We start from the raw sequence: 55152 nt of genomic DNA, 5'->3' as shown, positions 1-55152 counted from the left end.
GGCGGCCTACCTCAAGGCCCGGGCCCTGGGCGGAGCCGAGGACGACCCGATGGTGCGGGCGGTGGGCGCGATCGGGCTGCTGGCGGACCGGGTGAGCGAGGTCGGCACCGCCATCAGGGAGTCGGACCGCTGAACCGGCCACCCGCCTACGGGCGACCCGCGCCGCCACGACGCAGGCCGCCCGCCCGCGCGGTCACACGGCCGTACCGGCACGTAGCTCCAGGTGGGAGCCGGTGAAGGAGGCGCGCATGCGGCGGTCGTGCGTCACGATCACCAGCGCGCCCCGGTACGTGGCCAGCGCCTCCTCCAACTGCTCGACGAGCTGCGGCGACAGGTGGTTCGTCGGCTCGTCGAGCAGCAACAGGTCCACGGGCTCACTGACCAGGCGGGCCAGCTCGACCCGGCGGCGCTGCCCGTACGACAGCTCCCCCAGCCGCAACCGCAGCTCCGAGGGCCGGAACAGCCCCAGAGCCAGCAGCGCGTCCGCATGCTCCTCCAGCGAACCGGCCCGGCCCGTGGCGTAGGCCCCCAGCACGGTGCGCTCCGGCGGCCCGGCCTGCTCGTCCTGCCTGAGGTGACCGACCCGGCCCGAGCGCCGTACGGTGCCCGCGTCCGGCTGAAGCTCTCCGGCCAGCACCCGCATGAGCGTGGTCTTACCCGCCCCGTTCGGACCGGTGACGAGCAGCCGCTCACCGCAGCGCAGGGTCAGCCCGTCCACCCGCAGCCGACCCGCCACCCGCACCCCGTCGAGCCCGGCCACCACACCGTCCGCCACCCGCACCCCGTCGAGCCCGGCCACCACATCGTCCACCACCCGATCAGCCGCGTGCTCCACCACACCGTCCACCACTCGATCAGCCGCGTGCTCCACCGCACCGCTCAGCGCGAGGCCCGCCGTGCGACTTGCGGCGTGATCCATCGTGCCGCTCATCACCTGGTCCGGCTCGAAGGTGGGCGTGAAGCGGAGCGGGTCAGGCGGCCGGGAGGCCGGGTTGTCGGTGAGCCATCGCATGCGCTGCTGCGACTGCCGCACCCGCCCCGCCGCCCCGTGCGTGCGCGACCGGGCGCGCCAGGCCCCGGTGCCCATGCCCGCCTTGTCCATCTTGCGCGGGATGGCCGCCATCCGCCCGGCGTTGGCGGCGACCAGCCCCGAGTGCCGGGCCAGCTCCTGCTTCCACTCCTCGTACGCCCGCAGCCGCGCCGCCCGCTCGGCGGCCTTGGCCACGAGGTACCCGGAGTACCCGTCCCCGTAGCGGCGCACCCGCCCTTCCTCGACCTCCAGAACGGTGGACGTCACCTGCTCCAGGAACACCCGGTCGTGCGTGATCGCCACCACGGTGCCCCGGTGGGCGCGCAGCCGCTGTTCGAGCCAGGCCACGGCCCGGTCGTCCAGGTCGTTCGTCGGCTCGTCGAGCAGCAGCAGCTCGGGGTCGGCGGCGAGCGTGGCGGCCAGGGCGAGGCGGGATCGTTCGCCGCCGGAGAGCGTGCCGACCGGGCGCGCCCGGTCGAGCCCTGGCAGCCCGAGCCCGTGCAGCGCGGCGTCCACCCGCACGTCGGCCTGGTACCCGCCGCGCGCCTCGAACTCCGCCACCAGCCGGTCATACGCCTCCGCCGACCCGGCCCCACCGCCCTCGGCATGCCCGGCATCACCTTCGGCATGCCCGGCATCACCTTCGGCATGCCCGGCATCACCCTCGGCATGCCCGGCATCACCCTCGGCATGCCCGGCGAGCGCGAGCTCGGCCACCCGTATCCGGGCCTCCAGCTCGCGCAACTCGGCCAGCGCCAGATCGATGACGTCCGCCACCGTGGCGTGCGGCGGCAGTTCCAGGGACTGCGGCAGGTACCCCACACCGCCGGGCGCGACGACGGTGATCTCGCCGTTGTCCGCCCGCTCGACCCCCGCCATGAGCCGGAGCAGCGTGGACTTGCCCGCCCCGTTGTCCCCGATCACGCCGACCCGCTCGCCGGGTCTGACGGTGAAGGACACGCGGTCCAGGACGACGCGGGTGTCGTAACGCTTGGTGATCTCGTTGAGTGCCAGTTGGGCAGCAGCAGTACGCATAAAGGGCCCACCCCCTCTTCTCGGCTCGGAAAACGACCGGTGTGAGGCGGCACAGGCGGAGCTAGCAGCTCAACGCGTGTGCGCCTCTGGCGCGAGAATCACAGGGAACCCATATGGCGGTAGAAGTTAGCCCCTAACCCCACTTCCTGTCCAGCCCTATTTCTCGGCGAGGGCCCGCGACACCGCTTCGGCGCTCGCGGGCACGAGCGGCAGCCGCACGTCGGGCGTGGGAATCAGGCCGCGCGCGTGCAGCACGCCCTTGAGCACCGTCGGGTTGGGCTCGGTGAACAGCGCCGCCGACAGCCGGGCCAGCCGATGCCCGAGCGCCCTGGCCCGTACGACGTCGCCCGCGTGCCAGGCGTCGGCCAGCTCCACGAACCCGGCGGTCTCCAGGTGCGCGGAGGCCAGGATGCCGCCCGCCGCCCCCAGCGCGAGCAGCGGCGAGACGAAGACGTCGTCGCCGCACAGCACCTCGAAGCCCTCGGGCGGATCGGCGAGCAGCTCGACCGCCTCCGCGTCGATGCCGCCGGCCGCGTACTTGGTGCCCGCGATCATCGGGTGCGCACCGAGCCGGCGCAGCGTGGCGGCACTGACGGCCTGCCCGGTCCGGTAGGGAATGTGGTAGATCACCAGCGGCACCGGCGTCTCCTCTGCCAGCGCCTCGAAGTGCGCGACGACCCCGCGCTCGCCCGGCCGCAGGAAGGACGGGATCGTCACCAGCGCGGCCCCCACCGCTGGCGGCAGCTCCCGCAGCGCCCGGGCGGTGGCGCGGGTGTCGGCGCCCGTCACCCCGACGGTCAGCAGCGCCTGCCGCTCGGCGCAGACCCGCGCGCACACCTCGATCACTCGCACCCGCTCCTCGGGGCCGAGCGCGGCCACCTCGCCGGTGGTGCCCAGCGCGACCAGGCCGGCGGCGCCCTCGTCGAGCACCTGCCTGGCGAGCTTCTCGATCGTGTCCACGGCCACCTCGCCCGACGCGTCGAACGGCGTGACCAGCGGTACGTGAATTCCTCTCAGCATGCTTCGAGCTTGACCGACCAGAACCCGTTAGCACCAGCGCCAATTTCTACGTTTGAGCTTAAGCTGAACTTATGCTCGACCCACGCAAGCTGCACCTCCTGCGCGAACTCGCCAGGCGCGGCACGATCGCGGCGGTCGCCGAGGCGGTCACGTTCACGCCGTCGGCCGTCTCCCAGCAGCTCAGCGCGCTGGAGCGGGAGGCGGGCGTGCCACTGCTCGAACGCACAGGCCGTACCGTGACGCTGACGCCCGCAGGCCACCTGCTCGTGGAGCACGCGCAGGCCGTCCTGGAGCAGCTCGAACGCGCCTCGGCCGCGCTCGCCGCCGCGCGGGGCGGCCCGTCGGGGCCGCTGCGGATCGGCGCGTTCCCCACGGCGGCCCGCGTGCTGCTGCCGCCCGCCCTCGCCGCCCTGACCGGCGCCCATCCAGGGCTGGAGCCGATGGTGGCCGAGATCGACCCGGCGGACGTCTCGGCGGCGCTGCGGGCCGGGGACCTGGACGTGGCGCTGGTGCACGAGTACGACTTCGTCCCACCCGTCACCGACGCGTCGATCGAGACGGAGGCGCTGTTCAGCGAGCCGATGTACCTCACGGACCGGCCCTCGATCGCGGCCGCCATAGCCGACGCGTGGATCACCAACAAGCCCGGCACGCTCTGCCACACGATGGCGATCAGGGCGTGCCAGGCGGCCGGGTTCGAGCCGGTCGTACGGCACCACATCGACGACTTCGACACCGTGCTCGCCTTCGCCGCCGCCGGTCACGGCGTCGCACTCGTCCCGCACCTGGCGGCGGCCGGCTCGGCGCACGGGGTGCGGCTCACCCGCCTGCCGCTGAGCCGCCGCACGCTGGCCGCCTTCAGGAAGGGGAACGGCGCTCACCCGGCGATCGTCGCCGCCGTGACGGCCTTCCGCGCCGCCGTCACCCACCTCCCCCTCTGATCAGCCCGCCTTTCACCCACCCCAGCTCTCACCCAGCCCGCCTCTGATCAGCCCCCCCTGATCAGCCCCCGCACCAGCACCTCGAAGCTCGCCGCCAACCGCTCATGCCCTCCCGCACGGAGCTGGCCCGCGATCGGCTCCATGTGCAGGGTGCCGAGCAACATGTGCGCGATCTCCTCGGCGTCCACATCAGGCCGCCCCTCGGCGATCAGCCCGGACACGTGCCGATGCCAGAACGTGTAGATCGGATGACTCTCCCTGGGCTGCTCTGCGGCGCCCTTCCTGGTCGCCATGGCGTGCTCGTGCGCCGCCATCAGGTTCCCGTTCCGCGCCCCCAGCTCGGCCACGCACGCGAGGAACGCGACCAGCCGCTCCTCCGGCTCCGCGCCGGGCCCGAGCGGCGGCGGCCCGTCGGTGACCGCCTGCTCCAGCTCGCGGGCCCGCTCGGACATGAGCTCCACCATGAGCCCCGCCCGGCTGCCGAACCGGTGGAAGACCGTCCCCTTGCCCACGCCGGCGGCCGCCGCGACCCGCTCGACGGAGACCTGCTCGGGCGGGTGGCGCCGCAGCAGATCCTCGGCCGCCCGCAGGATGGCCTGCCTGTTACGGGCGGCGTCGGCCCGCTCTCGACGTTCCATCCGGCAATTCTTTCCCATGGACAAGTTGACCACTGGTCCATATATTAACTGGACCACCGGTCAACCTATTGAAGGAGCCATCATGCGTGCCATAGTTCTGAACAGCACAGGCGAGCCGGACGAGCTGCGGCTCACCGACCTGCCACGCCCCCGCCCCGAAGCGGGTCAGCTCCTCCTGCGCGCCCAGGCCATCGGCGTCAGCTACGCCGAGACCCAGATCCGCGCGGGCACGCTCCCGTTCCCGCTGCCCCTGCCCGCCGTGATCGGCGCGGAGGTGGCGGGCGAGGTCGTCGAGGTCGGAGAGGGCGTGGACGAGACGCTGATCGGCGGCACGATGGTGGGCGTGACCGGCGGGCTCGGCGCCTACGCCGAGTACGTGGCGCTCCCGGCCGCCATGGCCTTCCCGGTGCCGGACGGCCTTGCCCCCGAGCACGCCCTGGCCGGAGCCGCCCCCGGCGCGCTGGCGCTCGCCCTGCTGCAGAAGGCGGCCCTGAACGGAGCGGAGACCGTCCTGGTGGAGGCGGGCACCAGCTCGGTCGGCAGCTACCTGGTCCGGCACGCCAAGGAGTTCGGCGCCGGCCACGTGATCGCCACGGCCGGATCGGCGGCCAAGCGCGAGCGGGCCGCCGCCCTCGGCGCCGACACCGTGCTCGACCACGGCACTCCCGGCTGGCCCGACGCGCTGCCTGACGTGGACGTGGTCTTCGAGTCCATCGGCGGCGCGCCGGCCGGGCAGGTGCTCGGCCACCTCACCCCCGGCACCGGCCGCATGCTCTACTACGGCCTGCTCAGCGGCGAGCCCGCCGCCGTCACCGCCGCCGACCTGATGACGCGCGGCGTGACGGTGACCGCGTGCAGCGGGCCCGCCTGGGCCGGGCAGGTGTTCGGCACCCACTACCCGCAGATGCTGGCCAGGCTGGCGGAGGGGCGCAGCGAGGCCTACCTCGGGCGCACGCTCCCGCTGGACCGGGCCGCCGACGCCCACCGCCTCCTGGAGAGCCGCGAACTCACAGGCCGCGTCCTCCTGACGCCCTGACGAGCCGCATCACAGCCAAAGCCCGCGCCCCGCCTGAGACGGCCCGCGCCCAGGCTAGCGGGCCGCGTCGCCCTCCCGGTCTTGTGGCAGGACGGCGTCCAGCACGGCCTGCGAGCTGCCGAGCCCACCGTCGTACTCCCCCGCCGTCACCGCCACCACCAGCCCCTCATCGGGCACCACGACGAGCCGCTGCCCCCCGTTCCCGATCCCCTCGGCCCGCCCGCCCCCGCTGACGTACCACTGGTACCCGTACCGGCCGCCGCCATCGAGCAGAACCCTGGGCCGCAACATCTCCTCGATCCAAGCACCCGGCACGATGCCCCGGCCGCCGTCCAGCACGAGCTGCCCGACGGCGGCCAGGTCCACCGGCCGCAGCCGCAGCCCGGACGCGGCCCTGGTCACCCCGTCGTCGCCCGTCGACCATTCGTGGGCGGTGACGCCCAACGGCTCGAAGAGCCGGGCCGCCGCGTACTCGGCGAGCGGCCGCCCCGCTCCCCGGGTGATGATCTCGCCGATCAGGGCCGTGGCGCCGCCGCAGTAGTGCCACCGCTTGCCCGCCTCCTCCACGACGGGCCGCTCCAGCACGTACCGGTGCCGGTCGGGGGCGAGCTCCATCGCGATCTCACTGTTGGCCGGGTCGGTGTAGGGCAGTTGCTCGTCCCACTCGATGCCGAGGGTCATGGTGAGGGCGTGCTCGACGGTGAGGTGGTCGCGCCCCGCGATGCCGTACTCGGGGAACTGGCGCACCAGCGACTCCCCCGGCTCCGGCACCAGCCCCTCGGCCAGCGCGATCCCGTACACGAGGCCCACCACGCTCTTCGACACGGACCTGAGGTCGTGCAGGGTGTCCCGGTCGAACGTCACGTGCCCGAGCGGCACGTTCAGCGCGTGGTCCTCGCCCGCGCCGTACCGTTCGAGCACGACCTGCCCGCCGCGCAGCACGACGAGCCCGTGCAGGTGCGGCGCCTCACCCCTGTCCAGGACCGCGTCGACCCGCTCCGCCATTCCCACGATGTACCTCCTCTTCCTGATGACGTCTCAAGGGATAGGCCCTCACACGGTGTCAGGGGCAAGTCCACCATAAAGTAAGAAGGAATCTGAGTAAGATTATGTCTTACTCAGACTCGTGCTGACTTTGTGAGGGATCAGATGCCCGCGTTCTCCGGAAGAGCACGTGATCTGCGGCTGCTGGACGCCCAGCTCGAATCGGTGCTGCAGCACAAGCTGGCGACCAGGGGCCGAGCATTGATCATGACCGGCCGGCGCCGGGTAGGGAAGTCCCGCCTGGTCCAGGAGTTCTGCGACCGCTCAGAACATCCTTATGTCGTATTCCAGGCATCCCGCGGCCGTGCCCCCGCTGCGGAGCGCCGGGATTTCGTCCATGCCGTCGCCTGCGCCGCTCTTCCCCATGCCGAGTTGGTCCGCGGCACCCATCCCCAGGATTGGAACGAGGCATTGAGAGCCCTCGCCACGGCCGCAGGCGACAGGCCGTGCATCGTGGTGCTGGACGAGGTGCCCTGGCTGGTAGAGCAGGATCGCGAGTTCGAGGGCAGCCTCCAGACCGTCTGGGACCGGTTCCTGTCGGACAAGCCGATCCTCTTGATCCTGGTGGGCAGCGACCTGACGATGATGGAGGCGCTGCAGGAGTACGGCAGGCCCTTCTTCGGACGGGCCGCCCGCATGACGATCAGACCGCTGCACCTGGCGGACGTGGCCGAGATGACGCGACTCCCGGCCGAGGAGGCGATCGACGCGCTGCTCATCACCGGCGGCTTCCCGGAGATCGTCCGTTCCTGGGAGCCAGGGCTGTCACGCGAGGAGTTCCTCAGCGAAAGTCTGGACTCACCGCTGTCGCCCCTCCTCGCCGCCGGCGAACTCACGCTGCTCGGTGAGTTCCCCGCCGGAGGCCACGCCAGGACGGTGCTGGAGGCCATCGGCACAGGAGAGCGCACCTTCGCCAACATCGCCGCCCGGACGGGAGGCGACGCTCCGCTCCCATCCGGGACGCTCGCCCCGATCCTCACGACCCTGACGGCGAAGCAGGTCATCACCGCCGACCTCCCGCTGTCCACGAAGCCGGACACCAAGAACAAGCGCTACCGCGTTGCCGACCCCTATCTGCGCTTCTGGCTGGCGTTCCTCCAGCGCGCGATCGCGGACAGCGAGCGTGGCCGCCCCGATCTAGCTCTACGGCGCATCGGGAAGTCCTGGACGGCTTGGCGTGGCCGTGCGGTCGAGCCCATCATCCGCCAGAGCCTGGCCCGTGCGCTGCCTGACGACACCTGGCCGGACACCGAAGAGATCGGTGGCTGGTGGAATCGCCGGAACAACCCGGAGATCGACCTGGTGGGTGCGGACAAGGGGCCGGTGGCTGGGCACGTCCACTTCGTGGGCTCGATCAAGTGGCTCGACAACCGCCCGTTCGATCGCCACGACTACGACCAACTCGTCCGCGACTCCGCCTTCGTCCCTGGCACCACCGCCGCCACGGCCAGAATCGCCGTGTCGAGAGCCGGCGTCGAGGCCGGTCTGCCGCTGAGCGGCCTGTGGCGCCCCGAGGACCTCATGGCCGCGTGGACGGGCTGACGCTCAACTCCTGCAGCGCCCGCCGCCAGGGGTCGTCGCCGGGGTCGAGCACGACGCGTACGCCGTCGGCCCGCAGGTCCTCGACGCTGCGCCGGTACGGCGTGCGGGCGGCCAGCGCGTCGTTGACGAACGGCAGCACGACCACGGGGATGCCCAGCCCGGGCGCCTCCGCCAGCACGCCGAGGGCGTAGGTGTCGGTGATGCCCTGGGCGAACTTGTTGATCGTGTTGAACGTGGCGGGCGCCACGATCATGGCGTCGGCCCTGGGCGGTTTCGGCTCGTGCGGCTTGCGGTAGCGGCTGCGCACCGGCCGTCCGGTCCGGCGTTCCAGCTCGGCCGCGTCGATGAAGTCCAGCGCGGAGGGGGTGGCCACGATCTGCACGATCCAGCCCGCGTCCTGGGCCAGGGTGACGAGCCTGCCGACCTCTCCGGCCGTTTCGGCGGCGCTGACGACGACGTAGAGGACCTTGCCGGATGATTCGGTCACGCGATGCCCTCCTCAGGGTAATTCACTCACGTCAAGGATTCCCCCCCACCGAATCCTTCGCGGCGGCTGACGCCTCTCATAGGTGTCGAAAATAGGCAGACCGGGAGGTTGTCGTGTCAGTTCCCATCATCGTCGCCGCCGTCGCCGTCGCGGCCGTGCTCGTCTGCACGTGCGTCGTGGTGCTGCGCAGGAAGGGTCGCTCGCGTGGCTGAGGACGTGGGAGGGGCCGTGCGGGTGAGTGAGAACGTGGGGAGGGCCGTTCGCGTGGCTGAGAGTGGTGGGTGGCCGGGCGAGCGGCTGATCGCCGGGGCGCAACGTGGTGACGTCGAGTCGATCTCCGCGCTGGTGTCCGGCTCGCATCCGCACGTACGGCGCTTCGCCCGTACGTTGTGCGCCTCCCCGGAGGACGCGGAGGACGCCGCCCAGGAGGCGCTCATCATCCTGTACCGGAAGATCGGCACGCTGCGCGCCACCGGCGCGCTGGCGTCGTGGATGTTCCGCATCGTGCGCAACGAGTGCCTGCGCCGCGCCCGTCTGGCACTGCGACAGCCGCAGCCGGCCGCTGAGACGCGGACGTCGCCGGCCGGTGAGGCGCGGGTGTCGGCCGAGGGGGCGCGGGCGGTGTCGGCCGAGGAGGAGGTCATCCGGCGACTGGAGGCCGACAGGGTGGCGGCGGCCGTCGCCGCGCTCCCCGCCGACCAGCGCAACGTCCTGATCATGCGGGACATCCAGGGGTTGAGCGGCCGGACGACGGCCGGGCTGCTGGGGTTGAGCGTCCCGGCGATGAAGTCGCGGCTGCATCGCGCCCGCGCGGCGGTGCAGCGTTCGCTGGAGAGCGCCGCCTGGGGAGGTGATGGCGATGACTGACGACCGGAGCTTCGCGAGCGCGTCGCTGCCCCGGCACCTGCTGCGGGGCGCGGCGGGGTTCGGCGCGCTGGTCGGCTCGGTGGCGCTGATCCCGGTGTTCGGCCTGGTCAGCCTGGTGCTCGCGCCGCTCGGTCTGCTCGCGCTGCGCGGCTGCCCGGCGTGCTGGATGATCGGCCTGGCGCAGACGATCTCGCTGGGCCGGTTGCGGCGGCGGTGCGTGGACGGCCGCTGCGAGCTGACCCGGGAAACGGTCAGAACGGAGCGTCCGCTTACCTGACTTCGATCAGTCGAGATTTGTTGGAACAATTGGTAGGAATCTCGGCCCCATTCCCGAAAAATGCGCTCATACTGGAGTTACAGCAACCAGGAGCGCGCTCATGCTCATGCGGAAGATCCCCCATCGCATGGTCCAGGAGGACGACCTGACGCCGAGTCAGTTCCTCCAGCTCGCCGCGGTGGACTTCAACGGCGTCTACGCGGTCCACCTCGCCGCCAAGGAGGAGCGGCTGAAGATGACCAGGCTCTCGCTGAGCCTGCTGTCGGGGCCGTTCTTCGCCGCCATCGCGCTGGCCAGCGCCAAGGTGGTCGATCCGCAGAGCCTGACGAACTGGCAGAGCGTGCCCTGGTACCTGTTCGCCCTGGTCATCGTGTTCGGCGTGCTGAGCGTGCTGCCGTTCCTGCGCCTCATCGAGGCCGTGAACGCGCACGCCCGCACGGCCCGCGCGATCAACAACTTCCGGCTGCTGTACTCCACGAAGCTCAGGCCAGGCCTGGACTGGAGCCCCAACCTGCCGGTCGACCCCCGTTTTCCCGAGACCTACGCGCCACTCGCCTGGCCGGGCATCAACGTCATGGTGCTGGCCACGGTGAACTCGACGTACCTGACCGTCGGCGTGACCGGCCTCAGCGGGCAGGAGCCCAACCTGCTCCTGCTCATGATCGGCATCCTGCTGGTCGCGCTGATCCACTACGCCGTCTACTACATCCGCTGCAACGTCACCAGGCGGCGGCGGCTTCCTCGCGACCCGTACCAGATTCCGAATATGGAGGGATAAATGCCCGGCCCAGCACTTTGGGCGTCATGTGGGGAGGCGTGGATCAGGTTGATGCGCCATGTCTGGTCGGCGGGGACACTCGCCGACGACGATCGAGGCCCCGTCATCGAGGCACCGTCCGTGCTGTTCGAGATCGCGAGGGTCAGCGGGGACGATCCGATCATCGCGCGGTACGGCGACGCGGACCGGCTCGCGCTCTACCGCAGGAAGTTCAGCGAGCAGACGGTGGTGCCGCCGTTCAAGTACAGCTACGCGGCGCGGATCGGCGGTCAGCTCGGCTGGGCTGCCGACCTGCTGCGGGTCAAGCCGTACAGCAAGAGCGCGTGGATCTCGCTGACCGCGCCGGGCGAGGCGTACGACGCGGTGCCGTGCCTGATCGGGCTGGCGTTCCGGATCAGGGAGGACGCGCTGCTGATGACCGCGACCTTCCGCTCCCAGAACGCCTACACCAGCTACCTCAACTACCTGCCGCTCGCCGACGTGCACGCGGCGATGGCCGCGAAGCTGGAGGTGGGGCGGGGGCCGATGCGGGTGTTCGTGGACGTCCCGCACCTGTACCTGTCCGACAGCCCCCGGGTGTTCCCCGTCATGTGGCGGCCCCTGTCATGACGATGCTGTCATGACGAGGCTGTCATGACGGGCCGCTCGCGGTGGAGAGCGGCGCGGCGATGGCCTCCAGCCCCTTGCGTTCCGCCTTGACCCCGAGGAACACCTCGACCAGCCCGGCGGCGATCATGATGATCGCGCCGACGCAGAACGCGAGCGCCGTGTCCCCCGGCACCCCGCTCTCCACCAGCGAGGAGAACACCAGCGGCCCCGCGATGCCGCCGGCCGCCGTGCCGACCGCGAAGAAGAACGCGATGGCCATCGCCCTGGTCTCCATCGGGAAGATCTCGCTGACGGTGAGATAGGCAGAGCTGGCCCCCGCCGAGGCCACGAACAACACCACCGACCAGCACGCCGTCAGCGTGACCGCGTTGAGCATGCCTTCGTTGAACAGCCAGGCCGTGCCCAGCAGCAGCACCCCCGACCCGATGTAGGTGGAGGAGATCATCGGAACCCTGCCCACGGTGTCGAACAGCGGGCCGAGCAGCAGGGGGCCGAGGAAGTTGCCGATCGCGATGACCGCGAAGTAGTAGCCCGTATGCGTGTCGATCTTGAAGAAGGTCGACAGGATCTGCGCGTATCCGAAGGTGATCGCGTTGTAGAGGAACGCCTGCCCGATGAACAGCGAGAGTCCCAGCACCGTGCGCTTGGGATAGAGCGCCACCATCGTGTGCGCGATCCGGACGAACCCGATCGACTTGCGCTGGTGAATGGTGATCGACTGCTCGGGCTCCGGCAGGTCGTCCCTGCCGATCTGGTGCTCGATGTCGTCCACGAGCTGTTCCGCCTCGCGGTCCCTGCCGTGGATGAACAGCCAGCGCGGGCTCTCCGGCACGTTCCGCCGTACCAGCAGGATGGCCAGCCCCAGCACCACGCCCAGCCCGAACGCGACCCGCCAGCCGATGTTGACCGGCAGGTCGTTCAGCAGCGGCACGGTCAGCAGCGCGCCGCCCGCCGCGCCGAGCCAGTAGCTGCCGTTGATGATGATGTCGATGCGTCCGCGGTGCCGGCTCGGGATCAGCTCGTCGATGGCGGAGTTGATCGCCGCGTACTCGCCGCCGATGCCGAACCCGGTCAAGAACCTGAACAGGAAGAACCACCACACGCTGAACGAGAACGCGGTCAGCAGCGTCGCCACCAGGTAGACGACCAGCGTGATGATGAACAGCTTCTTCCTGCCGAACCGGTCGGTCAGCCAGCCGAAGAACAGCGCCCCGATGCAGGCTCCGGCGACGTAGAGCGCCGCGGCCGTGCCCGCGACCTGCGTCTGTGTGATGTCCAGGCCGCTGCCCGGCTTGGCGAGCTGCGCGGAGAGGTTCCCGACGATGGTGACTTCGAGACCGTCGAGGATCCAGACGGTGCCGAGACCGATGACGATCATCCAGTGCCAGCGGGACCACGGCAGCCGGTCCAGCCGCGCGGGCACCTTGGTGGTGACGGTGCCGGTTTCCACGTCGCTCATAGACTCCTCCGGATACCCGGCGAGCGACCGGTAAACGCTTTCTACGCGGCAGGCTTCCTGGCCTCCAGGAAGCAGGTGCCGAACCACGGACCGCCGTACCAGAACCGCCAGCCCGCCTCCCGCCGCCGCACGTCCACCACGCCGAGCCCGCGCAGGGTCTCCTCGTAGTCGGCGGTGTGCCGGAAGTCGGCGATCAGCATCAGCCCTCCTGGCCGCAGCACCCGGTACGCCTCCCGCACGGCCTGCTCGCGCCCCTCGGCGGCCTGGATGTTGTGAACGGCCAGGCTCGACACCACCGCGTCGAAGGCGTCGTCCCCGAACGGCAGGTCCCGCATGTCGCCCGTGACCAGTTCCACCCGCTCCGCGACGCCTTCCGCCTCGGCGTTCGCCCGGGTGACCGCCTCGGCGTTGCCCGACTGGTCCTTGACCCGCCACAGGTCGACGCCGGTCGCCCGGCCCTTCTCCAGCCGTTCGGCGGCCAGCAGCAGCACCGCGCCTCTCCCGCAGCCGAGGTCGAGCAGCCGCTCGTCGCCGCGCAGCCGCTGGAGCTCCTCCGCCCAGACCGCGAACTTGCCGCGCCGCGTCGTGTACAGGTAACTCGCCGCGCTGGCCAGCGTGTAGAGCGCGCCGAACAGGAACGCGAGGCCGGCGGCGAAGATGTCCAGTGTGAACGAGGCCGCCGCCAGGCCCGCAAGCGCCATCGCGCCGAGCACCAGCCCGGTCAGCGCCCAGGGCGCGTCGAACCCGTAGCTACCGTGTCTCTTGCTCACATTCACGTTTGATCTCAATGTGGTCTTGACGGGCATTTGACCGAACCATTCCCTTACGCACCGCCTATCACGCACATCGCCTGACTAAGGTCACTTGGATGGGCACACAATGGGGGTTTGACCAGGGATGATGGGAGAAGATCGACGTTTCGGCCTGGGCGCGAGCATCGCACTCACGCTCGCCTCGACCTTGCTGTGGGGGGTCGCGCACCTGGCCGCCGAGCGCCGCAGGACCGGCCTCGCACTCATGGCCGTCTACGTCCTGATGCTGGCCGCCATACTGACCGTGTTCACCGCCTTCAGCACCAACCTCCTGTCGCTGGCCGTGCAACCCCGCTGGCTCATCTGGCTCACCGTCGCGCTGGTGGTGATCGCCCTCCTCTGGACGGGCGTGATCATCTGGTCGTTCCTCCTGGTACGGCCCGCCCGCTCCGACACCGTCGGCCGTTTCCTGACCACCACCCTGGCCATCGCGCTGTGCGCCCTCGTCCTGGCGCCCACCGCGTACGCCACGCGGCTGGCGTACCTGTCGCGCGACGTCGTCAACACCCTGTTCCTGCCCAGCAACAGCGCCACCCCGGTGATGGCCCAGGACCCGTGGAACGGCGCCGAGCGGGTCAACTTCCTGCTCCTCGGCGGCGACTCCGCGCCCAGCCGACCGGGCGTGCGCACCGACAGCATGACCGTGGCCAGCGTGGACACGGAGACGGGCGCCACCGTCCTGTTCGGCCTGCCGCGCAACCTCCAGCAGGTCCAGCTCCCGGACGGCCCGGCCAGGGACCGCTTCCCGTTCGGCTTCACAGGCAGCGGCCCCGACACCCCCGGCCTGCTCAACGAGGTCTTCCAGTACGCCGAGGACAACCCGGACATGGTGCCCGGCGCGGACAAGGGCCGGCGCGGCCCCGCCCTGCTCAAGCAGACCATCGCCGACATGCTCGGCATCCCCGTGGACTACTACGCCATGGTCGACATGAAGGGCTTCGCCGAGATCATCGACGCCATGGGCGGCGTGCAGGTCACCATCAAGGAGCCCATCGTGTACGGCCGCCGCCGCGAAGGCCTCCTCCCGGCGGGCACCCGCAAGCTGTCCGGCGAGGAAGCGCTCTGGTACGGCCGCTCACGCACCGACAGCGACGACTACGTCCGCATGGGGCGGCAGAAGTGCCTGCTCAACGCCGTGGCCAAGCAGGCCGACCCGATGACCGTGCTCAACAGCTTCGAGCGGCTGGCCGCCGCCACCAAGCGGGCCATCTCCACCGACCTGCCCCAGGACCTGCTGCCCGCCGTCGTGGACCTGTCGCAGAAGGTGAAGAACGCCAAGATCCGCAGCCTCAACTTCGTGCCGCCGCTGATCAGCACGGCCGACCCCGACTGGTACCTGATGCGCCGCAAGGTCGCCGACGCGCTGGAGGAGCACTCCTCCACCAAGACCGCCCCGGCCCACAGCCCCTCGGCCACCCCCGGCGCCGACTCCCCGGTGAACCTGGACGCCACCTGCGCCTGATCCACCCCCCGGCCGCACGCACACCCCCGACACTCAAGCCCTGCCCGCGCCCCGCGAACTGCGCCAGAGTCAACATCAAGACCACCGATGCGCCACCGCGCCTCCCCGCGCATCCACCCTCGGGCGCGTAAAGGCGCGAGGCGCACGCGTGGGCCCACGCGGAGGCGCACGCGGAGGCCCACGCGGAGGCCCACGCAAAGGCGCATGTCTTCCGTACGTCATGCGAATACGCCCGCCCCCGAACGCGCGCTGTGGCATGATGGTGACCGTCCCGAACGGAAACGATTTTCATCCTCAACTGGAGCAGACAGTGAGAGTGGCGTTCGTCGGAAAGGGCGGCAGCGGCAAGACCACGATGTCGGCCCTGTTCGCCAGGCACGTGGCAGCCCAAGGCGCCCCCGTGGTGGCCATGGACGCCGACATCAACCAGCACCTGGCCCTGGTGCTGGGCCTCGACAGGCAGCCGGAGCCCCTGGGCGCCCACCTCGCCGAGATCAAGGACCGCCTGCGCGGCACCAACCCGCGCATCCCCTCGGCCGCCACGATGGTCAAGACCACCCCGCCCGGCCGCGGCTCGACGCTCCTGCGGTTCGCGGACCTGGCCGCCGACCCCTGGGGCCTGACCACTCCCGACGGCATCCGGCTCCTGGCGACCGGCCCGTTCAGCGAGGACGACCTGGGCGTCGCCTGCTACCACTCCAAGGTCGGCGCGGTGGAGCTGCTGCTCAACCACCTGATCGACGGCCCGGGCGAGTACGTCGTGGTGGACATGACCGCCGGCGCCGACTCCTTCGCCTCCGGCCTGTTCACCCGCTTCGACCTGACGTTCCTGGTGGCCGAGCCCACCCGGCAGGGCGTCAGCGTCTACAAGCAGTACCGCGAGTACGCCGCCAAGTACGACGTGGCCATCGCCGTGATCGGCAACAAGGTGCACGACCAGGCAGACGTCGACTTCCTGCGCGAGCACGCGGGCGACGACCTGCTCACCTGGATGGAGCACTCCACGGCCGTCCGCGCCATGGAGCAGGGCCGCCACTTCACGCTCGACGACCTGGAGCCGGCCAACTCCGACGCGCTGGCGCTGCTCCGCAAGACCCTGGACGAGCAGGAGAAGGACTGGGCCCGCTTCGGCCGCCAGACCGTGGAGTTCCACCTGCGCAACGCCCGCGCGTGGGCCAACGAGCGCACCGGCGCCGACCTGGCAGAACAGGTCGATCCCGGTTTCGTCTACGGCCCCTGACGAGGCTGTCAAGACCACACGACTGTCCCCGCAAGGAATCTGGAGGGCTTCCCTCCGGTGACCTAGCGTCAATGTGACCCCCCTTCGAGAGGAGACAGCATGTCGCTGACCGTTCCGAACGATCTGCTCGACCAGGCCAGGGCCGGTGAGGTGGACGACGCGGCGTTCCTCGCCTGCGTCCGCGACTCGTTGCCGTACGCGTGGTCGCTGATCAGCGAGCTGGTCAAGCAGCGTGAGCACAGCGGGGCCGAGTTCGCCGACAACCAGGTGGCGCCGCCGTCCGAGGAGGCCCGCGGCCAGCTCCTGCGCTGCCTGGCGAGCGACTCGATGCGTGGCGCGCTGGAGCGCCACTACGGAGTGCGCCTGGCCTTCCAGAACTGCCACCGGGTCGCCGTCTTCGATCCTGCGGCGACCGAGGCCCTGGCCGACTTCGTCACCGCGCGCGCGCAGATCCTCAACCAGAAGCCGGAGCTCGTCGACTGCTGAGCCCCGTCCCGGTGAGCCGGGCGCGAGCCCGGCTCATCCGCGCGGCAACCGGACGCGAGCCCGGCTCAACCGCGCAGCAGCGGCAGCACCTCGGCGCCGAACCTCCTGATGTTCGCCAGCGTCCGCTCGTGCTCGCCGAGCCCCTCCACGAGCAGGATGAAGTGCTCGATGCCGGTGCGCTCGGCGGTGCGCAGCAGCGTCTCGGCGCAGTGCGCGGGCGAGCCCACCGGGTGGATGCGCGTCAGCAGGTCCACGTACGCGCCGGCGTCGCGCGACGGACGCGGCCGGTCGTCCACCGGCACGTACCCGGCCAGCCCCGGCCCCAGCCAGGCCGGCATCGCCGCCCTGAGGTCGCGCACCGCCTCCGCGGTCGAGTCGGCCACGTACGCCACCCCCGCCGCCACGTGCCCGTTGTGCGCACCTCCATACGCGGGCCAGAAGCCCGCACCCCCGTACCGTTTGACCAGGGCGGCCTTGTCCTCGTCCCCGATGTGCAGCCCCAGCAGCATGGGCAGCCCCCGTGCGGCGGCCAGCTCCACGGTCGCCTCGGACGTGCACGCGACCACGGGCCGCAGCCGCGCCGGCGGCACCACCGCCACCTCCCTGAACCGGAAGAACTCCCCATCGGCCGCCACCGGCCCGCCTGACAGCGCCTCGACCAGCACGTCGAGCGATTCGGCGAAGCCGCGCTCGTAGCGTTCGAGCCCGGTGCCGAACACCTCCAGGTCCACCCACGGCCCGCCCCTGCCCACGCCGAGCGTGAACCGCCCGCCGGACAGGTGGTGCAGCATGGCGGCCTGCTCGGCGAGCGCCACGGGATGCTGCGTGGACAGCACGCTCACGGCGGTGCCGAGCCCGATGCGCGCCGTCCTGCCGATCGCGACGGCGGCCAGCGTCGCGGGAGAGGGGCACGACCCGTACGGCATGAAGTGGTGCTCGGCGATCCACGCGTCGTCGAACCCGGCCTCCTCGGCCGCGACGATCCACTCGACGGCGTTCGCGAGCACCTGTCCCGGCTCCTGCCGCGGGAACAGCCCGGCGACGACAAAGATCCCGATCCGCATTCCCCGAATGATGGCCGATCGCCGGAAGGCATGCGGCCGTCATGGGCGAACCTAGGCGAAGAGGCTCTCCTGCCCGTCGCAAGCCAGCGGATCACGGTGACGCTTGAGATGCCGCCATTGGGGCAGTTCGTCCAGATATGACCACGAAAGTCGATGATGAGCAGTCGGTCCCAGCCGGGCGAGGGCCTCCTGATGCACGGGCGACGGGTAGCCGGCGTTCTCGGCGAAGCCGTACTCCTCGCAGCCGATCGTCGCCATGTACGCATCGCGCCGCACCTTGGCCAGCACGGAGGCGGCGGCCACCGAGATGCTCGCGCCGTCACCCTTGACCTCAAGCCGCACCGGCCACGGCGCGCCGATGTAGTCGTGCTTGCCGTCGAGGATCACCGCGTCCGGGCGCACGGGGAGCGATTCCAGCGCCCTGCGCGCGGCCCTGCGCAGCGCCTCGGTCATGCCGAGTCTGTCGATCTCCTCGTGGGTGGCCTCGCCATAGGCGAATCCGGTCGCCCAGCCGGCCAGTTCGACGGCCAGCGGCCCGCGTTTGGCCTCGGAGACCTGCTTGGAGTCGGTGAGGCCGGCGGGCGGCTCGGTCAGGTCGGTGACGACCGCGCACACGGTGACGGGCCCTGCCCACGCGCCGCGGCCCACCTCGTCCACACCCGCGACCGTGCGGATGCTGGGCTGGGAGAGCAGCAGCTGCTCGATCTCGTACGTCGGCGCCATAGCCGCAGACGTTATCGCGTCCAGCGGAGATCGTTCACTCGCCGAAGGAGCGGCCCACCACGTCGCTCGCCGAGCGCACCGGATCGCGCAGCAGTTCCTCGCCGGCCGGCCCGCTGTCGCGCTGCCGTTCGGCGGGACGCACGGGGTCCAGGTCGGCGGCCAGGTAACGCGCGGCCACGTGGATGGCCCGCAGCGTCACCGACACCGACGGCCGGTGCACGCTGGACCCGCGCGCCACGGCGTGCACGTCCCGACCGACCGGGTTGCCGGGGAACTGCCGCACGGCAAGGCCCCGCACGCCGGCGGCGAGGGCGAGGGCGGGCACGGCGGCGATGCCGATGCCCTTGGCGACCAGCGACAGGATGGTCCCGAGCCCCTCGAACTCCCACGGCGTCGGCCGGGTGCCGCCCACGTCCACGAGCAGGCGGTCCACCGCGAGCCGCGAGGGCTCGCCGTCGGGCGTGGCCATCCACGGCTCGTCGCGCAGCTCGCGCAGGTCGAGGGGCACGTCGGGGTCGGCCAGGCGGTGCTTGCGCGGCACCACCAGCACCATGGGGTCGCGCAGCAGCGGGAAGACGCGCAGGGTCTCGCTGTCGCGCACGCCGCCGTACCAGTCGTCCACCAGCGCGATGTCCACCTCGCCCGACTGCACCTCGCGCATGCCGCGCCCTGACCTGCTCTGGCCGAGCCGGAGCGTCAGCTCGGTGTGGCGGCGCAGCGACCGGGCGAGCGCGGGCGCGAACGCCACGGCCGCCGTCGGGAAGGCGGTGACCACGACGCGCCCCGCGGGCTTGCCCGCGTGCGCGGACAAGTCGGACTCGGCCTCCTCCACCATCGAAAGGATGCGCTCCGCATGCAGGACCAGCCGCCGCCCGGCGTCGGTCAGCTCGGCGCTGCGCGCCGTGCGGTCGATCAGGGCCGTGCCGGTCTCACGTTCGAGCGCGGCCAGTTGCTGGGAGACAGCCGACGGGCTGTAGCCGAGCGACTCGGCCGTGGCGGAGATACTTCCCTTCCTGGCGAACTCGCAGATCAGGACCAAACGCCGCAATTCGAGCATCAGATTTCCTTATGCCTACCCACAAGAAGCCTCGCTTGTGCCGATGCCTTCATCCAACCACCCTGGGAACGTGACAAACATGACCGTAACCTTGTCCGCCACTCTGGCGGCCAACGAGGACATCGAACGAAGACGACGCGCCGGGGAACGCGTGTTGCACCTGGCCTTCGGTGAGGCCGGTCTGCCCGTCCACCCGGCGCTGCGCGACAAGCTGGCCGCCGCATCGGAACGCAACGGCTACGGGCCGGTCGCGGGGGCGTCCGGGCTTCGGGCCGCGGCGGCGGGCTACTGGACACGACGGGGGCTCGCCACCGACCCCGAGCTGGTCGTCAGCGGACCGGGCAGCAAGTCGCTGCTGTACGGCCTGCTGCTGGCGATCGGCGGAGACATCGTCTTGCCCATGCCCAGCTGGGTCAGCTACGCCGCGCAGGCCGATCTGGTCGGCTCCCGCCCCATCCTGGTGCCCGCACCATCAGGAGAGGGCGGAGTGCCCGACCCGGAGCTGGTGACCGCGCAGGTCGTCAGGGCCAGAGCGCAGGGCCGCACCGTCAGCTCGGTCCTGGTGACCCTGCCCGACAACCCGACGGGGCGGCTGGCCTCGCCGGAGACCGTCGCCCGCCTGGTCGAGGTGGCGCGCGAGCTCGACCTGACGATCATCTCCGACGAGATCTACCGCGATCTCGTGCACGACCCGTCCCTGCCGTACGTCTCTCCGGCCGATCTGGCGCCCGAGCGCACGATCATCACCACCGGGCTGAGCAAGAGCCTGGCTCTGGGCGGCTGGCGGATCGGCGTGGCGCGGCTGCCGGAGAACGACCAGCTGTTGCGCAGGCAGTTGCTCGCCGTGGCCAGCGAGATCTGGTCCGCGCCCGCGGCGCCCGTCCAGGAGGCGGCCACCTACGCCTTCAATGACCCGCCCGAGCTGACCGAGCGCATCGCCCGCAGCCGCCGGCTGCACGGCACGGTCGCGCGGGCGGTGCACGAGAGGTTCGTGGAGGCGGGAGCCGACGTGCCGATGCCGCAGGGCGGCTTCTATCTCTATCCCGACCTCGGCCATCTGCGGCTCGGCGGCTCGGCAGAGATCACCAAGCTGCTGCTGGAGGAGCACGGCATCGGTGTCCTGCCGGGGCACGCGTTCGGCGACGACCCCTCGGCCGCCCGGGTGCGCGTGGCGGTGAGCCTGCTCTACGGTGACACCACGGAAGAGCGCCTGACCGCCTTGACCAGCCCGGATCCGCTCCGGCTGCCGTGGATAGCGGACAATCTCGACTTCCTCTCGACGGGTCTGCGAGAGCTGTCGATGCGCCGCCACGCCACCGCGCCGAAGCCGCGTTCCGCGCTCGTCCCCGCGCCGTGCGGCGGCTAGGGTCACGGTTAGGCGAATCTTTCCCCAAGAGCGGGTTTACCATCCCCCAAAAGGGGCCTCTGACCTGGGAAAACGCCGCAGGGAGAAAACCGGCGGAAAGTTGGGTCGCACGGCCTGGTTACGTGCACGTCAGGCAACCCCCATCATGTGCTCATGCCCGCTCTTGTCACCCTGTCCGGACGCTCCGTGCGTCTGGAGCCTCTCAGCCTGGCGGCGGTCGATGACCTGGTCGCCGCCGCGAGTGAAGACCGCTCCACCTACACCTTCACTCGCGTCCCGAACGGCCGGGACGAGGTGGTCTCCTACGTGGAGGCGGCCATGGCTGAGCAGGCGGAGGGCCGCACGATGCCCTTCGCCATCCGGTGGCTGAACACCGACCGCGTGGTCGGTGCCACCCGTCTCATGCACCTGGAGTATTGGCAGGGCCCCATGCCCTGGCCTCCGGGTACACGCGGTGCGGTGGGCGACATTCCGTCCGTGGCGGACATCGGTTACACCTGGCTGGGCGCCGGCGCCCAAGGCACGGGGGTCAACCGGGAGAGCAAGTTCCTCCTGCTCTCGCACGCCTTCGAGACCTGGAACGTCCATCGCATCACTTTGAAGGCAGACGTACGCAACACCAGATCCCGGGCCGCCATCGAGGCACTCGGCGCACACTTCGACGGGGTGCGGCGAGCGGATAGCCGAGGCGCCGACAACACGGTCCGAGATACCGCGTTCTACTCGATCCTGAACTCCGAATGGCCGCTCGTCCGCGAGCGGCTGCTCATGAGGCTCGGTCTGGTCGAGGCGGCCTGAAACCTGTTCACCGACGGCCCCGCCCGAATTCTGGAGGGCGGGGCCGGTATTTTTTCCGCCCCATAAGCGCTCTTACATGACACACGCCCCCGCGATGCGCGTCACGTACGGCTCCGAGCATCAGCATCCAGGGACGGGCTCAACACCGGATTGAAGGCGGATCAACGCAGAGATGAACGATCTGTCCGCATCTAGGTGACGAGCAGTAATGGATCTATTATTTGGTAACAAATCGTTCCATTGGCTTGGAGACAGACGGCATGGCTGGTCGACGCGTTGAGAGCGGGCTGCGGTTCGCCGTGCTCGGTCCTGTCCGCGCGTGGCGTGACGGCCGGGAACTCGACCTGGGCACCCCGCTACAGCGTTCCATCCTCGGCATGCTGCTCCTGCGGGAGGGACACGCGGTCACCCCGAACGAGATGATCGACGCCGTCTGGGGCGAGGAGGCTCCACCGCGGGCCCTGGGCGCGCTGCGCACGTACGTCTCCAGGCTGCGCACCGTGCTGGAGCCCGACCGGCCCGCCCGCTCCCGCCCCGAGCTGCTCACCTCGATCGGCCGCGGCTACGCGCTGCGCCTGCCGGAAGACAGCCTCGACCTGACCCGCTTCGAGCGCGGCATCCAGCAGGCCGAGGCCGCCCGCAAGGCGGGCAAGCCGGCCGAGGGCGCCCGCGGCCTGCGCGCCGCGCTGGACCTGTTCGAGGGCGAGCCGCTGGCCGGCACCGTCGGCCCCTACTCCGAGCACCAGCGCGACCGCCTGGTCGAGCGGCGCATCAGCGTCATCGAGACGCTCATGGACGTGGACCTGGAGCTCGGCAACCACGCCAAGATCGTCTCTGAGCTGATCGCCCTCACCGCCGACCACCCGCTGCGCGAGCGGCTGCGCGCCCAGCTCATGCTGGCGCTGTACCGCTGCGGCCGGCAGGGCGACGCGCTCAACGTCTTCACCGAGACACGCGAGGCGCTCATCGACGAGCTGGGCATCGAGCCTGGCCCCGAGCTGTCCGCCCTGCACCAGCGCATCCTCGCCGCCGACCCCACGCTCGCCGCGGCCGAGGCGCCCGAGGAGGAGGAGCCGCCGGCTGAGGAGGAGCAGCAGCCCGCGCTGGAGCTGCCCCGCCCCGCCCAGCTCCCGGCCGCCGTCAGCGACTTCACCGGCCGCAAGGAGGTCGCGGTCCGCCTGCGCTCCCTCCTGTCGGCCCAGTCGTCGGCCGAGGGCGTGCCCATCGCGGCCATCTCCGGCATCGGCGGCGTCGGCAAGACCACGCTGGCCGTGCACGTGGCGCACCTGGTGGACGACGTCTTCCCCGACGGCCAGCTCTACGCCGACCTGCGCGGCTACACCGACCAGGCCCTCGCGCCCGAGTCGGCGCTCGGCGGCTTCCTGCGCGCGCTCGGCGTGCCGCCGGACGTCATCCCGGAAGCCCCCGCCGAGCGCTCCGCGCTCTACCGCTCCATCCTGGCCGAGCGCCGCATCCTGGTGCTGCTGGACAACGCCCGCGACGCCGCGCAGGTCAGCCCGCTGTTGCCGGGCACGCCCGGCTGCGCGGCCATCGTCACCAGCCGGGGCAAGCTGGCCGACCTGCCGTCGGCCAAGCTCGTGGACCTCGACGTGATGGAGCCCGACGAGGCGCTGTCGCTGTTCTCCTCGGTCGCCGGCGCCGAACGGGTCGCCGCCGAGCACGGCGCGGCCATGGACGTGGTGGCCGCGTGCGGCTTCCTGCCGCTGGCGGTGCGGATCGTGGCCTCCCGGCTCGCCGCCCGCCCCTCCTGGACGGTCGCCTCGCTGGTGCCCAGGCTGGCCGACGAGCAGCGCCGCCTCGACGAGCTGCGGGTGGGCAACCTGGCCGTGGAGGCCACGTTCGCGCTCGGGTACGGACAGCTCACCGCCACCCAGGCCCGCGCCTTCCGCCTGCTGTCGCTGCCCAACGGGCCCGACATCTCCGTCGGCGCCGCCTCCGCCCTGCTGTCGGCGAGCGCGTTCGAGGCGGAGGAGGTGCTGGAGTCGCTGGTGGACGCCAGCCTCCTGGAGGCGCCCGCGCCCGGCCGCTACCGCTTCCACGACCTGCTGAAACTGTTCGCCCGCCGCGAGCTGGAGCGGGGCGAGCGGCCCCAGGCCAGAACCATGGCGCTGCGCCGGCTGCTCGGCTTCTACCTGGCCTCTGCCCAGTCCGCGCACACGCTCGCCTACGAGGGCAGCATGATCCCCGCCAACCTGGTGGTCGTCGGCAGCGGGCTCACCTTCACCAGCGTGGACGCGGCCGTGGCCTGGCTGATCGCCGAGGGCGACTCGCTGTTCGCGGCCATCGACCAGGCCGCCGCGACCGCGCGTACCAGCGAGCACCTGCTGCCCGCCGCCGACCTGCTGGTGGCGATGGAGCCGCTGCTGGAGGCGGGCACCCACACGCGCGAGTTCGACCACAGCACCAGAGCCGTGCTGGCCACCGCGCAGGACAACGGCGACCAGGCGGGCGAGCTGCGCGCCCGTTACGTGCTGGGCCGGGTGCTGTTCGCGGACAACCGGCTCAAGGACGCCGAGCAGCACTTCAGGGTCGTGCACGAGCTGTCGCGGGCGCGCCAGGAGAAGATCGTGACCGGCGAGGTGCTGAACGCCCTGGCCGTCGTCGTCGGCCGTCAGCGCCGCCACACCGAGGCGCTGTCGCTGTTCGACGCCGCCATGCGCTGGTACCGCGAGAACGGCGTGCCGGCCGGCGAGGCGCTGGTCCTCAGCTACTCGGCCCGCGACCACCTGGGCCTGGGCCGTCCGGAGGACGCGATCGCGGCGGCGGAGAAGGGCCTGGCCATCTTCACCGAGATCGGCAGCGGCGCGGGCACCGCCCGGGCCCGCTACCACCTCGGCATCGTCCTGAGCAGGGTGGGCCGCCTCACCGAGGCCGTGCACCACCACGCCGAGTGCCTGGCCTTCTTCCGAGCCAGCAGGCAGCGCGTGTGGGAGCAACGGGTGTGCTCCCGGCTGGCCGAGACGTTCATCGCCGCCGAGCGGTATCCCGACGCGGTGCGCCACGCCGAACAGGCGCTGGTGGTCGCCCGCGAGATCGGCCACCCGTACGGGGAGGCGCTCTCGCTCACCGTGCTCGGCAAGGCGCTGCGCGGTCTCGGCAGCACGACGAGAAGCCTCGACTGTCTACGGCAGGCCTTCGACATCTTCTCCCGGCTCGGCGCTCCCGAGGCCGGGGACCTCAAGGTCCTGCTCGACAGTCTCACCACTCCCGAACCCGCCGGCGATGGGCCCGTCGTCGAGTCCTGAGTACAGCTCGTCGTCCAGACGTGTCATCCACACATGGTTGATCAAGGCTGTCCCTAGGAAAATCCGATGTGTTCAGCCCGGCCGGTCACCCTGACCGTCGCGCGTCGCTAGGGGGCCCGGTTATCCGGATGCTCCACGCAACGGCTAGCCGCCTCACACTCGGACGACCGGCCGGACCTGACACGGCCCTCGAACCCCCCAGGTCCGTGTCCTGGCTCACAGCTTCCACCACCGGAGTTGACGTCCAATCAACACCCGATTAAAGGAGGAAGTAACCCTCCGCGATCAAGGGCCTGACCGCGTCGGAGTCAGGGATCTCACCGTCGCCGACCAGCTCGGCGATCACGTTGAGCAGCGGTCCGAGCGCCAGTTCGCCGTCGCAGACCCCGGCCAGCGCGGCCTCAACCGTGCCGACCTCCCTGCTGCGCCGCAACCCCTGTGTCTGGCGCAGCACGATGCGGATCGGGTCCTCCGCGCCCGGCAGGCCGACGCGCTCGTCGAGCAGCCCCTCGGCGGTACGCAGCAGCGCCGCGTCCAGCCCCTGCGCCCGGTGCGCGGCGGCGATGGCGTCGACCACCGAGTCCACGTAGTCGCCGACCGGCAGCGAGACCTGGTGGGCCAGGTGCTCGACGCGGACGACGGGGTCGAGCGTGCCGGAGTTGCGCATCGTGATCCAGCCGAACCCGATGCCCTCGACCCGCCGCTCGTCGAACCAGCTCAGCCAGCGGTCGTAGTGCTCGGTGTAGGCGCTGGTGCCCTGCTCGGCGGCGTCCTTGAGCCACAGCTCGACGTACTCGGCCGGGTCCTGCACGTCGCGCTGCACCACCCAGGCGTCGCAGCCGGTCTCGCCCAGCCAGCCGCCCACCCTGTCGTGCCAGTCCTCGCCCTCGACGTGCAGCCAGTTGGCCAGGAAGTGGGCCTGGCCGCCGGGGTTGAGGTGGCGGGGCGTGGCGCGGACGAGGTCGCGGCAGAAGTCGTCGCCCTCGCGACCCGATTCGCGGTAGGTCAGCTTGCCCTCGCGGGCCGGCGCGATGACGAACGGCGGGTTGCTCACGACCAGGTCGAACAGCTCGCCCTCGACCGGCTCGAACATCGAGCCCGCCCGCGCGTCCACGTCGCCGACCCCGGACAGCTCCCAGCTCAGCCTGGCCAGCTCCAGGGCTCTCGGGTTGAGATCGGTGGCCACGATGTGCCCGGCACGCCCCGCCAGGTGCAGCACCTGCACCCCGCAGCCGGTGCCGAGATCGAGCGCGCGCCCGACCGGGCGGCGGGTGACGAGCTGGGCCAGGTTGGCCGAGGCGCCGCCGGCCCCCACCACGTGGTCGGGCCGCAGCGCCGGGTCGCCGGGCCGCACCTTCCTGTCGGAGACGAGGTAGCCGCCGGTCTCCCACGGCTGGAGGTGCACGGTGGCCAAAACCTGGTCGCCGTCGGCCTCGGCCAGCCCCGACGCGAGCACTTCCGGCGCCACGGCCTTGGCGGGGACGGGGACGCCGAGCCACCACAGCCTGATCAGCGTGCCCAGGGGATCGCCGTCGGCGGTCGCGCGCAGAGCCGGTGTCAGCTCCTCGCGGGCCAGGGCCGAGGCCGCCATGCTGCCCAGGCGTTCACGTACGCCGTCGATCGTGTATCCGGATTCGAGGAGGTGATGGCGCAGTCGTTCCACAAGAGCATCCTTTCACCGCCGGCTCACGAGCATGATCTGATACCGACAGTGCTCATACTGTTACTTAAGCACCCAAGCATTCTGCAAGCGGCGGACAAGTAACGCGCGGTATCTCTATGCGTACCGATACGTCGTCCCGAGGAGCGGACCTCATGCTGATCCCTTGCTTGGCCTGCGAGTCCCGTTTCAGGCCCGACGAATACTTCAGCGCCTGCTCCGACTACAACCGGGGGATGGATCTGGTCTCGTGGACGTGCCCGCGTTGCGGCAATCGTGATGATCTGCGGGTGTTGCCGGGTGAGCTGGGGTTCGGTTATCCGCATCGGGGCAGGTTCGACGTGCACGACCGGGTGCGGGTGCCGGGTTTGCGCAGGCAGCGTGGTGACCTCCGGCTGGACATCTCGCTCGACCGGGCGAGCTGGCGCGTTCCGACGCGCGTCCGCCAGATCGCCTGAACGATCGTCAGGCCGGCACGTAGGCGTGCGCGGGCCGCTCACCGCGCAGCAGCCGGGCGATGTCCTCCACCAGCGTCTCCGCCAGCTCCTCCCGGCTCTCCCCCGTGGCCTCGCCCAGCCGGGGCGTGAGCACCACGTTCCGCAGCCGGGTCAGCGGATGCGCCCGGTCGAGCCACTCGCCCTCGAAGTGATCGAGCCCGGCACCGCCCACCTGGCCCTCGCGCAGCGCGTCGACCAGCGCCCGCAGGTCGTGCAGCGCTCCGCGCGAGGTGTTGAGGTAGATCGACCCCTGCCGCATCGCACCGAACTCGGTGTAGCCGAAGAAGCCGCGCGTCTCCTCGGTGAGCGGCACGTGCAGGGAGACCACGTCGGCCTCGGCGAGCAGCTCGGGCAGCGTGTGGGTGGCCTCGGGCACGAACGGGTCGCAGACGATCACCTTCATGCCCAGGCCCTCGCAGCGCCAGCGCAGCGCCCTGCCGATCTGGCCCAGGCCGACGATGCCCACCGTGCGCCCGGTCAGCCTGCGGCCCCGGTGCCGCTGCGCGGGCGTGACCCTGTTCTGCTGGACGGGGCCGTGGTAGACGCGTCCCCTGCGGACCTCGCGGTCGGCGCTGACGATGTTCCTGCTCACCGCGAACAGCAGCGCGAGCGTCAGCTCCGCCACCGCCTCGGGGTCGCGCCCGGTGGCGTGCAGGACGGTCACGCCCCGCTCGGCGGCCAGCGCCAGGTCCACGCTGGCAGGCGGGCCCATGCTGGCCACGACGTCCAGGTGCAGGCTCAGCACCGAGGTGCGCACCTGGTCGCCGTCGGTGATGAGCACGGTGGCGCCGGTCTCGATGACCAGGTCCGCCAGTTGCTCGTCGGTGAAGCCGAGGCTCGGTCGTGCGGGAGCCTCGGTCAGGTCGGCGATCTCTCCCAGGCGGGAGAGCGCGCTCTCCGGCAAGGCGGGCAGCACCAGCGCCCGAGGTCGTCTCACATTTGGACAATAACACCACAGACGGTGCTCAGATCATCGCTCCCCGCGCAGGGCTCATTCTCCCCGCTGGCGCAGGCTCTGCCAGGCCGCCTCGCCCAGCCCCGCGATCTCCTCCTCCGTCGGCGTGTGCGCTCCCGCGAACCACAACCGGCACATCTCCTGCGCCGGCCCCAGCCACAACACGTAACACATGGTCGCGTGGACGGGCTGGAGGTGGCCGTTCTTCATGTGCGGCCGCCACCAGTCGGAGACCTGGCGGAAGAACGTGCGCCGCGCCTCCGCCACCTCCGCGCCGCCCGGCTCGTGCTTGCGCGGCGGACGCTCGCTGATCAGTAGCCTGGCCCGCTCGGGGTGCTCGCCCGCCCACCGCATGTGGAAGGTGACGATGGCCTCGATGCCGTCGCGGGCGTCCTCGTGGCGGACCAGCTCGGCCAGGAAGGCCGCCTGGTAGGCGTCGAGGATCTCGCCGTACAGCACGCCGAAGACGTGCTCCTTGCTGGCGAAGTGGTGGTAGAAGCTGCCGACGCTGACGCCGCTTTCCTCACGCAGACTGGCCAGGGTGGTGGCGGATACGCCGTCCTGGCTGAAACGGCGGAGGGCGCCCTCGATGATGCGGGTGCGGCCGTCGCGTCCGTTCTTGACACTCTTCACACTGTCAATGGTGTGGCAACAGAACCTTGTTCCGCAAATAGGCCAGCCTGATCGATCATAGCGGTCACCTCGACCGTCCCCGAACTGACCTTCATGGTGGCCTCCGGCCAGAGCCGCTGGATGAGCCTGAGCACGCGCCGGTTCTCCCCCAGCACGTCCATGGCCACGGTCCTGGCGCCGCGCACGGAGGCCCGCAGCAGCAGGGTGTCCACCAGTTCGGGGCCCAGCCCGCGCCCCTGCCAGTCGTCCGCCACGACCACGGCGATCTCCACGTCGGCGCAGGCGCCCTTGAAGCTCATGGCGTGCGCGACGATCTCGCCGCACTCGGTGGTCGCGACCAGCGCGTCGCGGCGCTCGTCCACGCACAGCAGCGCCCGGACGAGGGCGGCGGCGGGCGTGGAGACACCGGTGAAGAACCGGAGTGTCTGCGTGTGCAGCGACAGGCCGGCCAGGAAGCGTCTGATCCGGTCCTCGTCGTCCTGGCGCACCGGGCGGATCTGGGTTCCCTGCATAGACCCAGCCTGCTCCTCGATGGCTGAGTCTGTCAACTGAACTCAGGTATAATGCAAAAATGAACCTTCCCTTCCGGGTGAACAACTGCTCGATCGAGCGCACCCTGGACATCGTCGGGGAGAAGTGGACCTTCCTCGTGCTGCGCGAGGCGTTCACCGGCGTGCGCAGGTTCGCCGACATGCAGGCGATCACCGGCGCGCCCCGCCAGGTGCTCAGCGCGCGCCTGGCCCGGCTGGTCGACGAAGGGCTGCTGCGCAAGGAGCCGTACCGCGAGCCGGGCCAGCGGCAGCGCGACGAGTACCGGCTCACCGAGAAGGGCCGCGACCTGTATCCCCTGCTGGTGGCGCTCATGCACTGGGGCGACAAGTACCTGACGGGCGACGAGGGCCCGCCGGTGCTGCTCACCCACCGCGACTGCGGCGCCCCCATCGAGCAGCACTTCCGCTGCGCCGACGGCCACGAGGTGAGCGGGCCGCGCGAGGTCACGCCGATTCCCGGCGAAGGGGCCGACATCCGGAGCGCCTGAGTGCGGGACCACCGGTGCGGGTGCCTAACCTGGAAGGCGTGTACCGGTTCCTGCTCACGCCCAGATGGCTCGCGCTCCACGTCGTGGTGCTCCTGGTCATCCCCGCCTTCGTCTTCCTCGGGCGCTGGCAGTTCGGGCGCTTCGAGGAACGGTCGGCCAACAGCGAGCGGGTGACCGCCAACATCGAGGCCGCGCCCGTGCCCCTGGAGCGGCTCGCGAGCGCCGGGCAGCAAGTCAAGGAGGACGACCGGTTCAGGCGCGTGACGGTCGCCGGCACCTACGACGCGGCCCACGAGCTCGTCGTCCGCCGCCGCCCCCAGGAGGGCCACAACGGCTATTACGTGCTGACCCCCCTGATCACCGGCGGCGGCGCCGCCGTGATCGTGAACAGAGGCTGGGTGCCCGCCGGAGCCACCGCCGACGCCCACCCCGAGGTGCCCGCCGCCCCCACCGGGCAGGTAACTGTAACGGGGCGGCTACGCCCCAGCGAGACCGAGGAGAACAGCGGGATCACCGACCGTGCGGGGCTGCCGCCCGGCCAGGTGCTCCTGATCAACGTCGGCAAGATCGGGCAGGGCTTGCCCTACCGCCTCGTGGGCGGCTACGTCGAGCTGACCGAGCAGCAGCCCAAGCCCGCTGCCGCGCCCGCGCCGGTGCCCGAGCCCGACGTCGGCGCGGGGGGCGGGCTCAACCTGGCGTACGGCGTCCAGTGGTGGCTGTTCATCGGCATCGCGCTCGCCGGCTGGGTGCTGCTGATCAGGCGCGAGCTGGCGGAGCGGAAGGCTCAGGAGGCCAAGGAGGCCACCGGGGTCCAAGGGGCGGCGACACCCGCCAATTAATGTGGTGAGGGTGATCCGCCACATTGAGTTCACGAACCTCTGCAACTTCCGCGACGTAGGTGGATATGCCGCCAAGGACGGACGCACCGTCAGGTGGCAGCGGCTCTACCGGGCCGACTCCCTGGGCTGGCTGGCCGGCGACGACCTGACGACCTTCCGTGAGCTGCGCGTGCGCAGCGTCATCGACCTGCGGCACCCGTACGAGGTGGAGAAGGCCGGGCGCGTGCCCGAGTCCGAGGGACAGCACTACCAGAACCTGCCCATCGAAGGGCGCCGGTGGGACACCGCCGCCTACAGCGACGAGCTCGGCGTCGCCCGCTACCTCGCCGACCGATACCTGGAGGTCACCGAGGACGGCGTCGAGAACCTCAGGATCGCGCTGGAGACGATCGCGAAGGCGGGCAACGCGCCCGTCGTCGTCCACTGCGCCGCGGGCAAGGACCGCACGGGGGTGCTCACCGCGCTGGTGCTCTCGCTGACGGGCGTGGGCGACGACGACATCGTGGCGGACTACGCGCTCACCGGCCTGGCCACCGAGCGCTTCGTCGCCGACTGGACGAGAAGGCATCCCGACGCGCCTTTGTGGCCGGGGTTCGGGCTCGCGCCCGCCGAGGCCATGCGGCTCTTCCTCACCGACCTCACGGCCCGGCACGGCTCCGCCGAGGCCTACGTCACGCGGGTGCTCCGGCTGTCACCCGCCGCCATCGCCGAACTTCGCGGACATTTGCTGACTGATTAGACGCCGCCGGGGTAGAGGGCGTGCGAACCCGTCCCTGCGCGAGGCGGGTTCGCCACTCCCGGGATCGCCAGCCATCCCCCTCCCGGCGGTCCCGGGTCAAATACCCTCTCGGATACCCAACGGATACGTCGCAGCTTGTTCGACGTTATCCCGCCGTCGTACGGTTACCTGCGTGACTACGCCGCTGCTCCCCGACCCTGACCCCAGGCGGCGCGACTATGTGATCATCTCAGCCGACGATCACCTGATCGAGCCTCCCGACCTGTTCGACGGCCGCCTGCCGGAGAAATACGCCGAGGTCGCGCCGAAGGTAGTGGAGACGGACGCGGGTCACCAGGTGTGGCGCTACGGCGGCGCGACGTACCCGTGCGCCGGCATCGACGTGGGCGCCGGGCTGCCCCGCGAGCAGCGCACGCTCGACCCGATCCGGTTCGAGCACATGCGCCCCGGCTGCCACGACATCGAGGCCCGCATCCAGGACATGGACGTCGCCGGCATCTGGGCCGCGCTCTGCTTCCCCGGCATGCTGGCCGGGCAGGCCGGCATGCCGTTCGCCAGGACCCGCGACCAGGAGCTGGGCCTGGCCCTGGTCAAGGCGTGGAACGACTGGCACATCGACGTCTGGGCCGGCACCTACCCCGAGCGGATCATCGGCCTGCAGCTCCCGTGGCTGCCCGACCCCGACGTGGCCGCCAAGGAGATCCGCGCCAACGCCGCCAGGGGCTTCAAGGCGGTCGTCTTCCCCGAGTTCCCCACCCGGCTGCGGCTGCCGTCGATCCACACCGGCCACTGGGACCCGTTCTTCGCCGCCTGCGAGGAGACCGGCACCGTCGTCTGCCTGCACACCGGCGACTCCTCGTGGTCGCCCGTGCCGTCGCCTGACACGCCCATCGAGGCCATCACCACGCTGATGCCGACCAGCGCCATGTTCGCCTGCGCCGACTGGCTGTGGTCGGGGGTGCCGCTGCGCTTCCCTTCGCTGCGCATCCTCATCGTGGAAGGCGGCGTGGGCTGGCTGCCGATGCTGGCCGAGCGCGCCGACTACGCCCTCGACCACCCCGTCGCCGGCGAGGCTTCGTGGGAGGGCGGCATCAAGCCGAGCGAGGTGCTGCGCCGCAACTTCTTCTTCGGCACGCTCGACGACCACGCCCTGTCGGGGGTGCGGCTCGCGGTCGGCCTCGACCACGTGCTCCAGGAGAGCGGCTACCCGCACTCCGACTCGACCTGGCCCGACACGCAGAAGTCGGTGGCCCGCAACCTCGGCACCCTGCCGCCCGCCGACATCGCCAGGGTGGCCTACGGCAACGCGGCCCGGCTCTTCGGGCACCCGCTGCCGTCACGGGCCTGGCTACGGATGGAGGAGATCTAACCTTCCTCCAGCCGGGCCTGGATCACGTGCCGCTCGTGCTCCACGTAACGGCCGCTCTCGCCGAGCAGCGAGGCCATCAGCCACAGGAACACGCCGAAGTCGTCGGCCACGCCGATCAGCATGAGGAAGTCGGGCACGACGTCGATCGGGGAGATGAGGTAGACCACGCCGAGGCCGAGCATGGCGAGCTTGCCCTTGCCCATGCCGGCGTACTGGCCGCGCATCACCGCGCCGACCATGCGCGGGATCGCCCTGAGCCTGGTCGTCAGTTTGGGCGAGCCCGGCTTGGTCACCTCGCGGTAGGTGCGCCACGCCGCCGCTGCCCGTGCTGGCTTCGCCATCATGTAGATCCCCCTACCCCCGGCTTTTCACGACATAACGCGTCGCCGGGGGCAGGAGTTCCCTACGTCACGGCATGGCCGGGTGCTCGAACGGCCTGACCTGCTCGATCTGCGCCGCCACCCGGACCAGAAGATCTTCCCGGCCGGCCGCCGCGACGAGCTGCACGCCCACCGGCAGCCCCGCCGCGTTCCTGTGCAGCGGCAGCGACACAGCGGGCTGGCCCGTCGCGTTGATCGGCGAGGTGAACGCGACGGCGTGCGCCGTGCGGCCGAAGGCGACGCTGAGGTCGTCGGGCGGGATCCAGCCCAGCGGGAACGGCGCCACCCCGAGCGACGGCATGAGCAGCAGGTCGTGGCCCTCGGCCCACCAGGCGGCCATGCGGCGGCGGAAGGCGTCCACCCACTGCACGGACCTGATGTGGTCGGGGGCGCTGCGCCCGCGCGCCGCCCGCACCATCGCGGCGTTGCGCGGCTCCAGCTCCTCCGGCTCCACGGGCTTGCCGCGCGCCTCGCTCAGCGCCGCGACGAGCGCGGCCAGGTTGTCGGCCACGATCGCGCCGAAGTGCAGCGGGAAGTCGGTGTCGGCGAGCGCGCCGGGGCCGCCGGGGGCGACGTCGTGGCCGAGCGACTCCAGCAGCGCGGCGGCCGCCGTGACGGCCTCGGCCGCCTCGGGCACCTCCGGCACGTCGCCCCTGGGGTGCGCGGTCAGGAACCCGATCCGCAGCCTGCCAGGATCGCGGCCTGCCTCGTCGGCGAGCCTGCCGGGCAGGGGCTGCGCGCCGTACGGGTCGCCCGGGTGCATGCCCGCCACGACGTCCAGCGCCGCGGCCGTGTCACGCACGCTCCTGGTGACGAAGCCCGGGCACGAGAACCCGCTCCAGCCTTCGCCCAGCGCGGGCCCCAGGCTGACGCGCCCGCGCGTCGGCTTCAGCCCCACCAGGCCGCACAGCGACGCCGGGATGCGGATCGAGCCGCCGCCGTCGCTCGCCGTGGCCAGCGCGACCATCCCGGCCGCCACCGCCGCCGCCGAGCCGCCGCTGGAGCCGCCCGCCGAGTACGCCGGATCGTAGGGGTTCCTGGTCGGCCCGAACGCCGCCGGCTCCGTGGTGATCGTGCTGCCGAACTCCGGCGTGTTCGTCCGGCCGAGCAGCACGAAGCCCGCCTCGCGCAACCGTACGACGCCGTGGCCGTCCTCGGCGTTCACCAGCCCGTCGCGCACGCCGGAGCCCGCGCTGTACGGCTCCGCGCCCTCCCGCCAGCCCAAATCCTTCAGCAGGATCGGCACCCCGCGGAAGGGCGCGCCGACCGGGATCGTGTCCAGCTCGGCCAGCGCCCGGTCGAAGCGCCGGTGGATGACCGCGTTCAGCTCGCCGTCGGCGGCCTCGATGCGGGCGATCGCGGCCTCGGTCAGCTCCCGCGCCGACACCTGGCCGTCCCTGATCGCCCGCGCCTGGCCGACGGCGTCCATGTTCAGGATCTCGCGCATGGCCGCTACCTCTCCGGTGCCAGCTCGCGTACCGCCTGGTCGATGGGGATGTCTCCGCCCGGGATGGGGGCCAGGACCGGGGTGTCGAGGCCGTTGGCCATGTACTCCCTGATCCGGGCCCGGCAGGTGGCGGCGTCGCCGTGCACGATCAGGGAGTCCACCACCTCGTCGGGGATGGCCTTGAGCGCGGCCTGCCGGTCGCCGGCCGCCCAGGCCTCGTGCATCGGGCGCAGCACCTCGCCGCGGCCCAGCCAGTCGTGGAAGGCCGCGTACACCGGGACGGTGAGGTAGCTGGCCAGCATCCACCTGGCGGTCTCGCGGACGCGGTCGGCGTCGGTGTCCACGCAGACGAACAGGCGGGCGATCAGCTCGGTGCCGGGGCCGATCTCGGCGCGCACCTTGCGCACGTCGTCGGGCGAGAGCCAGTTCGTGATGGCCCCGTCGGCCTCCTCCGCGGCCAGCCGCAGCATCCTGGGCCGCAGCGCCGCCAGCACGATCTTGGGCGGCGTCTTCGGGGCGCGCTCCAGCTTGAAGCCCTTGACCTCGAACGTCTCGTACTTCTCCGAGACCTTCTCCCCCGCCAGCGCCTTCTTCAGGAAGCGCAGCGTGTCGCGGGTGCGCGCGTACGGCTTTTCGAACGTGCCCGCGTTCCACCGCTCGACGATCGCCGGCGACGAGGCGCCGATGCCCAGCACGAACCGGCCCGGCGCCAGGTCGGCCAGCGTGGCGGCGGACATGGCGAGCAGCCCGGGGCCGCGCGTGGAGACGGGCACGATGGCGCTGCCCAGTCTGGCCTGCGGCGCCCACTGCGAGGCCAGGGCCAGCGGGGTGAAGCCGTCGACGCCGTTCACCTCGGCCGACCACAGGTCGGTGTAGCCGAGTCCGGGCAACTCCGCGATGAGGTCCTGCGACTTGGCCAGCGAGCGGTCGTAGAAGGGAATGGTCATGCCCCAGTTCATGCACGGCCTCCAGATCGTCGGGGTACGACCTTACCAACCGACCGGTATGTTCCCCTAGGCCCGCAGTTCGTGGACCGCCGCGATGAAGTCCTTCGTGATGCCGCGCAGACCCGGCAGGTGCGAGAGCCCGACCAGCCGGTCCACCAGCGGCACCGTCACCTCGATCAGCCGGTACGTACGAGCGCACCCCGGCGAGGTGTCGTGCACCCAGAACAGCACCATGCCCATCGACAGCAGCCACAGCAGCTCGGGCAGCTCCTCACGCAACTCGGCGTTCATCCGGTCCCGCGACCCCTCCACGACCTCGCGGTAGATCGCGATCGACGCCTCGCGCGCCGGGGACGACTGCTCGCTGAACGGGCTCAGCGGATTGGTCGGCTCGGCCGCGTGCTTGAAGAACTTCACGGCGAACTCGTGGTACGGCTCGGAAACCCGCACCCATTCGCGCAGCACCCCGCTCAACCGGCCCGCGAACGACTGCTCCGTGGCCAGGAACTGTCTGCACGCCTCCTCGTGCTCGGCCTGGGCGCGGTCGTAATACGCCTGGATCAACGCCTCTTTGCTGTCGAAGTAGTAGTAGGCGTTACCCACGGACACCCCCGCCTCGGCGGCGATGGCACGCATCGTGGTCGCGTCGAAGCCGCGCTCCCTGAACAGTCGCAAAGCCGTCTCGACGATGACCTCTCGCGTGCTCTCCGATCCTCGGTTTCGGGCTTCGGACACGTTCGTCACTTTACGTCGTCGAGCGAGGTTAGGTCATGGAGCCTCACGGTGATCACCGCCACAAGGCAAAGTTGACCCCGCGGCACGAGTTATCTCCTGTGAAAGGTGGGATTGTCGTTTCAGGCGGAAGGGCTATTTCCGCGAAAAGGCATCGACATGTGGATACGTGGAACAGTGCGACTGATCATCGTCGCGCTCCTCGGCATTGAGATCACCATAATCGCGCTGGCCTCGGCCGCCTCCGCCGCCACCCACCCCGAAGGGACACCGGCACAGGGCGGCCTGCACCAGGGCTGGCCCATGCACGGCCCCGGACCGTCGGCGGCCGAGCTGCTGACGGGCGCCTACGAGATGGGGCCGCACCCCTGGGCGTACGAGGAGCTCATGCTGCTGGAGATGGGCGACTGGCCGGCGCTCGACACCAGGTGGCCGCTGGCCGCCGTCGAGCGGGCCGAGGTGATCCGCGAGCGCAGGGCCGACGACGCCGCCAAGTCGAGGGTGGACGAAGCCGAGCGCGCCGTGGAACGAGCCGAGCAGGCCGTGCGTGACGCGCGGGCCACGCGCGCCATCGACCGGGCCGTCAAGCGGAACGAGCGGTTCGAGCGGGAAGCCGCCACGAAGGCGGTGAAGAGCCCCGTACGTACCGGGGTGGCCCAGATGCCGCAAGCACGGCCCCGAGTCGCTTACAAGCGCGCTCAGGTCGATCTGACGCGGGCCCTGCCGCGCAAGGCCGCCACCATGCGGATGTCACACGCCACCGCCAACGGATGGCTGAAGAGCGCGGGCCTGCGCACCAAGTCCACCGGCAACTGCGTCAGCAAGCACATGCACCACTGCACGTCACTGGACCGGGTACGGACCGGGACCATCGCCAGGGCCATCGAGCTCAAGCAGAAGAGCGGCTGCCCGATCATGGTGACCGGCGGCACCGAGCGGGGCCACGCGCCCGGCCAGTTCAGCCACGGCAACGGCTACAAGCTGGACATCTCCCACAACGCCTGCATCGACCGGCACATCACCAAACACCACGACAAGGCCGGGGTGCGCAGCGACGGGGCGACGATCTACAAATCGAAGTCAGGCACCACGTTCTTCGACGAGAGCGACCACTGGGACATCCTCTTCCGGTGACAGAGCCCACGGCGCGCGCCCATGAAAAAGGTGTGACGCCGCGCGGGACGCACGACGCCACACCCTGATGGAACTGCTAGAACTCGGCTGCGACCAGCTCGGCGATCTCCGCCGCGTTGAGCGCCGCACCCTTGCGCAGGTTGTCACCGCACACGAACAGATCGAGCGTGTTCGGGAAGTCGATCGCCTGGCGGATGCGACCCACGTACGTCGGGTCGTTGCCCACCACGTCGAGAGGCGTCGGCCAGATCCCGTTCTCCGGGTCGTCCATGAGGACCACCGTCGGAGCCGCTTGCAGGATGCGGTGCGCGTCGGCGACCGTGATCTCACGCGCGAAGCGCGCGTGCACGGCCAGCGAGTGCGTCGTGACCACCGGGACGCGGACGCAGGTCGCGGAGACCTTCAGGTCCGGGATGCCGAGGATCTTGCGGGACTCGTTGCGGAGCTTGAGCTCCTCCGAGGCCCAGCCGTCCGCCTTCACCGAGCCCGCCCACGGCACCACGTTGAACGCGATGGGCGCGGGGAACGGCGACTCGTCCTGCAGCTTGTTGGCCAGCGCCTTGCGCACGTCACCGGCGCTCTGACCGATCGTGCGGTCACCGGCCAGCGCCTCGATCTCGTCGTACAGCCGCGCGGAACCCGCCACGCCGGCGCCGGACACCGCCTGGTAGGAGGCGACGACCAGCTCGGTGAGCGTGAACTCGGCGTGCAGCGCCCCCATGGCCGCCATCATCGACAGCGTCGTGCAGTTGGGGGTCGAGATGATGTTGCGCGGCCTGCTGCGCGCGTCGAGCGGGTTGACCTCGGGCACGACCAGCGGGACGTCGGGCTCCATGCGGAACGTGCCGGACTTGTCGACCACGATCGCGCCGCGCCCGGCCGCGATCGGCACCCACTCGGCCGACACCTCGTCGGGCACGTCGAAGATGGCGATGTCGATGCCGTCGAACACCTCGGGCGCCAGGGCCTGCACGACGACGTCCTCGCCGCGCACCTGGAGCACCTTGCCCGCCGAGCGCGGGGAGGCGACGAGGCGGATCTCGCCCCAGATGTCCGCACGCGACGACACGATGTCGCGCATGACGGTGCCGACGGCGCCGGTCGCGCCGATCAGTGCCAGACTGGGCCTCTTGCTCATCGTCCTGAACCTCCGTACACCACGGCTTCGACCTGGTCGGCGTCGAGATCGAAGGCGCGGTGCGCGGCGGCCACGGCCGCGTCGACACCGTCCTGCTCGACGATCACTGAGATGCGGATCTCCGAGGTGGAGATCATCTCGATGTTGACCCCCGCGTCGGCGAGGGCCGCGAAGAACGTCGCCGTGACGCCGGGGTGCGAGCGCATGCCCGCGCCGATCAGCGACACCTTCCCGATCTGGTCGTCGAACAGCAGCGACTCGAAACCGATCCGGGGCTGGATCTTCTTCAGCGACGTCAGCGCCGTCTGGCTGTCGGCCGTGGGCAGCGTGAACGAGATGTCCGTGCGACCCGTGGCGGCGGCCGAGACGTTCTGCACGATCATGTCAATGTTGATCTCGGCTTCGGCCAGCGTTTTGAAGATCGTGGCAGCCTCGCCGACCTTGTCGGGCACCCCGACAACAGTGATCTTGGCCTCGCTCCGGTCGTGCGCGACGCCGGAGATGATCGGCTGCTCCATCTCGGTTCCTTCGGTGTAAGGGTCGGAGACGACCCACGTGCCTTCCTTGGTGCTGAACGAGCTGCGTACGTGGATCGGCAGGTTGAACCGCCGAGCGTATTCGACACAACGCAGGTGCAGGATCTTCGCGCCGCAGGCGGCCATCTCCATCATCTCGTCATACGAGATCCTGGGGATCTGCTGCGCCGCGGGCACGATGCGCGGGTCGGCGGTGAAGATGCCGTCGACGTCGGTGTAGATCTCGCAGACGTCGGCGTTGAGCGCCGCCGCCAGCGCGACGGCCGTGGTGTCGGAGCCACCCCGGCCGAGCGTGGTGATGTCCTTGGTGTCCTGCGAGACACCCTGGAACCCGGCCACGATCGCGATGTGGCCCTGGTCGATCGCCTCCTGGATGCGGCCGGGCGTCACGTCGATGATGCGCGCCTTGCCGTGCGTGGAGTCGGTGATCACACCTGCCTGCGAGCCGGTGAACGAGCGGGCCTCGTGGCCCAGGTTGGCGATCGCCATCGCCAGCAGGGCCATCGAGATGCGCTCGCCCGACGTCAGCAGCATGTCGAGCTCGCGGCCAGGAGGCAGCGGCGACACCTGCTCGGCCAGGTCGAGCAGCTCGTCGGTCGTGTCGCCCATGGCGGAGACGATCACGACCACGTCGTTGCCGGCTTTTTTCGTCGCGACGATCCGCTGCGCGACCCGCTTGATGCAGGACGCGTCGGCGACGGACGAACCACCGTACTTTTGCACAACGAGCGCCACGAGAGTCTCCCGGTTAGGACTGTGAGCTGCCAGTCTACTGGGGGCCTCTCATGCGCCTGTTGGTTCGTACCACTATGTGGATGATCAGACCGTGGTGGCTTCCTCGGCCACGTCGAGCCTCGAGTGCGCTGCCAGGGCCTGGAGCGCGCGCATCGCGGCGCCCGCGTGGTTGCCCCAGGTGTTGAAGTAGGAGAACTGCCACCACCACAGGGCCTCGTGCGGACGCCCCGCGTGGTAGTGGCGCAGCCCGTGGATGAGGTCGGCGGCGACCGCGGTCAGGTCGTCGGACAGCCGGTACGGCGTCACGCTGGTGTCCTTGTACGGGTCGAACACCTCGGCGTAGTCGTCCACCGCCTCCAGCCGCTCCGCCAGCGACGTGCGGACCCCGTCGATGTCAGGGTCCTCGCTCATCGGCGGCTCGTAGTTGCCGGCAAGGATGACGTCGCGGTTGGCGCCCAGCTTGGCGCCCGCCAGGCTCATCTGGGCGACCTCCACCAGCAGGATCGACCAGATGGCGTCGCCGCCCTCGCCGCCCGCGACCCTGGTCAGGCCGTCCACGTAGTTCTGTGCGTGCCCGGAGATCTCTTCCGCCAGCGTGCTCCACTGGTCAGACATCCAGCAGCCTCCGTCCTTCGAACGCGCGGCCCAAGGTGACCTCGTCGGCGTACTCGAGATCACCGCCCACAGGCAGACCGCTGGCCAGTCGTGTCACTTTGATGCCCATCGGCTTGACCAGACGGGCGAGGTAGGTAGCCGTCGCCTCGCCCTCGAGATTGGGGTCGGTGGCGAGGATGAGCTCGGTGACGCGGCCGTCGGCCAGCCGCGTCATCAGCTCGCGGATGCGCAGGTCGTCGGGGCCGACGCCGTCGATCGGGCTGATCGCGCCGCCGAGCACGTGATAGGTGCCGCGGAACTCGCGCGTCTTCTCGATCGCCACGACGTCCTTCGACTCCTCGACCACGCAGATGACGTGGGTGTCGCGGCGGGTGTCGCGGCAGATGCGGCACTCTTCCTCCGCGGCCACATTTCCGCAGACCCGGCAGAAGCGGACCTTCTCCTTGACCTCCAGCAACGCGTGCGCCAGCCGTTTGACGTCGGCTGGATCGGCCGCCAGCAGGTGGAACGCGATCCGCTGCGCGCTCTTGGGACCGACGCCGGGCAGCATACCCAGCTCGTCGATCAGGTTCTGGACGACACCCTCGTACATGCCTAGAACCCTGGCAACTGTCCGAGGCCTGGGCCGCCACCCAGCCCCTGGGCCAGCGGGCCGAGCTTCTCCTGCTGAAGGTCGGCGGCCGCACGGACGGCGTCGCGGACGGCCGCGATCACCAGGTCGGCGATCGTGTCGGCGGTGTCCTGCGCGTCGCCCGCGTCGATCACGCTCGGGTCGATCTTGAGCTCGAGCAGCTCGCCGGAGCCGTTGACGACGGCCGTGACCAGGCCACCACCGGATGAGCCCTCGATCTGCGCGTCGTTGAGCTCCTGCTGGGCGCTCACAAGCTGCTGCTGCATGAGCTGTGCCTGCTCCAGCAGCTGCTGCAGGTTGACATCCCCTGGGTTCACCGTCGTGCGCTCCTCGTGGCTCCGCGTTCTTGACTGCCACGAGCCTACGGGGTTTGGCGGAAGTCCTGTACTGGGGGAGCTTCCCCGTTTCCCCCCAGATCTTCGTGCGCGACATCCATCTCGCTTCCAGGCGGGCGTTTCCGGCCGGGAACCGCCACCCTGACCTGGCCTCGTGTACGTGTTTGCACCGAACCCGCGTCTCGGTATCCCTTTGTCACGGTTTATCGAGCGTCGGTGTGTTTTGGCCGGGTCTCGGCCCCCCTCCAGTGTCCGAGACCCGGCCATCACGTCGGCGGAGCGGCCGCACCACGCCGACGCGTTGGTCAAGAACGTACGTGGAGGAGGGTTGCACACACGTTGCGTTCATTCAATCACCCTCTGCAATCCCCCTGAACGGGTTGCGCTGAGCGGGGTACACGACGGATGCTCTAATTGACTACTTGGAGTGACCGATGAGTTACGCCCATCTCGATGCGTACTCCCGTCTTCTACGCGGAGCACACGAAACCGTAGCGACAGGCGCCGTAGCGACAGGTCGGGCCTGGCCGGAGTCGCCCCGCCACCTGATCAAGGCATCGTGGCGGCGTTCGCTGGACGCCGGGATCGACCCGGAGGGCAAGAGCGCCCCCCTCGTCTGCGACCCCGCCTCCATCAGGGACATCCGCGCCGCCCACCCCCTCCAGCCCCTGCTGCCCCTGCTCGCCCAGACACTCTCCGGCCTGGCCGACGAGGCCGGTCACATCATGATCGTGACAGACGGTGACGGACGGGTTCTGTGGCGCGAAGGCAACCACGCGGTCCTGTCCAGCGCCGACCACATCGGCCTGGCCGCCGGACACCAATGGGGCGAGCAGAACGTCGGCACCAACGGCATCGGCACCGCCCTGGCCACCGGCCGGCCCGTGCACGTGTACTCGGAGGAACACCTGATGCGGGTGCTGCACATCTGGTCGTGCAGCGCCGCCCCCATCACCGACCCCGACTCCGGACGCGTCATCGGCTGCGTCGACGTCAGCGGCACCGCCCGCACCCTGCACCCCGCCACCGTCGCCCTGGTGGCCGCCACCGCCAAACTCGCCGAGACCCAGCTCGCCCTGCGCATGCACGAGCGCGACGAACGGCTCCGCCGCCGGTACGAAGCCCTGCGCGGCAGGCCAGGCATCCTGCTGTCGTCCACCGGCCGCGTCATCTCCGGCGACCCGGCAGGCGACCTCGGCGAACGCGTCCACCTCGGCGGCCCGTTCCTCCCCGTCACCGAGCGCTCAGGCCGGCGCCTGCCACTCAGGGACGGCACCGCCGCCCTCCTCGAACCCTTCGCCGACGGCTACCTCCTGCGCCCCACCCCGACCGCCGCCCCGCCCAGCCTGACCCTGTCACTCCTCGGCGAAGGCAACCCCACCGCCGCCATCGGCGACGACGAACGCCCCCTGTCGCTGCGCCACGCCGAGATACTCGCCCTCCTCACCCTCCACCCGCACGGCCTCACCGCCGAACAACTCTCGTTCCACCTGTACGGGGACGCCGGCAACCCGGTCACCATCCGCGCCGAGATCCACCGGCTGCGAGGGCAACTCGGGGAGGCCATCGCCGCCAAGCCCTACCGGCTGGCCTGCCCGGTGGAGGCGGACTTCATGAAGGTGCGCCGCCTCCTCACCTCCGACAACCCCGCCGGGCTGGCCCGGGCTTACCCGGGGCCGCTCCTGCCCCGGTCGGAGTCGCCCGAGATCCGGCGCGAACGGGACGAGCTGGAGGCTCAGGTGCGGGCGTTCCTGCTGCGGCGCGGGGGGCCGGACGAGTTGTGGGTGTATGCGCAGACCTGCAACGGGCGGGACGACTACGAGGTGCTGGAGCGGCTGGCCGCCCTTCCGGCCGGCGACCTCCGCTCGGTCGCCGCCCGCTCCCGCCTGCTGTTCTGACCGTCGCTCTTCCGGACGCCGACCGATCAGGCTCTTCCGGACGCCGACCGACCCGGCCCTTCCGGACGCCGACCGACCCGGCCCCTTCGGGCACCGACCGACCCGGCTCTCTCGGGCGCCGGCCCATCAGGCTCTTTGGGACGCCGACCGACCAGGTGTGGTCATCTCGCCGATCAGGTGTGGTCGATCTCGCCGATCACCTTGGCGCCGAGCTCCCGTTCCAGCAGCGCCATGCCCGAGACGGCGTCCACATCGGCATCGGCGTCATTCAGCGGGTCCACCTCGTCGTTCTCAGGACCCTTGTCACGTCCGGGAATCGCGTCCGGCCAGGCAGGGGCCCCGCTACGAGCGGCCGGAACCCGCGGCCCCGACTGCGCCGCCGCCTTGGCCGCCGACCGCGCCGCCGCCAGACCCGCCCCGGTCTGCCCGCCACCCGCCGGAGCGCCACCAGCGTGCTGGGCCGCGGCGACCGTCCGGGTGGGGTCGGGGCTGGGCGGGGAGCCAGGGCCGAAGTCGTCGGGAGCGTCGGGCCAGGACTCGTCGGTGGTCTGGTGTCCCGGCGCGCCGGCCGGAGGGTGGTCGGCCTCCTGGCCGCCCCGGTCCTCGTGAGAAGCCCCATGCGAGGCCGTACGCCCCTGAGAGCCCCCCGCGGCCTGACCGCCTTGAGGAGCCGGCACGCCCTGAGCCGCCACCTGCGGCCCGGACACCCCCTGCGAGCCACCCGCGGGGGACGGCGCGCCCCCGCCGTGAGAGGGTGCGGCGCCCTGGGGCGATGCGGCCGGAGCGCCGCCTTGTGCCGGTGAGCGCGCCGGACCACGAGGAGCCGGAGAGCCACCGACGACCGCCTCGACCCGCCAGTTCCCGCCGAGCACCTCGCCCAGCACGCCGGCCACCACGACGTCCTTGCCGCCACCGGTGAAGTTCTTCATCGCGCCGACCTGGCTGAACCCGAGCGTGACCAGGTTGCCTTCGACGCCCACCACCTGGGCGTTGGTGCTCACGTTCGCCCAGACGACGATGCTGCGCTGCTTGAGCGCGGCCAGCACGGCGGCCCACTGCGACTGCACGGCCCCCGCTCCCCCGGCCACCGGAGCCCCGCCACCACCGGCGGGCGCGGCGGCCTGCGCCGGGGGCGGAGCAGGCGTGGCCGCCACGGCGCCAGGACGCACGGGCTCCGGCCAGTCGTCCCTGCCCCCACCCGTGGAGGCGGACGCGACGTCATCAGCCGCCCCGGCCTGCCCCGGCCCCGCAACGGCGCCTCCACCGACACCCCCACCGGGCCCCCCGGCGGGACCAGCGGCAGTCCCAGTGGCAGGACCGGCGACCGGAGCCGCCGCCGGCGCGCCATTCCCACCCGTCGGGGCGCCATGCCCACCCGCCGCGACACCGGGCCCGCCAGCAGCGGCGCCATGCCCACCGGCGGCGACCTGCGCCCCCACCCCGCTCACCGTCCCAAGCCCCACCGGCGCACGCCCGGAGGAGGAAACGGACGCACTGGAGTGGACGGACGCCCCGGAGGGGACGGACGCCCCGGAGGGGACAGCCGCACGGGCGGCCATCTGCGCGACGGCGCCACCCCGCTCAAGACGTTCGAGCCGAGCCAGCAGCGCCGCCTCCCCCTGCGCCGCACCAGGCAGCAGGACGCGCGCACACATCAGCTCCAGCAACAGCCGCGGCGACGTGGCGCCGCGCATCTCGGTGAGCCCGGCGTTGAACACCTCGGCGGCCCGCGTCAGCTCGGCGGGCCCCATGGAGGCGGCCTGCTGAACCAGCCGCTCCAGCTCATCGGCGGGACGATCGAGCAGGCCACTCGACGCCGCCTCGGGCACGTTCGCCAGAATCACCAGGTCACGGAAGCGTTCGAGCAGATCGGACGCGAACCGGCGCGGGTCGTGACCACCCTCGATCACCCGGTTGACCGTGTGGAACACCTGCCCGCCGTCCTTGGCCGCGAACGCGTTGACGACCTCGTCGAGCAGGTCGCCGTCGGTGTAGCCGAGCAGGGAGACGGCCTTGGCGTAGGTGATGCCGTCCTCTTCCGCCCCGGCGAGGAGCTGGTCGAGGATCGACAGCGAGTCACGCGCGGACCCGGCCCCGGCACGTACGACCAGGGGCAGCGCGGCCGGCTCGAAAGGCACGCTCTCGGAGGTGAGGATCTCCTCCAGTAGCGCCTTGAGCGTCGCGGGCGGCATCAGCCGGAACGGGTAGTGGTGCGTGCGCGACTTGATGGTGCCGATGACCTTTTCCGGCTCCGTCGTCGCGAAGATGAACTTCAGGTGCGGCGGGGGCTCCTCGACGAGCTTGAGCAGCGCGTTGAAACCCTCGCGGGTCACCATGTGCGCCTCGTCGATGATGTAGATCTTGTAGCGCGCCGACACAGGCGCGAAGAAGGCCCGCTCACGCAGGTCACGCGCGTCGTCCACACCACCGTGGGACGCGGCGTCGATCTCGATCACATCGAGGTGGCCGGGCCCGGTGGGCGCCAGCGCGACACACGACTCGCACTCACCGCACGGGTCGGGCGTGGGCCCCTGCTCACAGTTGAGAGAACGCGCCAGGATGCGGGCGCTGGAGGTCTTGCCACATCCGCGGGGACCGCTGAACAGGTAGGCGTGGTTGATTCGGCCCGTTCGCAACGCTTGTCTCAGCGGATCGGTGACGTGTTCCTGACCCTTGACCTCGGCGAAGGTCCCGGGTCGGTACTTGCGGTAAAGCGCAAGGCTCATACGACCATCCCGCCTGCGAGGGGGCTCTCAACGAAGAGACCCCCCGCACACCCGCCAGAGCCCGCTTATCCTTGCTGCCTTCCGGCCCTGGGGAGGTTCACAGGATGACGCCGCGCGAGGGGTCCCTGGACAGTCTAGCCGTACGCCGCAGTGCTCGCTCCACCCCGCGAAAGCCCGCGCGGAAAACATGGTCTGCGCACCCTGAGAAGTCCGGTAAGCTCGTCGGCGGAGGATTCGCCTAGTGGCCGAGGGCGCACGCTTGGAAAGCGTGTATAGGGCAACCTATCAGGGGTTCAAATCCCCTATCCTCCGCGCCTGGTTGAGGCAGTAAACGCGAAGGGGCCGACCATACCCAGTCGGCCCCTTTCGCTATGTCGGGTCTCAGTTTGGGTCTCAGCCGGCCTCTACGGAGGCTCATCCCCTGGCCTGCAGAGCGCCCCGTCGACCTGATTCCGATTCCGCCAGCCGTTCGCATCCCCCGCGTTGACGATCGGCGGGCATTTCGGTGAGGACTCAGAGCACGCGGTCCGCCTCGCCAAGCCCGCCGCGCTCATCGCGTCAGGAGGGCGCTCCTGTTCGCGGGGAGGGTCGCGTCAGTCTGCCCGCTGCTCCACGCGCGCTTCGTCAGGCTGCGGAATGCTCTGCTCGTCATATTCGGCCTTGCGTCGAGCGAGGTAGGCGGGCCAGTCGGTACGCGCGGCGATGACGTCCTCGATGGACAGTTTCACCACCGCGCAGAAGCCGATCGAGCAAGCGCGCGGCATGGAGGCGTCGATCAGGGAGATCCCCAGGATCTGATCGCCGTCGTTGAAGGTGCAGAGCACCGGGTGGAACGCGCAGTCTTCGTAGATATCGCCGGGGCTGATGCTGGTCACAGAACAAGTGTGGGCGAATCCCCGCTGCCGGGACGCGGGTCAGAGCATGTTCTTGATGGGCTGGGGTGTGTCCGGGACGTCCTGGGCGAGGATCTCGTTCGCCTCCCCCGGTGTGAGAAGGCGCGCGTCACACAGGAGGCGGATGGAGTCCTCCCACTGCGTCCGGGCCTCGCCGTGTCGTCCGAGGTCGTGCAGGGCGGTGCCGAGCCACCAGCGTGAGATGGCCTCCTTCAGCCGGTATCCCGAGTCGTGCAGCAGCCGCACGGCCGTCGTGTAGCTGTCCACCGCCTCGGCGAGCCGGCCGGCGTGGCGGTAGGCGTCGCCCAGCGAGCCGTGTGCGATGCCCGCGTCGGCGAGCGCGCCCACCTTCGAGCCCGGCTCCGTGAGCCGGCGGGCCTCCTCGATCGCCTCGTCGAAGCGGCCCTGACGGTAGTAGACGTGGACGCGGTTGTTGCGGATGGTGGCCGTGGCTCCCGGGCGGGCGGCGTCGTCGTTGAGGTCCAGCCCGGACTCCAGGTAGCCGAGTGCCTCGTCGAGACGGCCGACGAGCGTGCTGATGACGCCGAGGTTGTTGAGCACGCCGACCTTGCGGCGGGGCAGGCCGGCGCGGTCCCAGTCGTCGAGAGCCGTCTGAAGCTCTGCGATGGCGGCGTCGTGGCGGCCCTGGTCGCGGTGGACCCAGCCGAGGAAGCTGCGGAGTTGCGCCTTGTCCTCCCAGGCGGCGGTCCGGTCGGCCAGGTCGATGGCGTGTGTGTAGAGGTCGGCCAGTTGGGTGTGCCAGCCCTGGAAGCAGAAGGGCCAGTGGAGGCCGATGGCCAGGCCGATGGCGGTGCCCGGGTCGGGGCCGGACAGCGCCTGTTGGGTGATGACGAGCAGGTTGTCGCGTTCGTCGTGGATCCAGCGTTCCGCCTCCGCCGTGCTCTGGAAGGTATGGGCGGGCAGTTCGACGGGGCAGCGCAGGACGGGGTCGTCGTTGAGTGTGGTGCCGACCAGCCAGAGGGTGGTCAGGTAGTGGTGGACGGCTTGGCGGACGGCGGTGGCTTGTTGTTGCGGTGGCAGGTCCTGGTGGGCGCGTTCGCGGGCGTAGAGGCCGACCAGGTCGTGGAAGCGATAGCGGTCGGGGCCGGCGGGTTCGAGGAGGCGGGCGTCCTGGAGGCGTTCCAGGGCGGCTTCGGCGCGGTGGGCGGGCCAGCCGGTCAGGGCGGCGGTGGCGGCCGGGGTGTGGGTGGGCAGGCCGAGCAGGCCGAGCAGCGGCAGCAGGTGGGCGGCGTCGCGGCCGGCGGGTTCTTCGCGCAGGTGGTGGTGGCTGACCGCGATGCTGGCGCGGACCGCCTGGTCGGCGTATTGCAGGAGGTCGAGGCGGCGGGTGGCGTCGGCCAGCCGGGTTTCCAGGTCGGGCAGGGTCCAGTCGGGGCGGGCGGCCAGCCTGGCGCCGACGATGCGCAGCGCCAGGGGGAAGCCGCCGCACAGGTGGGCGACGCGGGCGGCGGCCTGGGGGGCGGCGCGGACCCGGTCGGGGCCGGACAGGCGGGACAGCAGGGCGACGGCTTCGGCGCCGGTGAGGGTGCCCAGGTGCAGGTGGTGGGCGTTGTCCAGGGTGACCAGCGGGTCGCGGCAGGTGATCAGGACGCGGCAGCGAGGGCCGGCCGGGATGAGCGGGCGGATCTGGCGGACGTCGCGGGCGTTGTCCAGGATGACCAGCAGGTCGGCGGAGGCGGTCAGGGAGCGGTAGCGGGCGGCGGCCTCGCCGGCGTCGGCGGGGACGGCGGCACCGTCCAGGCCGAGCGAGCGCAGCAGGTGGCGTAGTGCCTGGGCCGGGGTCAGCGGGTCCAGGCCGGGGGTGGAGCCGTGCAGGTTGAGGTAGAGCACGCCGTCGGCGAACCGGCCGGCCATGGCGTGCGCGACGTGGATGGTGAGCGCGGACTTGCCGATGCCGCCGGGGCCGTCGACGACGGTGACGGCGGGCCCGTCGGCGGGGCCGAGGGCGGTGCGCAGGGCGTCGATCTCGGTGGTGCGGGCGGTGAAGGCGTGGGTGTCGGCGGGCAGGCCGGCGATCGGCTGCGGCTCATCCGAGGTGATGTGCTGGGCCGGGGCGGGCAGGTCGAGGGCGGGGTCCTTGGTCAGCACGGCCTGGTGCAGGCGGCGCAGCTCGGCGCCCGGTTCGAGACCCAGCTCGGCGATCATGGTGCGGCGGGTGTCCTGGTAGACGGCGAGCGCGTCGGAGGGGCGGCCCGCGCGGTGCAGGGCCAGCATGAGCTGGGCGGCCGGGCGTTCGCGCAGCGGGTGGGCGCGCACGTACGCGGCCAGGTCGGCGGTCAGCGCGTGATGGTCACCGGCGGCCAGGCGCAGGTCGGCGTGGTCCTCCAGGACGGTGCGGTGCTCTTCCTCCAAGCGGGCGGCCTCGATGCGCGCCCAGGGTTCGGTCAGCTCGGCCAGCGGCTCGCCGCGCCACAACCGCAGCGCCTCGCGGTACAGGGCGTCCGCGGCCTCCTGGGGCTGGCTGGTGCGGGCGCGTCTGGCGAGGCGGCCGAACAGGTGGGCGTCGATGCGGTCGGGGTCGAGCGCGAGCCGGTAACCGTTCGGCGTGGTCTGGATGATCTCCTCGGTGGTGTGGGGTGCGAGGGTCTGGCGGAGTTTGGACACCACGATGTGGAGCTGTTTGGCCGCGGTCGCCGCGGAGCTGTCACCCCAGATGTCGGTGAGGAGCCGCTCGGCGTGCACCACCTTCCCCGCGTCCAGAGCGAGCCTGGCCAGCAGGCCGATGCGGCGGCGGCCGGCGAGCCGGACCGGTTCGTCACCGGCCAGGACCTGCCACGGGCCGAGAAATCTGATCTCCAGCGTCACTAGGAGCGCTGCCTCCTACAAGGAGTCGGCATGGATGAGGACGCCGACATCTCTAGACGCGCCGGCTTACACGCGGCTTGCAGCAGACTCGCGAGGCGATTGATCATCAGCCCGCGAGCCGGCGCCGCGCGGTGCGAGTGGGCGGCGCGTGCTCGGGCTCGGAACGCGGGGATTCGGATTGTGTCGCGATCTCCGCGTCCCCTATCATCCCCCTCCATTCTCGATATCGCACGGAGGTCTCATGAGTCACGTCAAGAAGCTCGCCCTGGTGGCCACGGCCGGTCTCTTCGCACTCGGCCTCGGCGTCGTGACCGCCTCCTCCGCCTCCGCCGACGGCTCCACCGACCCGATCTTCAACGGGCCGGTCATCCTCTACCCCAAGCCCTCCGGTGAGATCTCGGACAAGCCTCAGCAGTGAGCCCGCGGTGCGGTGGCGGGCCGTCTGGGTGGGCATCGCCCTGACGTGCGCGGTCGCGGCCGTCGCCCTGCCCGACCACGGGTGGTTCGGCCCCGACGCCACCGGCGAGGCCACGGAGGAGGTCCTCGAGGTCGGCTCCGCGAAGCGGGCGGCGTTGATGGCGGCCGCCGACCGCTTCCTCGAGACGGATCCGCGGCGGAACGCGCACAACGTCCTGGCCGAGGAGATGCCGGAGCTGGGCCCGCGGACGTTCTGCCGCGAGGAGTTCGTCGAGGTGCGCAGGAAGGACCCGCGTCTGCTGCTGGGGATCGTGGCCGCGTGTGAGGAGTACGCCCGTCACGGCGGCGTGCTCGTCACCGGCAGCGGCTTCCGCGCCCCGCTCCTGCTCACCGTGGAGCCGGCCGGGAAGGGCTTCGTCGTGCGGGCGGTGGAGGAGCCGCTGGACGGGGACATGAACTGGCCGTCGGTACGGACGATGTTCTCCCCTGGCGGCGCCCCTCGGGCGTTGGATCTGCAGGCCGAGGGGTCATACCTGCACCGGGCGATCGAGGAGGACGCCCGGCGGGCCTGGGGGCTGCCCGAGGGCACCGAGGTCAGCAACATTTCTACCTATCTCGTACATGACCATGTGGGCCCGCCCTAGGCTCGGCCACGTCAAGCGCTGCCCCTGAAGAGGGAGGCTCGCCGTGTCCGAGCCTTATGGAGTAGAGGCGATGCCTTCGTCCGTGTCCGTCGCCCGGCTGTGCATGTGGGTGCAGACGGTCATGGGGCTGGCCGGGCTGTTGCTGCTGTTCGTGGCGCTGGGCAGCGCCACGCCCGCCGGGGCGGTGGGCGTGGCACTGCTGGTCGCGCTCTCCGTGCCGCTGGCCACGATCCTGCTGATCGGGTTCCTGGCGATGCGGGTCCCGTCCAGGCGCGGGTGGGTGCGCGTGACCGGCATCGTCGTGGAGCTCCTGCTCGTCGTGCTGGGCCTGTGGCAGCTCACCGGCGCCCTCACCTTCGGGAACGTGCTCGGCGTGCTGCTGGCCGGGCTGGTGGTCGCGCAGTTGTGCAGGGCGCCGTCCGCCACCTGGTTCAACCGTTAGGCGCTGACCAGGGCCTTGGAGCGATCGGTCGCCATGCTGACGGCGAAGGCGCCGAGGATCGTGCCGGTGAGGTAGCGCTGGACGCGCAGCCACACGGGACGGCGGGCCAGGAACGCGGCCAGCGAGCCCGCCGAGATCACGATGAGGCCGTTGACCAGGGTGCCGACGAACACCTGGACCGAGCCGAGCGCCAGGCTCTGCAGCAGCAGGTGGCCCATCGCCGGGTCGATGAACTGCGGGAGCAGCGACAGGTAGAGGATCGCGATCTTGGGGTTCAGCAGGCAGGTCAGCAGGCCCATCGAGAAGAGCTTGCCCGGCCGCTCCACGGGCAGCTCGCGCGGCTCGAAGGCGGACACGCCGCCCGGCCTGACCGCGTTCCAGGCCAGCCACAGCAGGTAGGCGGCGCCCGCGAGCTTGAGCGCGGTGTACGCGGCCGGCACGTACGCGAAGACGGCCGTCAGCCCGAGGCAGGTGGCGGTCAGGTACGTGGTGAACCCGAGGAAGACGCCCCCGAGCGAGATCAGCCCCGACCGGCGCCCCTGGGTGAGCGAACGCGAGATCAGATAGATCATGTTGGGCCCGGGCGTGAGCACCATGCCCAGCGAGATCAGGGCAATCCCCATCAAACCTGCCGTCATGGTGGCCACAATATCGGGCCGATCACGAAATATCATGGCGATTATCGTCGCCGTGCGTAATCGAATGACTACGGGGGAGAACTGCGTCGGAGGGAGCGCGCGATGCAGTTCGACGATGACAAGCCACTCGACCCGTCCCAGGTCGAGGACGTACGCGCCTCAGGCCCGCGGCCCGGCGGCGGTCGCGGCGGCGGGTTCGGCGGGATGCCGGGCGGATGCATGCTGCCCATCGGCGGCCGGGGCGGCGGAGGCTGCCTGCTGCTGCTCCTGGCGGTGGGGGCGATGTTCCTGTTCGGCATCGTGCCCTCGCCCTTCACCGGCGACGAGGGCGGCCAGCAGGGCGGGCAGGGCGGCGGGCAGCAGCCCAGCGCCCCTCCCGCGGCCTCGCCCAGCGGCAACCTGGCCGAGCGCTGCAAGACGGGCGCCGACGCCGACCAGTCGGAGGACTGCCGCGTCGTCGGAACGGTGAACAGCATCCAGTCGTACTGGCGCCAGGCGTTCCAGGAGCGCGGGCGCAAGCAGTACACGCCCGCCAAGACCGTGCTGTTCTCGCAGGCGGTCGACACCGGCTGCGGCGCGGCCGACTCCGCCGTCGGGCCGTTCTACTGCCCGGCCGACCGCAAGGTCTACCTGGACCTGACGTTCTTCGACACGCTCCAGCGCGACTTCGGGGCCGAGGGCGGGCCGTTCGCGCAGGCGTACGTGATCGCCCACGAGTACGGCCACCACGTCCAGAACCTGCTCGGCACCATGAACAGGGTCGGCCGCGGCAACCGCCCGGGCGCCGACAGCCCGTCCGTGCGCCTCGAACTCCAGGCGGACTGCTACGCGGGCGTCTGGGCGCAGAACGCCGTCAAGACGGGCTTCTACCGCGAGCCGTTCTCACAGAGCGACATCGACCAGGCGCTCAGCGCCGCCGCGGCGGTCGGCGACGACAGCATCCAGCGGCGCACGCAGGGCCGGGTGACCCCGGACGCCTTCACGCACGGCACCTCCCAGCAGCGCGAGAAGTGGTTCACCACCGGGTACGAGAGCGGCGACCCCGAGCGGTGCGACACCTTCAGCGGCGGCATCTAGCGATAGGCGGGCCTTCCCCGGGGCAGTTGTCCCGCCAGGCGCAACGGCGGGAAAGGACGTCACCATGGATTTCCGGGACCAGGTCGACCTGGATTCCTCGCAGGTGGAGGACCGCGGAGGCAGCGGCGGCGGAGGCAGCGGCTTCTCCGGGTTTCCCGGGGGCATGGTCATCGGCGGAGGCGGGATCGTCAGCCTGATCGTGCTCGTGCTGGTGTTCGTGCTGAACAACGTCGGCGGGGGCGGCGAGCCCGCGCAGCAGCAGCCTCCGGCCAACCTGTCGGAGCAGTGCAAGACGGGCAAGGACGCCGACCAGTCGGAGAAGTGCCAGGTGGTGGGCGTCGTCAACAGCATCCAGGACTACTGGAAGCAGGAAATTTCCGATTATCGGCTGGCGAAGACCGTCCTGTACTCGGGCCGGTTGAACACCGGCTGCGGCTCGGCCGACTCCTCCGTAGGCCCCTTCTACTGCCCCGGCGACCAGCGCGTCTACCTCGACCTGAGCTTCTTCGACCAGCTCCACAGCCAGTTCGGCGCCAAGGGCGGCCCCTTCGCCCAGGCGTACGTGATCGCCCACGAGTACGGCCACCACGTCCAGAACCTCCTCGGCGTACTCAACGAGGGCAGCTCCGTCCCCATCGAGCTGCAGGCCGACTGCTACGCCGGCGTGTGGGCCCGCAACGCGATCGACACCGGCTTCTACGAGCGCCCCTTCACCCAGGCGGAGATCTCCGAGGCGATCGACGCCGCCGCGGCGGTGGGCGACGACAGGATCCAGCAACGCACCACGGGCAGAATCGATCCTGAATCGTTCACCCACGGCAGCTCCGAGCAACGCGTCAAGGCTTTCCAGCGCGGTTACGAAAAGGGCGCCCCGGCCGACTGCGATCTCAACGGGCTTGCCCTGACACGGGCGGATAGCGCGAGGAATCGGATTCTCTCCTAAAATCAGGGGGGTGATCTTCAAGCTAGTCGGCGACGGACGCCCTTACCCCGACCACGGTCTGACGAACCGCGAGTGGGCTCAGATCCCTCCCCGGCAGGTCCGGCTCGACTCTCTGATCACCACGAAGGCCATGCTGGACCTGCACTCGCTGCTCGCCGCCGACTCCACGTTCTACGGGGACCTCTTCCCGCACGTGGTGCAGTGGCAGGGTGAGCTCTATCTGGAGGACGGCCTGCACCGGGCGTTGCGGGCGGCGCTGCATCAGCGGTCCATCCTGCATGCCAGGGTTCTCGAACTGCCCAACTGAGAAAGAAGGAAAGGGAGCCGCTGATCGCGGCTCCTTTTTTGTGCCCGACGATGCGCGAAAGGGCGAGGCGCGAGGGGGCCGGACAGCGAAAAGGGCCTCCGACGTGCTGGTCGGAAGCCCCTTCTGGTGGCGGTGGTGGTGGGATTTGAACCCACGGATGAGTTGCCCCATCACACGCTTTCGAGGCGTGCGCCCTCGGCCACTAGGCGACACCACCGCGCACGAGCTTACCGGATCCGGCGAGGTGCGAAGAACCGCTTAAGGGCCGCACCGCACTCCTCGACCATCACGCCCATGACGACCTCCGGCCGATGGTTGAGCCGGCGGTCCCGTACGACGTCCCAGAGGGACCCCACGGCCCCGCCCTTCTCGTCGGTGGCCCCGTACACGATGCGTTCGACCCTGGCGAGCACGGCGGCGCCCGCGCACATCGTGCAGGGCTCCAGCGTGACCACGAGCGTGCAGCCGGTCAGCCGCCATTCGCCGCGCTGCGCGGCGGCGCGGCGCAGCGCGAGCACCTCGGCGTGGGCGGTGGGGTCGGCGGCGGACTCGCGGTCGTTGCCCGCGGCCGACAGCACCTCGCCGAGCGGGTCGAGCACGACGGCGCCCACGGGGATCTCTCCCCTGTCGCCGGCCGCGACGGCCTGCGCCAGGGCCAGTCGCATGGCCTCCTCGTGAGTCACGACGAGGTGGGTCGCGACGAGGTGGGTCGCGACGAGGTGGGTCGCGACGAGGTGGGTCGCGACGAGGTGGGTCGCGACGAGGTGGGTCGCGACGAGGTGGGTCGCGACGAGGTGGGTCGCGCCGAGGCAGGGCACGGCGAAGCGGGTCCCGGTGAGGTGGGGCGCCCGGTCACCGCAGGCGGTCGAGCTCGTCGGCGAACGACAGCCGCTCGGCGATCACCGACAGGATGTCGGCGGGCAGCAGGCCCTCTTCCATGCTC

General features: G+C 70.9%; 56 protein-coding genes, 2 tRNA genes and 1 other RNA gene (2 of these 59 only partly in view). 28 read left to right on the top strand and 31 right to left on the bottom strand.

Annotation, left to right across the window (positions count from 1 at the left end; genetic code table 11):
* Positions 1-133, top strand: partial view of a DNA repair ATPase gene (locus tag FXF51_RS44090; RefSeq protein WP_148440749.1) — the 3' portion only. Its footprint begins 4685 nt before the window's first position; only the last 133 of its 4818 coding nucleotides appear in the window; its start codon lies beyond the left edge, outside the window; the stop codon is at positions 131-133.
* A gap of 60 nt (positions 134-193) precedes the next feature.
* Here FXF51_RS44090 and FXF51_RS44085 read toward each other — a convergent pair whose 3' ends face one another.
* Together FXF51_RS44085 and FXF51_RS44080 are read right to left on the bottom strand one after the other, a co-directional pair.
* Positions 194-2065 (bottom strand): ABC-F family ATP-binding cassette domain-containing protein, encoded by a 1872-nt coding sequence (locus FXF51_RS44085; protein WP_148440748.1) that lies wholly within the window; start codon positions 2063-2065, stop codon positions 194-196.
* 156 nt (positions 2066-2221) lie between these two features.
* Positions 2222-3085 (bottom strand): dihydrodipicolinate synthase family protein, encoded by an 864-nt coding sequence (locus FXF51_RS44080; protein ID WP_148440747.1) that lies wholly within the window; start codon positions 3083-3085, stop codon positions 2222-2224.
* A gap of 71 nt (positions 3086-3156) precedes the next feature.
* Between FXF51_RS44080 and FXF51_RS44075 the strand changes: the two genes are divergently transcribed.
* A complete protein-coding gene (locus tag FXF51_RS44075) occupies positions 3157-4026 on the top strand; it encodes a LysR family transcriptional regulator (protein WP_148440746.1) in 870 nt (289 codons plus the stop codon).
* Between the two features lie 47 nt (positions 4027-4073).
* Here the strand turns inward: FXF51_RS44075 and FXF51_RS44070 are convergent, their stop codons facing one another.
* Positions 4074-4664, bottom strand: a complete 591-nt coding sequence (locus FXF51_RS44070) for a TetR/AcrR family transcriptional regulator (RefSeq protein WP_187414910.1) — start codon at positions 4662-4664, stop codon at positions 4074-4076.
* A gap of 82 nt (positions 4665-4746) precedes the next feature.
* On the opposite strand from FXF51_RS44070, the gene FXF51_RS44065 reads away from it, so the two are divergent.
* Positions 4747-5700, top strand: coding sequence for a zinc-binding alcohol dehydrogenase family protein (locus FXF51_RS44065; RefSeq protein WP_148440744.1), 954 nt, complete (start codon positions 4747-4749; stop codon positions 5698-5700).
* Positions 5701-5754: 54 nt separating this feature from the next.
* On the opposite strand, the gene FXF51_RS44060 is transcribed toward FXF51_RS44065, so the two are convergent.
* Positions 5755-6705: a serine hydrolase domain-containing protein gene (locus FXF51_RS44060; protein ID WP_262380240.1), complete on the bottom strand. Its 951-nt coding sequence runs from the start codon at positions 6703-6705 to the stop codon at positions 5755-5757.
* 144 nt (positions 6706-6849) lie between these two features.
* On the opposite strand from FXF51_RS44060, the gene FXF51_RS44055 reads away from it, so the two are divergent.
* Complete coding sequence (locus tag FXF51_RS44055) at positions 6850-8286, top strand: ATP-binding protein (RefSeq protein ID WP_148440790.1); 1437 nt, start codon at positions 6850-6852, stop codon at positions 8284-8286.
* Here the strand turns inward: FXF51_RS44055 and FXF51_RS44050 are convergent.
* A complete protein-coding gene (locus tag FXF51_RS44050; RefSeq protein WP_148440742.1) occupies positions 8264-8773 on the bottom strand; it encodes a flavoprotein in 510 nt (169 codons plus the stop codon). The genes FXF51_RS44055 and FXF51_RS44050 overlap by 23 nt on opposite strands.
* 264 nt (positions 8774-9037) lie before the next feature.
* On the opposite strand from FXF51_RS44050, the gene FXF51_RS44045 reads away from it, so the two are divergent.
* The 4 genes from FXF51_RS44045 (at position 9038) to FXF51_RS44030 (ending at position 11304) form a co-directional block, all read left to right on the top strand.
* Entirely contained in the window at positions 9038-9640 is a 603-nt protein-coding gene (locus tag FXF51_RS44045) for an RNA polymerase sigma factor (protein ID WP_148440741.1), read from the top strand.
* Positions 9633-9917, top strand: a complete 285-nt coding sequence (locus FXF51_RS44040; protein WP_148440740.1) for a hypothetical protein — start codon at positions 9633-9635, stop codon at positions 9915-9917. Before FXF51_RS44045 ends, FXF51_RS44040 begins: the two co-directional genes overlap by 8 nt.
* 100 nt (positions 9918-10017) lie before the next feature.
* Positions 10018-10695 carry a hypothetical protein gene (locus tag FXF51_RS44035; RefSeq protein ID WP_148440739.1) on the top strand — a complete coding sequence of 226 codons (678 nt, stop codon included), beginning with the start codon at positions 10018-10020 and terminating at the stop codon, positions 10693-10695.
* Positions 10696-10746: 51 nt separating this feature from the next.
* The gene (locus tag FXF51_RS44030) at positions 10747-11304 is read left to right on the top strand and encodes a hypothetical protein (RefSeq protein ID WP_148440738.1); all 558 of its coding nucleotides are present in this window, start codon (positions 10747-10749) and stop codon (positions 11302-11304) included.
* Between the two features lie 22 nt (positions 11305-11326).
* Here the strand turns inward: FXF51_RS44030 and FXF51_RS44025 are convergent, their stop codons facing one another.
* On the bottom strand, positions 11327-12763 hold the full coding sequence (locus tag FXF51_RS44025) for an MFS transporter (RefSeq protein ID WP_148440737.1): 1437 nt from the start codon (positions 12761-12763) through the stop codon (positions 11327-11329).
* A gap of 41 nt (positions 12764-12804) precedes the next feature.
* Positions 12805-13533 carry a class I SAM-dependent methyltransferase gene (locus FXF51_RS44020; protein WP_148440736.1) on the bottom strand — a complete coding sequence of 243 codons (729 nt, stop codon included), beginning with the start codon at positions 13531-13533 and terminating at the stop codon, positions 12805-12807.
* A 127-nt stretch (positions 13534-13660) separates the two neighbouring features.
* On the opposite strand from FXF51_RS44020, the gene FXF51_RS44015 reads away from it, so the two are divergent.
* The 3 genes from FXF51_RS44015 to FXF51_RS44005 all read left to right on the top strand — a co-directional run bounded on the left by FXF51_RS44015 (position 13661) and on the right by FXF51_RS44005 (position 16763).
* The gene (locus tag FXF51_RS44015; protein WP_262380235.1) at positions 13661-15037 is read left to right on the top strand and encodes an LCP family protein; all 1377 of its coding nucleotides are present in this window, start codon (positions 13661-13663) and stop codon (positions 15035-15037) included.
* Positions 15038-15347: 310 nt separating this feature from the next.
* Entirely contained in the window at positions 15348-16277 is a 930-nt protein-coding gene (locus FXF51_RS44010; RefSeq protein WP_148440735.1) for an ATP-binding protein, read from the top strand.
* A 99-nt stretch (positions 16278-16376) separates the two neighbouring features.
* Complete coding sequence (locus tag FXF51_RS44005) at positions 16377-16763, top strand: SCO5389 family protein (RefSeq protein ID WP_148440734.1); 387 nt, start codon at positions 16377-16379, stop codon at positions 16761-16763.
* Positions 16764-16828: 65 nt separating this feature from the next.
* Here the strand turns inward: FXF51_RS44005 and FXF51_RS44000 are convergent, their stop codons facing one another.
* Genes FXF51_RS44000 through FXF51_RS43990 form a run of 3 tightly spaced genes read right to left on the bottom strand, consistent with a single transcriptional unit; the run spans position 16829 to position 19607 of the window.
* A complete protein-coding gene (locus tag FXF51_RS44000; RefSeq protein ID WP_148440733.1) occupies positions 16829-17827 on the bottom strand; it encodes an LLM class flavin-dependent oxidoreductase in 999 nt (332 codons plus the stop codon).
* 51 nt (positions 17828-17878) lie between these two features.
* Positions 17879-18550 carry a ribonuclease HII gene (locus FXF51_RS43995; protein ID WP_148440732.1) on the bottom strand — a complete coding sequence of 224 codons (672 nt, stop codon included), beginning with the start codon at positions 18548-18550 and terminating at the stop codon, positions 17879-17881.
* 34 nt (positions 18551-18584) lie between these two features.
* The gene (locus tag FXF51_RS43990; protein WP_262380233.1) at positions 18585-19607 is read right to left on the bottom strand and encodes a LysR family transcriptional regulator; all 1023 of its coding nucleotides are present in this window, start codon (positions 19605-19607) and stop codon (positions 18585-18587) included.
* A gap of 79 nt (positions 19608-19686) precedes the next feature.
* Between FXF51_RS43990 and FXF51_RS43985 the strand changes: the two genes are divergently transcribed.
* The 3 genes from FXF51_RS43985 (at position 19687) to FXF51_RS43975 (ending at position 25037) form a co-directional block, all read left to right on the top strand.
* The gene (locus FXF51_RS43985; protein WP_148440731.1) at positions 19687-20973 is read left to right on the top strand and encodes a pyridoxal phosphate-dependent aminotransferase; all 1287 of its coding nucleotides are present in this window, start codon (positions 19687-19689) and stop codon (positions 20971-20973) included.
* 153 nt (positions 20974-21126) lie between these two features.
* The gene (locus tag FXF51_RS43980; RefSeq protein WP_148440730.1) at positions 21127-21771 is read left to right on the top strand and encodes a GNAT family N-acetyltransferase; all 645 of its coding nucleotides are present in this window, start codon (positions 21127-21129) and stop codon (positions 21769-21771) included.
* A 260-nt stretch (positions 21772-22031) separates the two neighbouring features.
* Positions 22032-25037, top strand: a complete 3006-nt coding sequence (locus tag FXF51_RS43975; protein ID WP_148440729.1) for an AfsR/SARP family transcriptional regulator — start codon at positions 22032-22034, stop codon at positions 25035-25037.
* A gap of 259 nt (positions 25038-25296) precedes the next feature.
* On the opposite strand, the gene FXF51_RS43970 is transcribed toward FXF51_RS43975, so the two are convergent.
* A complete protein-coding gene (locus FXF51_RS43970; protein WP_148440728.1) occupies positions 25297-26700 on the bottom strand; it encodes a N5-glutamine methyltransferase family protein in 1404 nt (467 codons plus the stop codon).
* 152 nt (positions 26701-26852) lie between these two features.
* On the opposite strand from FXF51_RS43970, the gene FXF51_RS43965 reads away from it, so the two are divergent.
* Entirely contained in the window at positions 26853-27155 is a 303-nt protein-coding gene (locus FXF51_RS43965) for a hypothetical protein (protein WP_148440727.1), read from the top strand.
* A gap of 7 nt (positions 27156-27162) precedes the next feature.
* Here FXF51_RS43965 and FXF51_RS43960 read toward each other — a convergent pair whose 3' ends face one another.
* From FXF51_RS43960 to FXF51_RS43950, 3 genes are read right to left on the bottom strand one after another with little or no spacing between them, the layout of a single operon-like run.
* A complete protein-coding gene (locus FXF51_RS43960) occupies positions 27163-28131 on the bottom strand; it encodes an NAD(P)-dependent oxidoreductase (RefSeq protein WP_148440726.1) in 969 nt (322 codons plus the stop codon).
* 54 nt (positions 28132-28185) lie between these two features.
* Complete coding sequence (locus FXF51_RS43955; protein ID WP_148440725.1) at positions 28186-28782, bottom strand: TetR/AcrR family transcriptional regulator; 597 nt, start codon at positions 28780-28782, stop codon at positions 28186-28188.
* Complete coding sequence (locus FXF51_RS43950; RefSeq protein WP_148440724.1) at positions 28779-29294, bottom strand: GNAT family N-acetyltransferase; 516 nt, start codon at positions 29292-29294, stop codon at positions 28779-28781. Before FXF51_RS43950 ends, FXF51_RS43955 begins: the two co-directional genes overlap by 4 nt.
* A 59-nt stretch (positions 29295-29353) precedes the next feature.
* Here FXF51_RS43950 and FXF51_RS43945 point away from each other — a divergent pair, with 59 nt between their 5' ends.
* From FXF51_RS43945 to FXF51_RS43930, 4 genes are all read left to right on the top strand, one after another.
* Complete coding sequence (locus FXF51_RS43945) at positions 29354-29821, top strand: winged helix-turn-helix transcriptional regulator (protein ID WP_148440723.1); 468 nt, start codon at positions 29354-29356, stop codon at positions 29819-29821.
* Between the two features lie 38 nt (positions 29822-29859).
* Complete coding sequence (locus tag FXF51_RS43940) at positions 29860-30660, top strand: SURF1 family protein (RefSeq protein ID WP_148440722.1); 801 nt, start codon at positions 29860-29862, stop codon at positions 30658-30660.
* 10 nt (positions 30661-30670) lie between these two features.
* A complete protein-coding gene (locus tag FXF51_RS43935) occupies positions 30671-31399 on the top strand; it encodes a tyrosine-protein phosphatase (protein ID WP_148440721.1) in 729 nt (242 codons plus the stop codon).
* 172 nt (positions 31400-31571) lie between these two features.
* Positions 31572-32768 carry an amidohydrolase family protein gene (locus FXF51_RS43930; protein ID WP_148440720.1) on the top strand — a complete coding sequence of 399 codons (1197 nt, stop codon included), beginning with the start codon at positions 31572-31574 and terminating at the stop codon, positions 32766-32768.
* Here FXF51_RS43930 and FXF51_RS43925 read toward each other — a convergent pair.
* The 4 genes from FXF51_RS43925 to FXF51_RS43910 form a co-directional block, all read right to left on the bottom strand.
* Positions 32765-33112, bottom strand: a complete 348-nt coding sequence (locus tag FXF51_RS43925) for a YkvA family protein (protein WP_262380232.1) — start codon at positions 33110-33112, stop codon at positions 32765-32767. The genes FXF51_RS43930 and FXF51_RS43925 overlap by 4 nt on opposite strands.
* Positions 33113-33176: 64 nt before the next feature.
* Positions 33177-34595, bottom strand: a complete 1419-nt coding sequence (locus tag FXF51_RS43920) for an amidase (RefSeq protein ID WP_222871731.1) — start codon at positions 34593-34595, stop codon at positions 33177-33179.
* 5 nt (positions 34596-34600) lie between these two features.
* Complete coding sequence (locus FXF51_RS43915) at positions 34601-35542, bottom strand: LLM class F420-dependent oxidoreductase (RefSeq protein WP_262380231.1); 942 nt, start codon at positions 35540-35542, stop codon at positions 34601-34603.
* Positions 35543-35608: 66 nt separating this feature from the next.
* A complete protein-coding gene (locus FXF51_RS43910; RefSeq protein ID WP_148440718.1) occupies positions 35609-36277 on the bottom strand; it encodes a TetR/AcrR family transcriptional regulator in 669 nt (222 codons plus the stop codon).
* Between the two features lie 174 nt (positions 36278-36451).
* Between FXF51_RS43910 and FXF51_RS43905 the strand changes: the two genes are divergently transcribed.
* Positions 36452-37408 (top strand): hypothetical protein, encoded by a 957-nt coding sequence (locus tag FXF51_RS43905; protein ID WP_148440717.1) that lies wholly within the window; start codon positions 36452-36454, stop codon positions 37406-37408.
* A 76-nt stretch (positions 37409-37484) separates the two neighbouring features.
* On the opposite strand, the gene FXF51_RS43900 is transcribed toward FXF51_RS43905, so the two are convergent.
* The 5 genes from FXF51_RS43900 to FXF51_RS43880 all read right to left on the bottom strand — a co-directional run bounded on the left by FXF51_RS43900 (position 37485) and on the right by FXF51_RS43880 (position 41380).
* Positions 37485-38546 carry an aspartate-semialdehyde dehydrogenase gene (locus FXF51_RS43900; RefSeq protein WP_148440716.1) on the bottom strand — a complete coding sequence of 354 codons (1062 nt, stop codon included), beginning with the start codon at positions 38544-38546 and terminating at the stop codon, positions 37485-37487.
* Positions 38543-39817, bottom strand: a complete 1275-nt coding sequence (locus tag FXF51_RS43895) for an aspartate kinase (protein ID WP_148440715.1) — start codon at positions 39815-39817, stop codon at positions 38543-38545. The genes FXF51_RS43900 and FXF51_RS43895 overlap by 4 nt, the downstream gene beginning before the upstream one ends.
* Before the next feature lie 84 nt (positions 39818-39901).
* Positions 39902-40432 carry a DUF5063 domain-containing protein gene (locus FXF51_RS43890; protein WP_148440714.1) on the bottom strand — a complete coding sequence of 177 codons (531 nt, stop codon included), beginning with the start codon at positions 40430-40432 and terminating at the stop codon, positions 39902-39904.
* Positions 40425-41024: a recombination mediator RecR gene (gene recR / locus FXF51_RS43885; RefSeq protein ID WP_148440713.1), complete on the bottom strand. Its 600-nt coding sequence runs from the start codon at positions 41022-41024 to the stop codon at positions 40425-40427. The genes FXF51_RS43890 and recR overlap by 8 nt, the downstream gene beginning before the upstream one ends.
* A 2-nt stretch (positions 41025-41026) precedes the next feature.
* Positions 41027-41380, bottom strand: a complete 354-nt coding sequence (locus tag FXF51_RS43880) for a YbaB/EbfC family nucleoid-associated protein (protein ID WP_148440712.1) — start codon at positions 41378-41380, stop codon at positions 41027-41029.
* A gap of 452 nt (positions 41381-41832) precedes the next feature.
* On the opposite strand from FXF51_RS43880, the gene FXF51_RS43875 reads away from it, so the two are divergent.
* Positions 41833-43296, top strand: a complete 1464-nt coding sequence (locus FXF51_RS43875; RefSeq protein WP_148440711.1) for a GAF domain-containing protein — start codon at positions 41833-41835, stop codon at positions 43294-43296.
* A 173-nt stretch (positions 43297-43469) separates the two neighbouring features.
* Here FXF51_RS43875 and FXF51_RS43870 read toward each other — a convergent pair whose 3' ends face one another.
* Positions 43470-46022, bottom strand: a complete 2553-nt coding sequence (locus FXF51_RS43870) for a DNA polymerase III subunit gamma and tau (protein WP_148440710.1) — start codon at positions 46020-46022, stop codon at positions 43470-43472.
* Positions 46023-46053: 31 nt separating this feature from the next.
* Positions 46054-46149: signal recognition particle sRNA small type (gene ffs / locus FXF51_RS43865), an RNA gene on the bottom strand.
* Between the two features lie 100 nt (positions 46150-46249).
* Here ffs and FXF51_RS43860 point away from each other — a divergent pair.
* Positions 46250-46334, top strand: a tRNA-Ser gene (locus FXF51_RS43860).
* Between the two features lie 281 nt (positions 46335-46615).
* On the opposite strand, the gene FXF51_RS43855 is transcribed toward FXF51_RS43860, so the two are convergent.
* Both FXF51_RS43855 and FXF51_RS43850 read right to left on the bottom strand, forming a co-directional pair.
* A complete protein-coding gene (locus FXF51_RS43855) occupies positions 46616-46897 on the bottom strand; it encodes a hypothetical protein (RefSeq protein WP_148440709.1) in 282 nt (93 codons plus the stop codon).
* A 39-nt stretch (positions 46898-46936) separates the two neighbouring features.
* Positions 46937-49741, bottom strand: a complete 2805-nt coding sequence (locus FXF51_RS43850) for an AfsR/SARP family transcriptional regulator (RefSeq protein ID WP_148440708.1) — start codon at positions 49739-49741, stop codon at positions 46937-46939.
* Positions 49742-49982: 241 nt separating this feature from the next.
* On the opposite strand from FXF51_RS43850, the gene FXF51_RS61280 reads away from it, so the two are divergent.
* The 3 genes from FXF51_RS61280 to FXF51_RS43840 all read left to right on the top strand — a co-directional run bounded on the left by FXF51_RS61280 (position 49983) and on the right by FXF51_RS43840 (position 51244).
* Positions 49983-50159, top strand: a complete 177-nt coding sequence (locus FXF51_RS61280) for a hypothetical protein (protein WP_187414909.1) — start codon at positions 49983-49985, stop codon at positions 50157-50159.
* Between the two features lie 7 nt (positions 50160-50166).
* Positions 50167-50802 carry a hypothetical protein gene (locus FXF51_RS43845; RefSeq protein ID WP_148440707.1) on the top strand — a complete coding sequence of 212 codons (636 nt, stop codon included), beginning with the start codon at positions 50167-50169 and terminating at the stop codon, positions 50800-50802.
* A 70-nt stretch (positions 50803-50872) separates the two neighbouring features.
* Entirely contained in the window at positions 50873-51244 is a 372-nt protein-coding gene (locus tag FXF51_RS43840) for a hypothetical protein (RefSeq protein ID WP_148440706.1), read from the top strand.
* Here FXF51_RS43840 and FXF51_RS43835 read toward each other — a convergent pair.
* Entirely contained in the window at positions 51241-51882 is a 642-nt protein-coding gene (locus tag FXF51_RS43835; protein WP_148440705.1) for a LysE family translocator, read from the bottom strand. The genes FXF51_RS43840 and FXF51_RS43835 overlap by 4 nt on opposite strands.
* Before the next feature lie 102 nt (positions 51883-51984).
* Here FXF51_RS43835 and FXF51_RS43830 point away from each other — a divergent pair, with 102 nt between their 5' ends.
* The 3 genes from FXF51_RS43830 (at position 51985) to FXF51_RS43820 (ending at position 54209) form a co-directional block, all read left to right on the top strand.
* Entirely contained in the window at positions 51985-52959 is a 975-nt protein-coding gene (locus FXF51_RS43830) for a neutral zinc metallopeptidase (RefSeq protein ID WP_148440704.1), read from the top strand.
* Between the two features lie 64 nt (positions 52960-53023).
* Positions 53024-53902: a neutral zinc metallopeptidase gene (locus FXF51_RS43825; protein WP_148440703.1), complete on the top strand. Its 879-nt coding sequence runs from the start codon at positions 53024-53026 to the stop codon at positions 53900-53902.
* Between the two features lie 10 nt (positions 53903-53912).
* Entirely contained in the window at positions 53913-54209 is a 297-nt protein-coding gene (locus FXF51_RS43820; protein WP_043615040.1) for a type II toxin-antitoxin system VapB family antitoxin, read from the top strand.
* A 127-nt stretch (positions 54210-54336) separates the two neighbouring features.
* On the opposite strand, the gene FXF51_RS43815 is transcribed toward FXF51_RS43820, so the two are convergent.
* The 3 genes from FXF51_RS43815 to FXF51_RS43800 form a co-directional block, all read right to left on the bottom strand.
* A tRNA-Ser gene (locus FXF51_RS43815) sits at positions 54337-54426 on the bottom strand.
* A gap of 10 nt (positions 54427-54436) precedes the next feature.
* Positions 54437-54874, bottom strand: coding sequence for a nucleoside deaminase (locus tag FXF51_RS43810; RefSeq protein ID WP_148440786.1), 438 nt, complete (start codon positions 54872-54874; stop codon positions 54437-54439).
* A 187-nt stretch (positions 54875-55061) separates the two neighbouring features.
* Positions 55062-55152, bottom strand: the 3' portion of a protein-coding gene (locus tag FXF51_RS43800; protein ID WP_148440702.1) for a tRNA adenosine deaminase-associated protein. Its footprint extends 386 nt past the window's final position; the window shows 91 of its 477 coding nt (coding positions 387-477); the start codon falls outside the window, past its right edge; the stop codon is at positions 55062-55064.

Origin of the sequence: Nonomuraea sp. PA05 (genome assembly GCF_008086045.1) — a bacterium.
In the GTDB taxonomy this organism is placed as follows: Bacteria; Actinomycetota; Actinomycetes; order Streptosporangiales; family Streptosporangiaceae; genus Nonomuraea; species Nonomuraea monospora.
Note: the sequence above shows the minus strand (reverse complement) of the source record. Positions and strands in the feature narration are given on the sequence as shown.

Bases quoted from the DNA above. Each gene is read 5' to 3' on its own strand.
- FXF51_RS44080 (WP_148440747.1), bottom strand. From the start codon at position 3,085: ATGCTGAGAGGAATTCACGTACCGCTGGTCACGCCGTTCGACGCGTCG.
- FXF51_RS44000 (WP_148440733.1), bottom strand. From the start codon at position 17,827: ATGCGGATCGGGATCTTTGTCGTCGCCGGGCTGTTCCCGCGGCAGGAG.
- FXF51_RS43810 (WP_148440786.1), bottom strand. From the start codon at position 54,874: ATGCGACTGGCCCTGGCGCAGGCCGTCGCGGCCGGCGACAGGGGAGAG.
- FXF51_RS44030 (WP_148440738.1), top strand. From the start codon at position 10,747: ATGCGCCATGTCTGGTCGGCGGGGACACTCGCCGACGACGATCGAGGC.
- recR (WP_148440713.1), bottom strand. From the start codon at position 41,024: ATGTACGAGGGTGTCGTCCAGAACCTGATCGACGAGCTGGGTATGCTG.
- FXF51_RS43830 (WP_148440704.1), top strand. From the start codon at position 51,985: ATGCAGTTCGACGATGACAAGCCACTCGACCCGTCCCAGGTCGAGGAC.
- FXF51_RS44085 (WP_148440748.1), bottom strand. From the start codon at position 2,065: ATGCGTACTGCTGCTGCCCAACTGGCACTCAACGAGATCACCAAGCGT.
- FXF51_RS43900 (WP_148440716.1), bottom strand. From the start codon at position 38,546: ATGAGCAAGAGGCCCAGTCTGGCACTGATCGGCGCGACCGGCGCCGTC.
- FXF51_RS44065 (WP_148440744.1), top strand. From the start codon at position 4,747: ATGCGTGCCATAGTTCTGAACAGCACAGGCGAGCCGGACGAGCTGCGG.
- FXF51_RS44035 (WP_148440739.1), top strand. From the start codon at position 10,018: ATGCTCATGCGGAAGATCCCCCATCGCATGGTCCAGGAGGACGACCTG.
- FXF51_RS43835 (WP_148440705.1), bottom strand. From the start codon at position 51,882: ATGACGGCAGGTTTGATGGGGATTGCCCTGATCTCGCTGGGCATGGTG.
- FXF51_RS43890 (WP_148440714.1), bottom strand. From the start codon at position 40,432: ATGTCTGACCAGTGGAGCACGCTGGCGGAAGAGATCTCCGGGCACGCA.
- FXF51_RS43825 (WP_148440703.1), top strand. From the start codon at position 53,024: ATGGATTTCCGGGACCAGGTCGACCTGGATTCCTCGCAGGTGGAGGAC.
- FXF51_RS43945 (WP_148440723.1), top strand. From the start codon at position 29,354: ATGAACCTTCCCTTCCGGGTGAACAACTGCTCGATCGAGCGCACCCTG.
- FXF51_RS43975 (WP_148440729.1), top strand. From the start codon at position 22,032: ATGGCTGGTCGACGCGTTGAGAGCGGGCTGCGGTTCGCCGTGCTCGGT.
- FXF51_RS43950 (WP_148440724.1), bottom strand. From the start codon at position 29,294: ATGCAGGGAACCCAGATCCGCCCGGTGCGCCAGGACGACGAGGACCGG.
- FXF51_RS43915 (WP_262380231.1), bottom strand. From the start codon at position 35,542: ATGACCATTCCCTTCTACGACCGCTCGCTGGCCAAGTCGCAGGACCTC.
- FXF51_RS44075 (WP_148440746.1), top strand. From the start codon at position 3,157: ATGCTCGACCCACGCAAGCTGCACCTCCTGCGCGAACTCGCCAGGCGC.
- FXF51_RS44025 (WP_148440737.1), bottom strand. From the start codon at position 12,763: ATGAGCGACGTGGAAACCGGCACCGTCACCACCAAGGTGCCCGCGCGG.
- FXF51_RS43920 (WP_222871731.1), bottom strand. From the start codon at position 34,595: ATGCGCGAGATCCTGAACATGGACGCCGTCGGCCAGGCGCGGGCGATC.
- FXF51_RS43980 (WP_148440730.1), top strand. From the start codon at position 21,127: ATGCCCGCTCTTGTCACCCTGTCCGGACGCTCCGTGCGTCTGGAGCCT.
- FXF51_RS61280 (WP_187414909.1), top strand. From the start codon at position 49,983: ATGAGTCACGTCAAGAAGCTCGCCCTGGTGGCCACGGCCGGTCTCTTC.
- FXF51_RS43985 (WP_148440731.1), top strand. From the start codon at position 19,687: ATGACCGTAACCTTGTCCGCCACTCTGGCGGCCAACGAGGACATCGAA.
- FXF51_RS43990 (WP_262380233.1), bottom strand. From the start codon at position 19,607: ATGCTCGAATTGCGGCGTTTGGTCCTGATCTGCGAGTTCGCCAGGAAG.
- FXF51_RS43965 (WP_148440727.1), top strand. From the start codon at position 26,853: ATGCTGATCCCTTGCTTGGCCTGCGAGTCCCGTTTCAGGCCCGACGAA.
- FXF51_RS43995 (WP_148440732.1), bottom strand. From the start codon at position 18,550: ATGGCGCCGACGTACGAGATCGAGCAGCTGCTGCTCTCCCAGCCCAGC.
- FXF51_RS43875 (WP_148440711.1), top strand. From the start codon at position 41,833: ATGAGTTACGCCCATCTCGATGCGTACTCCCGTCTTCTACGCGGAGCA.
- FXF51_RS44055 (WP_148440790.1), top strand. From the start codon at position 6,850: ATGCCCGCGTTCTCCGGAAGAGCACGTGATCTGCGGCTGCTGGACGCC.
- FXF51_RS43925 (WP_262380232.1), bottom strand. From the start codon at position 33,112: ATGATGGCGAAGCCAGCACGGGCAGCGGCGGCGTGGCGCACCTACCGC.
- FXF51_RS44040 (WP_148440740.1), top strand. From the start codon at position 9,633: ATGACTGACGACCGGAGCTTCGCGAGCGCGTCGCTGCCCCGGCACCTG.
- FXF51_RS43870 (WP_148440710.1), bottom strand. From the start codon at position 46,022: ATGAGCCTTGCGCTTTACCGCAAGTACCGACCCGGGACCTTCGCCGAG.
- FXF51_RS44060 (WP_262380240.1), bottom strand. From the start codon at position 6,705: ATGGCGGAGCGGGTCGACGCGGTCCTGGACAGGGGTGAGGCGCCGCAC.
- FXF51_RS44015 (WP_262380235.1), top strand. From the start codon at position 13,661: ATGATGGGAGAAGATCGACGTTTCGGCCTGGGCGCGAGCATCGCACTC.
- FXF51_RS44005 (WP_148440734.1), top strand. From the start codon at position 16,377: ATGTCGCTGACCGTTCCGAACGATCTGCTCGACCAGGCCAGGGCCGGT.
- FXF51_RS44070 (WP_187414910.1), bottom strand. From the start codon at position 4,664: ATGGAACGTCGAGAGCGGGCCGACGCCGCCCGTAACAGGCAGGCCATC.
- FXF51_RS43840 (WP_148440706.1), top strand. From the start codon at position 50,873: ATGCCTTCGTCCGTGTCCGTCGCCCGGCTGTGCATGTGGGTGCAGACG.